General features: G+C 68.9%; 54 protein-coding genes and 2 tRNA genes (2 of these 56 only partly in view). 39 read left to right on the forward strand and 17 right to left on the reverse strand.

The genetic code is table 11. The features are described 5' to 3' along the window. Together ligA and H5399_RS13840 are read left to right on the forward strand one after the other, a co-directional pair. Window positions 1-77 carry the final stretch of an NAD-dependent DNA ligase LigA gene (ligA, locus tag H5399_RS13835; protein ID WP_182783653.1) on the forward strand. It extends 2017 nt beyond the left edge of the window, so only the last 77 of its 2094 coding nucleotides appear in the window; the start codon falls outside the window, past its left edge; its stop codon occupies window positions 75-77. Window positions 78-84: 7 nt separating this feature from the next. After that, complete coding sequence (locus H5399_RS13840; protein WP_182783655.1) at window positions 85-531, forward strand: ribose-5-phosphate isomerase; 447 nt, start codon at window positions 85-87, stop codon at window positions 529-531. Window positions 532-546: 15 nt separating this feature from the next. Here H5399_RS13840 and H5399_RS13845 read toward each other — a convergent pair whose 3' ends face one another. Beyond that, window positions 547-693 (reverse strand): hypothetical protein, encoded by a 147-nt coding sequence (locus H5399_RS13845; RefSeq protein WP_182783656.1) that lies wholly within the window; start codon window positions 691-693, stop codon window positions 547-549. 32 nt (window positions 694-725) lie between these two features. Between H5399_RS13845 and H5399_RS13850 the strand changes: the two genes are divergently transcribed. Genes H5399_RS13850 through H5399_RS13865 form a run of 4 tightly spaced genes read left to right on the forward strand, consistent with a single transcriptional unit; the run spans window position 726 to window position 6063 of the window. Continuing rightward, the gene (locus tag H5399_RS13850; protein WP_182783658.1) at window positions 726-1544 is read left to right on the forward strand and encodes an Fpg/Nei family DNA glycosylase; all 819 of its coding nucleotides are present in this window, start codon (window positions 726-728) and stop codon (window positions 1542-1544) included. A gap of 9 nt (window positions 1545-1553) precedes the next feature. Beyond that, entirely contained in the window at window positions 1554-2270 is a 717-nt protein-coding gene (locus tag H5399_RS13855) for an HAD family phosphatase (RefSeq protein ID WP_182783659.1), read from the forward strand. Further along, on the forward strand, window positions 2270-4771 hold the full coding sequence (locus H5399_RS13860) for a glycoside hydrolase family 65 protein (RefSeq protein WP_370585792.1): 2502 nt from the start codon (window positions 2270-2272) through the stop codon (window positions 4769-4771). Before H5399_RS13855 ends, H5399_RS13860 begins: the two co-directional genes overlap by 1 nt. Beyond that, the gene (locus H5399_RS13865; RefSeq protein WP_182783663.1) at window positions 4771-6063 is read left to right on the forward strand and encodes a hypothetical protein; all 1293 of its coding nucleotides are present in this window, start codon (window positions 4771-4773) and stop codon (window positions 6061-6063) included. The genes H5399_RS13860 and H5399_RS13865 overlap by 1 nt, the downstream gene beginning before the upstream one ends. Before the next feature lie 206 nt (window positions 6064-6269). On the opposite strand, the gene H5399_RS18185 is transcribed toward H5399_RS13865, so the two are convergent. The 5 genes from H5399_RS18185 to H5399_RS13880 form a co-directional block, all read right to left on the reverse strand. Continuing rightward, window positions 6270-6395: a hypothetical protein gene (locus tag H5399_RS18185; RefSeq protein WP_255422335.1), complete on the reverse strand. Its 126-nt coding sequence runs from the start codon at window positions 6393-6395 to the stop codon at window positions 6270-6272. A gap of 262 nt (window positions 6396-6657) precedes the next feature. Further along, entirely contained in the window at window positions 6658-7005 is a 348-nt protein-coding gene (locus H5399_RS13870; protein WP_182783664.1) for an L-rhamnose mutarotase, read from the reverse strand. 145 nt (window positions 7006-7150) lie between these two features. Next, entirely contained in the window at window positions 7151-7756 is a 606-nt protein-coding gene (locus H5399_RS13875) for a fasciclin domain-containing protein (protein ID WP_220489181.1), read from the reverse strand. Window positions 7757-8039: 283 nt separating this feature from the next. Continuing rightward, window positions 8040-8168 carry a hypothetical protein gene (locus H5399_RS18190; RefSeq protein WP_255422336.1) on the reverse strand — a complete coding sequence of 43 codons (129 nt, stop codon included), beginning with the start codon at window positions 8166-8168 and terminating at the stop codon, window positions 8040-8042. 536 nt (window positions 8169-8704) lie between these two features. After that, a complete protein-coding gene (locus tag H5399_RS13880) occupies window positions 8705-8875 on the reverse strand; it encodes a hypothetical protein (protein WP_182783666.1) in 171 nt (56 codons plus the stop codon). Window positions 8876-8947: 72 nt separating this feature from the next. Between H5399_RS13880 and H5399_RS13885 the strand changes: the two genes are divergently transcribed. The 3 genes from H5399_RS13885 (at window position 8948) to H5399_RS13895 (ending at window position 10895) form a co-directional block, all read left to right on the forward strand. After that, window positions 8948-9373 (forward strand): hypothetical protein, encoded by a 426-nt coding sequence (locus tag H5399_RS13885; protein WP_182783668.1) that lies wholly within the window; start codon window positions 8948-8950, stop codon window positions 9371-9373. A 565-nt stretch (window positions 9374-9938) separates the two neighbouring features. Next, window positions 9939-10355, forward strand: coding sequence for a transposase (locus H5399_RS18620; RefSeq protein ID WP_370585776.1), 417 nt, complete (start codon window positions 9939-9941; stop codon window positions 10353-10355). Window positions 10356-10598: 243 nt separating this feature from the next. Beyond that, window positions 10599-10895: a transposase gene (locus H5399_RS13895; protein ID WP_182783672.1), complete on the forward strand. Its 297-nt coding sequence runs from the start codon at window positions 10599-10601 to the stop codon at window positions 10893-10895. 208 nt (window positions 10896-11103) lie between these two features. On the opposite strand, the gene H5399_RS13900 is transcribed toward H5399_RS13895, so the two are convergent. The 5 genes from H5399_RS13900 to H5399_RS13920 form a co-directional block, all read right to left on the reverse strand. Beyond that, window positions 11104-11179, reverse strand: a tRNA-Pro gene (locus H5399_RS13900). A gap of 53 nt (window positions 11180-11232) precedes the next feature. Further along, window positions 11233-11303 (reverse strand) — tRNA-Gly (locus tag H5399_RS13905). A gap of 50 nt (window positions 11304-11353) precedes the next feature. Beyond that, a complete protein-coding gene (locus H5399_RS13910; RefSeq protein WP_182783674.1) occupies window positions 11354-12502 on the reverse strand; it encodes a HipA domain-containing protein in 1149 nt (382 codons plus the stop codon). After that, window positions 12499-12693 (reverse strand): helix-turn-helix domain-containing protein, encoded by a 195-nt coding sequence (locus H5399_RS13915; protein ID WP_182783676.1) that lies wholly within the window; start codon window positions 12691-12693, stop codon window positions 12499-12501. Before H5399_RS13915 ends, H5399_RS13910 begins: the two co-directional genes overlap by 4 nt. 176 nt (window positions 12694-12869) lie before the next feature. Further along, window positions 12870-13748, reverse strand: coding sequence for a patatin family protein (locus H5399_RS13920; RefSeq protein ID WP_182783678.1), 879 nt, complete (start codon window positions 13746-13748; stop codon window positions 12870-12872). A gap of 123 nt (window positions 13749-13871) precedes the next feature. Between H5399_RS13920 and tig the strand changes: the two genes are divergently transcribed. The 7 genes from tig to H5399_RS13955 all read left to right on the forward strand — a co-directional run bounded on the left by tig (window position 13872) and on the right by H5399_RS13955 (window position 24084). Beyond that, window positions 13872-15269, forward strand: a complete 1398-nt coding sequence (tig, locus tag H5399_RS13925; RefSeq protein ID WP_182783680.1) for a trigger factor — start codon at window positions 13872-13874, stop codon at window positions 15267-15269. 149 nt (window positions 15270-15418) lie between these two features. Next, a complete protein-coding gene (locus tag H5399_RS13930) occupies window positions 15419-16015 on the forward strand; it encodes an ATP-dependent Clp protease proteolytic subunit (protein WP_182784009.1) in 597 nt (198 codons plus the stop codon). A gap of 41 nt (window positions 16016-16056) precedes the next feature. Beyond that, the gene (locus tag H5399_RS13935) at window positions 16057-16656 is read left to right on the forward strand and encodes an ATP-dependent Clp protease proteolytic subunit (protein WP_182784011.1); all 600 of its coding nucleotides are present in this window, start codon (window positions 16057-16059) and stop codon (window positions 16654-16656) included. Window positions 16657-16772: 116 nt separating this feature from the next. Continuing rightward, a complete protein-coding gene (gene clpX / locus H5399_RS13940; RefSeq protein WP_182783682.1) occupies window positions 16773-18053 on the forward strand; it encodes an ATP-dependent Clp protease ATP-binding subunit ClpX in 1281 nt (426 codons plus the stop codon). 31 nt (window positions 18054-18084) lie between these two features. Beyond that, complete coding sequence (locus H5399_RS13945) at window positions 18085-19593, forward strand: ATP-dependent DNA ligase (RefSeq protein ID WP_182783683.1); 1509 nt, start codon at window positions 18085-18087, stop codon at window positions 19591-19593. A 16-nt stretch (window positions 19594-19609) separates the two neighbouring features. After that, the gene (locus H5399_RS13950) at window positions 19610-22840 is read left to right on the forward strand and encodes a S41 family peptidase (RefSeq protein ID WP_182783685.1); all 3231 of its coding nucleotides are present in this window, start codon (window positions 19610-19612) and stop codon (window positions 22838-22840) included. Between the two features lie 2 nt (window positions 22841-22842). After that, the gene (locus H5399_RS13955; RefSeq protein WP_182783687.1) at window positions 22843-24084 is read left to right on the forward strand and encodes a D-arabinono-1,4-lactone oxidase; all 1242 of its coding nucleotides are present in this window, start codon (window positions 22843-22845) and stop codon (window positions 24082-24084) included. A gap of 31 nt (window positions 24085-24115) precedes the next feature. On the opposite strand, the gene valS is transcribed toward H5399_RS13955, so the two are convergent. The 3 genes from valS to H5399_RS13970 form a co-directional block, all read right to left on the reverse strand. Then, on the reverse strand, window positions 24116-26677 hold the full coding sequence (valS, locus tag H5399_RS13960; protein ID WP_182783689.1) for a valine--tRNA ligase: 2562 nt from the start codon (window positions 26675-26677) through the stop codon (window positions 24116-24118). Window positions 26678-26726: 49 nt separating this feature from the next. Continuing rightward, on the reverse strand, window positions 26727-27542 hold the full coding sequence (locus H5399_RS13965; protein WP_182783691.1) for a thioredoxin domain-containing protein: 816 nt from the start codon (window positions 27540-27542) through the stop codon (window positions 26727-26729). A gap of 134 nt (window positions 27543-27676) precedes the next feature. Then, entirely contained in the window at window positions 27677-28372 is a 696-nt protein-coding gene (locus H5399_RS13970) for a TetR/AcrR family transcriptional regulator (protein WP_182783693.1), read from the reverse strand. Window positions 28373-28501: 129 nt separating this feature from the next. On the opposite strand from H5399_RS13970, the gene H5399_RS13975 reads away from it, so the two are divergent. From H5399_RS13975 to H5399_RS14075, 21 genes are all read left to right on the forward strand, one after another. After that, window positions 28502-29449 (forward strand): NAD-dependent epimerase/dehydratase family protein, encoded by a 948-nt coding sequence (locus H5399_RS13975; protein WP_182783695.1) that lies wholly within the window; start codon window positions 28502-28504, stop codon window positions 29447-29449. A gap of 13 nt (window positions 29450-29462) precedes the next feature. Beyond that, window positions 29463-30797, forward strand: coding sequence for a folylpolyglutamate synthase/dihydrofolate synthase family protein (locus H5399_RS13980; RefSeq protein WP_182783697.1), 1335 nt, complete (start codon window positions 29463-29465; stop codon window positions 30795-30797). Then, the gene (locus tag H5399_RS13985) at window positions 30794-31147 is read left to right on the forward strand and encodes a DUF4233 domain-containing protein (RefSeq protein WP_370585777.1); all 354 of its coding nucleotides are present in this window, start codon (window positions 30794-30796) and stop codon (window positions 31145-31147) included. The genes H5399_RS13980 and H5399_RS13985 overlap by 4 nt, the downstream gene beginning before the upstream one ends. Then, window positions 31144-31551, forward strand: a complete 408-nt coding sequence (gene ndk / locus H5399_RS13990; RefSeq protein ID WP_182783699.1) for a nucleoside-diphosphate kinase — start codon at window positions 31144-31146, stop codon at window positions 31549-31551. Before H5399_RS13985 ends, ndk begins: the two co-directional genes overlap by 4 nt. A 36-nt stretch (window positions 31552-31587) precedes the next feature. Then, window positions 31588-33543, forward strand: coding sequence for a TIGR03960 family B12-binding radical SAM protein (locus H5399_RS13995; protein WP_182783701.1), 1956 nt, complete (start codon window positions 31588-31590; stop codon window positions 33541-33543). 36 nt (window positions 33544-33579) lie between these two features. Beyond that, complete coding sequence (locus H5399_RS14000; RefSeq protein WP_370585778.1) at window positions 33580-35079, forward strand: DUF1846 domain-containing protein; 1500 nt, start codon at window positions 33580-33582, stop codon at window positions 35077-35079. Window positions 35080-35114: 35 nt separating this feature from the next. Then, the gene (locus H5399_RS14005) at window positions 35115-35813 is read left to right on the forward strand and encodes a TIGR03936 family radical SAM-associated protein (protein WP_182783703.1); all 699 of its coding nucleotides are present in this window, start codon (window positions 35115-35117) and stop codon (window positions 35811-35813) included. Window positions 35814-36008: 195 nt separating this feature from the next. Then, complete coding sequence (locus H5399_RS14010; protein WP_182783705.1) at window positions 36009-38843, forward strand: Rne/Rng family ribonuclease; 2835 nt, start codon at window positions 36009-36011, stop codon at window positions 38841-38843. Window positions 38844-38960: 117 nt separating this feature from the next. Next, window positions 38961-39146, forward strand: coding sequence for a 50S ribosomal protein L28 (gene rpmB / locus H5399_RS14015; protein ID WP_182783707.1), 186 nt, complete (start codon window positions 38961-38963; stop codon window positions 39144-39146). 112 nt (window positions 39147-39258) lie between these two features. Further along, window positions 39259-41451: an ATP-dependent DNA helicase RecG gene (locus H5399_RS14020; protein WP_182783709.1), complete on the forward strand. Its 2193-nt coding sequence runs from the start codon at window positions 39259-39261 to the stop codon at window positions 41449-41451. After that, window positions 41448-42023, forward strand: coding sequence for a 16S rRNA (guanine(966)-N(2))-methyltransferase RsmD (rsmD, locus tag H5399_RS14025; protein WP_182783711.1), 576 nt, complete (start codon window positions 41448-41450; stop codon window positions 42021-42023). The genes H5399_RS14020 and rsmD overlap by 4 nt, the downstream gene beginning before the upstream one ends. 10 nt (window positions 42024-42033) lie before the next feature. Beyond that, window positions 42034-42516 carry a pantetheine-phosphate adenylyltransferase gene (gene coaD / locus H5399_RS14030; protein ID WP_182783713.1) on the forward strand — a complete coding sequence of 161 codons (483 nt, stop codon included), beginning with the start codon at window positions 42034-42036 and terminating at the stop codon, window positions 42514-42516. 91 nt (window positions 42517-42607) lie between these two features. Next, entirely contained in the window at window positions 42608-43156 is a 549-nt protein-coding gene (locus H5399_RS14035; protein ID WP_370585793.1) for a DUF177 domain-containing protein, read from the forward strand. 34 nt (window positions 43157-43190) lie between these two features. Then, entirely contained in the window at window positions 43191-43382 is a 192-nt protein-coding gene (gene rpmF, locus H5399_RS14040) for a 50S ribosomal protein L32 (protein WP_182783717.1), read from the forward strand. An 85-nt stretch (window positions 43383-43467) separates the two neighbouring features. Next, on the forward strand, window positions 43468-44148 hold the full coding sequence (rnc, locus tag H5399_RS14045) for a ribonuclease III (protein ID WP_182783719.1): 681 nt from the start codon (window positions 43468-43470) through the stop codon (window positions 44146-44148). Beyond that, window positions 44141-44980: a bifunctional DNA-formamidopyrimidine glycosylase/DNA-(apurinic or apyrimidinic site) lyase gene (gene mutM / locus H5399_RS14050; protein ID WP_182783721.1), complete on the forward strand. Its 840-nt coding sequence runs from the start codon at window positions 44141-44143 to the stop codon at window positions 44978-44980. The genes rnc and mutM overlap by 8 nt, the downstream gene beginning before the upstream one ends. Then, window positions 44962-45537, forward strand: a complete 576-nt coding sequence (locus H5399_RS14055; protein WP_370585779.1) for a GtrA family protein — start codon at window positions 44962-44964, stop codon at window positions 45535-45537. The genes mutM and H5399_RS14055 overlap by 19 nt, the downstream gene beginning before the upstream one ends. A gap of 7 nt (window positions 45538-45544) precedes the next feature. Beyond that, the gene (gene smc / locus H5399_RS14060) at window positions 45545-49084 is read left to right on the forward strand and encodes a chromosome segregation protein SMC (RefSeq protein WP_182783723.1); all 3540 of its coding nucleotides are present in this window, start codon (window positions 45545-45547) and stop codon (window positions 49082-49084) included. Window positions 49085-49199: 115 nt separating this feature from the next. After that, the gene (locus H5399_RS14065; protein WP_182783725.1) at window positions 49200-49397 is read left to right on the forward strand and encodes a hypothetical protein; all 198 of its coding nucleotides are present in this window, start codon (window positions 49200-49202) and stop codon (window positions 49395-49397) included. 21 nt (window positions 49398-49418) lie between these two features. Beyond that, window positions 49419-50621, forward strand: coding sequence for a signal recognition particle-docking protein FtsY (gene ftsY / locus H5399_RS14070; RefSeq protein WP_370585780.1), 1203 nt, complete (start codon window positions 49419-49421; stop codon window positions 50619-50621). Between the two features lie 89 nt (window positions 50622-50710). After that, window positions 50711-51556 carry an ATP-binding cassette domain-containing protein gene (locus tag H5399_RS14075; protein WP_182783727.1) on the forward strand — a complete coding sequence of 282 codons (846 nt, stop codon included), beginning with the start codon at window positions 50711-50713 and terminating at the stop codon, window positions 51554-51556. Here H5399_RS14075 and H5399_RS14080 read toward each other — a convergent pair. After that, window positions 51549-52229, reverse strand: coding sequence for a response regulator transcription factor (locus H5399_RS14080; RefSeq protein WP_182783730.1), 681 nt, complete (start codon window positions 52227-52229; stop codon window positions 51549-51551). The genes H5399_RS14075 and H5399_RS14080 overlap by 8 nt on opposite strands. Window positions 52230-52373: 144 nt before the next feature. On the opposite strand from H5399_RS14080, the gene H5399_RS14085 reads away from it, so the two are divergent. After that, window positions 52374-52547 carry a hypothetical protein gene (locus H5399_RS14085; RefSeq protein WP_182783732.1) on the forward strand — a complete coding sequence of 58 codons (174 nt, stop codon included), beginning with the start codon at window positions 52374-52376 and terminating at the stop codon, window positions 52545-52547. A gap of 90 nt (window positions 52548-52637) precedes the next feature. After that, window positions 52638-54935, forward strand: a complete 2298-nt coding sequence (locus tag H5399_RS18625) for a histidine kinase (RefSeq protein WP_182783734.1) — start codon at window positions 52638-52640, stop codon at window positions 54933-54935. Window positions 54936-54951: 16 nt separating this feature from the next. Here the strand turns inward: H5399_RS18625 and H5399_RS14095 are convergent, their stop codons facing one another. Continuing rightward, entirely contained in the window at window positions 54952-56370 is a 1419-nt protein-coding gene (locus H5399_RS14095; protein WP_182783736.1) for an NAD(P)(+) transhydrogenase (Re/Si-specific) subunit beta, read from the reverse strand. Between the two features lie 4 nt (window positions 56371-56374). Beyond that, window positions 56375-57124, reverse strand: partial view of a Re/Si-specific NAD(P)(+) transhydrogenase subunit alpha gene (locus H5399_RS14100; protein ID WP_182783738.1) — the end only. Its footprint extends 783 nt past the window's final position; only the last 750 of its 1533 coding nucleotides appear in the window; its start codon lies off the right edge, out of view — the gene reads right to left on this strand; it ends in the stop codon at window positions 56375-56377.

A 57124-nucleotide genomic window follows, 5' to 3' on the forward strand; every position in this document is an offset into this window, starting at 1 on the left:
AGCAGTTGGGGCTGCGGATCCTCGACGAGTCCGGGTTCGTCGCCCTCTTGGCCGAGGGCCCGACCGGGGTGGAATAGTTGCCCCATGCGAGTCCACATTGCCACTGACCATGCAGCGTTCGAACTGAAGAACTACCTCGTCGAACGGCTGCGGGAGGACGGCCACGACGTCGTCGACCACGGCGCGCACACCTATGAGGCGCTCGACGACTACCCGCCGCTGATCATCCCCTGTGCCGAGGCGGTGGCGGCCGAGCCGGGCTCACTGGGCATCGTGCTGGGCGGATCCGGCAACGGGGAGCAGATCGCCGCGAACAAGGTGACGGGGATCCGGGCGGCGCTTGCCAACAACGTCGAGCTGGCACGCCTGACCCGCGAGCACAACGACGCCAACATCATCGCCCTGGGCGGACGGATGCAGAGCCTGGAGGCGGGCTACGAGATCGTTGCCACGTTCCTGGCCACGCCGTTCAGCGGCGATGAGCGACACCAGCGTCGGATCGATCAGCTGTCGGCGTACGAGGCACGCTGACCCGCTCTAGGGGCCTCACTTGGGGTTCGGGGCGCTCCGGGTTTGGGTCTCGCCGCGCGGGCGCTTCGGCGGCGGGAGCAGACGGGCGCGCAGGGCGCGGTGGTGATCCACCAGGCCCGAGATGCCGTCGCGGCCGAACTCGCGGCGCTGTTCCTCGCTCATGGGCACATGCTACGCCCGGCTAGGCTGGGCCGATGCCCGAGGGACACGTCATCCACCGCCTCGCCCACGCGCTGACCGACACCTTCGGCGGCCGGCCCGTGAACGTCACCTCGCCCCAGGGACGCTTCGACGCGGCCTCGCTCGACGGCGCGGTGATCGAGCGAGGCGAGGCGGTGGGCAAGCACCTCTTCATCGACTTCGCCACCGGCGACGTCGTCCACATCCACCTGGGCCTCATCGGCAAGCTGACCCTCGAACCGCTCGCGCCCCCGCGCGGCCAGGTCCGGCTCCGGATCGACGACGGCGTCACCGCGGCCGATCTCCGCGGCCCCCAATGGTGCCGAACCCTCACCCCGGCCGAGCGGGACGCGGTGGTCGAGGCCAGCGGGCCGGACCCGCTGCGCTCGGACGCGGATCCGACCAAGGGCTACGAGCGGCTGCGGCGCTCGGGCAAGTCCATCGCCGCCCTCCTGATGGACCAGCGGGTGGCGGCCGGCGTGGGCAACATCTTCCGCGCCGAGGTGCTGTACCGGCACCGGCTGAACCCCACGGTGCCCGGAAACCGGATCGACGAGCGCACTTGGAGCGCGCTCTGGGACGACCTCGTGGGGTTGATGGGCTACGCCGTGCAGCACGGGCGCATCGACACGGTGCGCGACGAGCACGGGCCGCAGGCGCAGGGCCGCGACCCACGCGTCGACAGGCACGGCGGCGAGGTCTATGTGTACCGCCGCGCCGGTCAGCCCTGCCTGGTGTGCGGCGCCGAGATCCGCACCGCCGTGCTCGAGGGCCGAAATCTCTACTGGTGCTCTCGCTGTCAACGCCGACGCAGGGCTGCCGCTGCGCACTAGTCTCAGACGATGGACTGGAGCGCATACGCTGCCGTGCTGTTCGACCTCGACGGGGTCATCACCCCCACCGCACAGGTCCACATGCAGGCTTGGGATGAGATGTTCAACGGCTTCCTCGCGGAGATCCCCGGGCAGGCCCCATACACCGAGTTGGACTACTTCAACTACGTTGACGGAAAGCCGCGCTACGACGGCGTCCGCGACCTCCTCGCCTCGCGCGGCCTCACCATCCCGGAAGGCAGCCCCGACGACGATCCCGCCCTGACCACGGTGTGCGGACTCGGAAACCGCAAGAACGACACGGTGACCGCGGTCATCGAACGCGACGGCGTGGCCGCCTACCCCGGCTCGGTCAGGCTGATCGAGGAGCTGGCAGCCAGCCACCACAGGCTGGCGGTCGTCTCGTCGTCGAAGAACGCTCACCTGGTACTCACCGCCTCAGGCCTGCTGAAGTACTTCCCGGTCATCGTCGACGGCAACCTCGCCCACGACGAATCGCTGCCGGGGAAGCCGGCGCCGGACACCTTCATCCGCGCCGCCGCACTACTCGGCGCCCTGGCCAGCGAATCCGTGGTGATCGAGGACGCGATCTCGGGTGTCGCGGCGGGCGCGGCCGGCCACTTCGGGCTGGTGATCGGGGTCGATCGCGGTGTGGGCGAAGAAGCCCTGCTGGCTGCCGGGGCGCACCTCGTCGTGACCGACCTCGGAAGCCTGGTGTCGCGATGATCCGCGAGATCGCGGCTGACCCGCTCAACCGGATGCGGTTCCCGATCGACGAGTGGCGGCTGGTTGAGGTGGAGCCGGACACCGCCGACGTCGGCGTCACCGAGACACTGTTCGCCGTCGGCAACGGCTACCTGGGGATGCGCGGCAACCCCGAGGAGGGCCGCCCCAGCTACGCCCACGGGACCTTCATCAACGGGTTCCACGAGACGTGGCCGATCAAGCACGCCGAGGAGGCGTTCGGGTTCGCGCACACAGGCCAGACCATCATCAACGTGCCGGACGCGAAGCTGATGAAGATCTACGTCGACGACGAACCGCTAGTGCTGTCCGTGGCGGACCTCGACGACTACGAGCGTTCCCTGGACTTCCGCAGCGGACGGCTCACCCGGACGCTCATCTGGCGCACCCCCGCCGGTAAGCGCGTGCGGGTCCGCAGCTCGCGCATGGTCTCGTTCACGGACCGGCATCTGGCCCTCATGGAGATCGAGGTGACCGTGCTGTCGGGTGGCGGCGCCCCCGTCGTGGTCACCTCGCTCATTGTCAACAGGCAGGACGGCTACACCGACTACCGGCGTCCGGACGCGGGCGGCGAGTCCTGGGATCCGCGGCGCTCCTCGTCGATGACGGGGCGCGTCCTGCAGCCCGAACTGCACTGGTACCGCGGGCAGCGCATGTTGCTGGCCTATCAGACCAGCCGATCCGGGATGACCATCGCGGTGGGGGCCGATCATTACGTCGATACGGAGAACCCGGTGGAGATCTTGTCGTCGACGGAGGACGACGTCGGCAAGCAGGTGTTCCGTGTGGAGGCCGCCGAGGGGGTCCCGGTGCGGGTGCGCAAGGCGGTGGCGTACCAGACATCGCGGGGGGTGCCCTGTGCCGAGCTCTCCGACCGCTGCCGGCGGACGCTGGACCGGGTGCGCGACAACGGTTTCGAGCACTACTACGACAGGCAACGCCAGTGGCTCGACAAGTTCTGGCTCGATGCCGACGTCGAGGTGGAGGGCCAGCCGCACATTCAGCAGGCCGTGCGGTGGTGCCTCTTCCAGCTGGCCCAGGCCACGGCGCGCAGCGACCAACAGGGGATCGCGGCCAAGGGAGTCACCGGCTCCGGATATGAGGGGCACTACTTCTGGGATACGGAGGTCTACCTGGTCCCCTTCCTCATCTACACCGCGCCCGGCGTGGCACGCAACGCGCTGAGATTCAGGGTCAACCTCCTGCCCCAGGCGAGGGAGCGGGCAGCGGTGATGTCACAACGAGGCGCCCTCTATCCCTGGCGCACGATCAACGGTGAGGAGGCCTCCGCCTACTACGCGGCAGGCACGGCGCAATACCACATCGATGCGGATGTGGCCTTCGCCTTCTCGAAGTACCGCGACCTCACCGGCGACACCGAGTTCATGTACCGCGACGGCGCCGCCGTGATGGTGGAGACGGCCCGGCTCTGGGCGGACCTCGGCTTCTGGAGGGCGGAATCCGACGGCACGCAGCGGTTCCACATCCACGGCGTGACCGGGCCCGACGAGTACACGGCGGTGGTCAACAACAACATGTTCACCAACGTCATGGCCCGGGCGAATCTCCGTTCGGCCGCCGCCCTGATGCGGGAGATGCGCGCGACCGACGACCACGCGTACCGCCGCGTCGCGGCGGCCCTCCGGCTGGACCCGGCCGAGATCGACGAGTGGGAGGCCTGCGCCGACGGGATGGTCGTGCCGTTCGACGAGACCTTCGGCATCCACCCCCAGGACGACAAGTTCCTCTCCTCAGAGCTGTGGGACCTGCCGAACACACCCGAGGACAAGCGACCGCTGCTGCTCAACTACCACCCGCTGGTCATCTACCGCTTCCAGGTCCTCAAGCAGGCCGACGTGGTGCTCGCGCTCTTCCTTCAGGGCGACGAGTTCACCTCGGAGGAGAAGCGTGCGGACTTCGAGTACTACGACCCCATCACCACGGGAGACTCCACACTCTCGGGGGTTGTGCAGTCCGTGATGGCGGCCGAGGTGGGATACCAGGACATGGCCATGCAGTACTTCCTCTCGGGCCTGTACGTGGACCTGGCGGACCTTCACTCCAACGCCCGGGACGGGGCGCACATCGCCTCCACCGGCGGGGTGTGGAACGCGCTGGTCTACGGGTTCGGGGGGCTGCGTGACCACCACGGCCGGATCTCGTTCGACCCACGGCTCCCGGCGGGGTGGGCGGCCCTCACGTTCCCACTGAGGATCCGCGGCTCCCGGCTCCGGGTCCGTTTGAGTGCGCAGGCGATCTCATTCGAGGTGGAGGAGGGCGGCGCGGTCGATCTCACCGTCCGCGGGGCGGCCGTGACGGTGCAGCCCGGTTCGCCGGTCACCGTCGTGCTGGAGGATCAGGGTACGCGGCTACCCTCTATGGAGGGCAGCCCCCTCGTCCTCGGAGAGAACCGCGAGGACGGGTCTGTGGTCCGCGCGATTGTGCCCGAGTCGCATCCCCAGGAAGTGACGAGTTCTGACTGATGACTGCTGAAGTGACCGGCGCTGTGCGCGAGGCGTTCGAGTCGCGCACCACCGCCCGCGGATTCGAACTGCTCGGCGAGGGCAGGCTGACACGCCTCGCCGTCGAATTCCAGGATGGTTGGGGCCACCCGCGCCCGGCCGCGGACGCGGTGGGAGTCGACGTCGAGCATGAGGCCGGCGTGGCCGCCACTGTGCGGGTGCGTTCCGGGCAGCGGATGCGCCTCGAAGTCTCGCTGGAGTCCCAGTCCCAGGACGTGGTGACGGTGCCCGGCCCCCTCCTGCGCGTCGAGGGACTCCTCGAGCCAATCTCCTGGCTGGCCGGTGCGTCCGGGGAGATCGCACTGCGCTCCGCGGCCGGGCCCGGGCTGCTCACCCAGCGGCGCGGGTTGTCCGCCCCGTCGGACGAGGTAGGGGTGTCCTACCCGCTCGAAGAATCCGTGCTCGTGCGTCCCCGGCAGATGGTGTCGGCAGCATGGACCTACGAAGCGCACCATGGGGACGAACTCGAGGTCCCCGCCGAGCCGTCATGGTTGCCGTGGGCACGGCACGTCCCCCTCGGGCAGCCGGTCGAGTTCAGCGCGCCCGACGGCACGGTCACCGTCCCTGACGGGGTCCAGATGGAGGAGAGTGAGGGCGAGTTCTCGCTCGTCACCCCGCCCGGTCTGGTGCAGGTGGGGGTGTGGGGGCCCGGGGGGCGGACCTCGGTGGAGGTGGGCGCCTTCCGGGACCTGGCGGTGCTGCGAGGCGAGCTGATGGCCTCCGGCCCGAGGAGCGACGCCTGGGCCTACGTCGCGGTCCGGCACATGCTCGACGCGTGGGCCTCCGATGATCTGCTCGACGCCGTCGACAGGGTGATCGGCGAGCACCAGGACAGGCCCACGGCCTGGATCGCGTGTGCGGCGGCGCTGGCGGGACAGCTCGGGCTTCCCGTGGAGAGCGAGGCGGCGGCGTCGGCCACCGAGGTGCTGGCGCGGGCCTCGCGGCGCGACGGTGTGCTGCTGGCACTGCACGGGCTGGTTCCCATCGAGCTGGGGTCCGGGACATGGCCGGTGGGGGACTTCGACGTGCTGGGGGCGCAGGCGTTCGCGGCCATCGGGTTCGGGCGGATCAGCACGGATCCGAGGCCGCTCCGCGGGGCGGACGTGGCGTTGGCCAAGCTCTACGCGGCCGGACTGGGGGAGACCGAACGAGGGATCCGGCTCGCCGCCTACGCGCAGGCGGCGGAGAACCGACTCCTGTGTCAGCTGTCCATCCAGCCGTCGGTCTCCGACGTGGCCTGGTTGTCGATCTAGCGGTCATCCCCAACCGCTGGCTGAGGAGCCGCAGTCCTCCCCAACCGCTGGCTGAGGAGCCGCGTAGTCCTCCCCAACCGCTGGCTGTGGAGCCGCGCAGTCCTCCCCAACCGCTGGCTGAGGAGCCGCGTAGCGGCCTCGAAGCCTGAGAAACGTCAGCCGACAAGGTCGCCTTCTCGAGGCTTCGAGGCTCGTCGCTGCGCTCCTCACACCTCGGCCAGCGGGGTGGGCACGCGTAGCCGCCCTCCGCTGGCTGAGGAGCCGCGCAGTCCTCCCCAACCGCTGGCTGAGGAGCCGCGCAGCGGCCTCGAAGCCTCAGAAACGTCACTCATCACACCCCGCCTCGGGGCACCACCATGCCCACCCAACCCCCACCGCCTGCTCCGGATCTCGACGCCCTCATCCGACGCAGCTCCGCCGCTTGGGCGCAGGCCGGCTAGCAGCCATCCCCGAGAGTTCACCCGGGAATCCCACAACCTGGTCACGAGTGCAGGGCAGCCGCCTCAGTGAAAGAACGCTTGTCAGCTCCAGTTACAGCGAGCCCGCGCCTGACCAGCGAGGGTGAAGGAGGGCAAGGACTACCACCTATGCCGCTCAGCGCGTGCGGGCGAGTTGGTCCTCGAGGTTGAAGACCTCCTCCAGCAGTACGAACCCCTCGTCAGGGGCCACGTCAAGGTCGGCGAAGAACTCGCCCATCTCGGCCTGCCAGCGGGCGTTGACCTCGGTATTGCCCATCGCTTCCTGGGCGGCCACCAGATCTTCGGATTCCACATAGCCGATCAGCAGCCCGTCGGGGCGCATGAACAGCGAGTAGTTGTGCCATCCCGACGCCTTGAGCGCCTGCAGCATCTCCGGCCAGACGGCGGCGTGGCGGGCCTTGTACTCGTCCAAGCGCTCGGGCCGGACGTGGAGTTCGAAGCAGTAGCGGCGACGGGTGGTCATGGGGGCGTCCTCCTGGATGCGACCGAATTGAAACGATCGAATCACGGGCTTCCACTCATGTCAAGGGAGCCGGGCGACGCAGGATGCGGCAGAGGGACCCGCACGGTGTGCGGGTCCCTCTGATTGCCGTGGCGTGTGCCAGATGTCAGCCGAGCAGCGCGGCGGCATCGACCGTCGGCGGCACGATGACCTTGTCGATGACGTGGATGACCCCGTTGGAGGCATCGACGTCGGTGGTGACGACGTTGGCGTCGTTGACCATGACGCCGCCGTCGGTGGTGATTGCGATGGTGGAGCCCTCCACCGTCGCGACATCGCCGGCCGTGACGTCAGCGGCCATGACCTCGCCGGAGACGACGTGGTAGGTCAGGATGCTGGTGAGGGCGTCCTTGTTCTCCGGGAGCAGGAGGGCGTCGAGCAGGCCCTCGGGGAGCGCGTCGAACGCGTCATCGGTGGGCGCGAAGACCGTGAAGGGTCCATCGCCCGACAGCGTCTCGACGAGGTCGGCCGCGGTCACCGCAGCGACGAGGGTCTCGAAGTCGGGGTTGCCGGCGGCCACGTCCACGATGGTGCCGGCCTCCTCCATGGGGGCCTCGGACATTGACTCGCTCATGGACTCCGACGGCGAGGCCGCGGCGCTGGTCGTTTCAGCGGTGCTCGCCTCCGGCGTCATCTCGTCACTGGCTCCCGCGCATCCGGACAGGAACAGAAGTGCTGCGACGCTTCCGGCAGCTGCGATCTTGATGTTCATGGTGTCTCCTTGGTGTGGGATGAAGCCGCCGTGTGCAGCTCGCTCTCACAGATGGATTCGCATGAAGTGCCGCCCTCGGATGCACCTGGGGCCGACTTTTTTCGGACGCGATCCTGAAGACCGGCCGACACGTGATGACACTGGGTGGTTTACGAGGCGCCGCGCAACGAAGATGATGACCTGGCTGCGGCCCGGGGGCCGCACCCACGCGATCGAAGCCGACGTCATCGAGCGCCGAGGACAAGCTCTGCTCAAGCCCGCCCTTGCCGCCCACGTCGAGGCCCTACCGCTGGGCATCGCCCACGAACTGCGCCACCAACGCCTTGTCCACCAGTGGCGGGACCGTCGTCGTCACCTGCTCCTCGACCTCCGTCACGGCCGCCTCAGCGACCGGCTCAACCTGCATCCTCATCGGGAACCTCTTTCATCGGAGTTACACCGGAAACCGTACGGTCCCTCTTCTAAAACCTCGAGAAGAACCGGCATCGAACCGGGGATGGTTCAGAGCTTCTCGGCACGAACGTTCCTCGGGCCATGTCGATGCAGGTACGAAAGTTCCTTGGGTGCTCCCGACGACGGAATGAACGTACCCAAAAGCCGATGACGCATTGACGTGGTCGGCGACGTATGGGAGGGTTCGATCCAACTTGCCACGCCCATCGAGGGTGCGACACCATGCATTCTTGGGAGAGCTCAACGACTGTGATTCGAAGAGCGATGGGTTCGATGGTAGGGGTGCTGGCTCCGATCCGACTGTCGGTGGAACCGCTGTTGCATTGGCGAACAAGGAGCACAATAGCGAATGCGCGAGACCCACGAGTCGTGGTTGGAATGCAACTCGAATGGGCCCTTGACTGAGACGGAAATATCCGTATCCGCACGCTGGCCGAAAGTTGACCCTCCCCAAGGGGCAGTGTGAGCCACCGCATACCGTAGGCTCTCAATCAGTCAATCGGAAAAGAGGGGATGATGAATGATCGCCAATCCGCAGAACGTCGCGTCGGTCAGCTTCTTCGGGTAGCGCTCTCCGTGTTCGTTGCGGCCGTACTCCTGCTCGCGAGCACCCCAGCCCAGGCATCCGGTGACAGGAGCGATCCAGTCGAGTTCGATCTCGAGCACGTAGTTGTTGCCGCTATGGCAGGGAGCGCAACAAAGGCGCAGATCGCTTGGCTAATATCGAAGCATCCGACGGTGGCTGATCGAACGCCTGCACCTGACGTCGAGGACGACATCACGGAACTGGCTCTGACGCAAGGCGAGTTGAGCCGAGCGAGCTGCAAGGAGGTCTGGGGCACCCGGACAAAGCGCTCGATCACCGGGGCGGTTGTCCTGTACAAGTACACCCACAAGGTTCAATTCTGCTGGTTGGGAGGAGCGGTCACGTCGGCCGCGACGACCTCGGCCTACTTCACGAACGTGGACTTCAGCGTGGACATTGTGACAACGAATCACAACAGTTGGAAGTCTGGTGTGGGAACGCCCACGGCGTACGTCTTTCGACAGGGTCGCGTGAACCACATAATTCCCGTTGTCGGAGGAATAATCGGCCACACATACCCATGGGTGAAGCTCAAGGTGACCGGGGCAGGCAGCGCGACATACACGCAAGGAGAGTAAGGTGCCTCGCATTCTCGTTCCAGTCTTCGTGGGGATCATGACGGGCGGACTTATCATTGGGCCCATCCTCGGCGCCGCGATCGGCATCCTCTTCGGTGGATTCTTGGGTGGTTTTGAGTGGGGGGTCTCAATGGTGGCGGGTGCGGCATTAGGAGCGTGGCTAGGCTTGCAGTGGGCGCATCGGACGACTGTCTCGAAGTAGCCGGTCTATGGGCACGACATTGCCCGCCGACACCGCCGCTCAGGCCCTTCCTCATCGGCCGACTCCATCACTGGGAGCTTGTCGTTGAGATGGTCACCGGGTAGGAATCTCGCACTAACCTCGATCGTTCATGGCGGAGTGAGCGACGCGTGCGGTAGATAGGCCGGAGTGCCTTCTGACTACGGGATACTTGGACTTGCGACTGTTCAAGACCCCTGAAGTGGAAGGCGCTCCGTAGACGCCAGGCGCAGGAAGATCCAGGCGGCCCGGGCCCGTGTCCGCCGCCACGTCTGGGCCCAACTGGCAGTCGCAGGTGGGGTTCCCGCGTCTCGGGTCGCCGGCACCGATCTCGGCAGCACGGTGGTGTTGGATGTCGATGCCACGATCGTTGTGACCCACTCGGAGAAGGAGCTCGCCGCCCCGACGTTCAAACGAAGCTTCGGGTATCACCCGATCGGTGTGTGGTGCGACAACACCGGTGAGTTCCTCGCCGCCGCACTGCGGACCGGGCGGGCAGGGTCGAACACCGCCGTCGACCACATTCAGGTCCTGGGCGAGGCGATCACCCAGATCCCGATGCCGTTGTCGCCGCCATCTGTTGATCCGCTGCGATTGGGCCGGCGCCTCCCACCAGTTGCTGGACTGGCTCACTGCACAAGGCCAAGTCAGAGGCCGCAGCCTGGACTACAGCGTGGGGTTCACGATCGGCGAGAAGGTGCGTCCCGCGATCACCGAACTTCCCGCGGGCTTGTGGTCGCCGGCGCTGAAGGCAGGGGGTGAGGTCCGCGAGGGCGGGGACGTCGCTGAGGTCACCGGACTCCTGGACCTGACCAGTTGGCCGCCCGGGATGCGTGCGCGTGATCCTGCGCCGCGAACGCCCCCATCCGGGGGCTCAACTGTCGCTGTTCGAAGCCCACGACGGGTGGCGGTATCGAGCGTTCGCCACCAACACCGGCAGCGGAACTCTGCAGTTCCTCGAGGCCCGTCACCGGGCGCATGCCCGGGTCGAGGACCGGATCCGACATGCCAAAGAATCGGGCCTGGGGCAGGTTCCCGTCCCGCGAGTTCAGTATCAACCAGACCTGGCTTGCGCTCACGATGATCGCCGCCGATCTGGTCGCCTGGCTCAAGATGCTGGCCCTTGACGGCGACCTCGCCAAAGCCGAACCCAAGGCACTCAGGCATCGGTTGCTGCACGTCCCGGCCCGACTCGTTCACGGCGCCCGACGGCGCCTGCTGCGTCTACCCAAGACCTGGCCCTGGGTCGAGCACCTCGTGGCCGCGTTCGCCCGGATCGCCGCGATCCCACCACCGCACTGACCCCACCCCGTCCGCACCAAGCCGAGGAACCTGGAGAACCGCCCACCGGCAGCGTCAGCCGGCGAACAACCGCGCCCTCACCCGGCCCAGTGTTCAGATCGGGCTCCGACAGCCCAGCTGACAGCTCTCAAGCCGCCTCATGAAAGAGGGAGGCTAATCTGGCACGCCGTGAGCCCCCCGGGGGGGCAAAACCTGCTCTGGCCTTTGCTGGTCGGGGCGACAGGACTCGAACCTGCGGTCTCCTGCTCCCAAAGCAGGCGCGCTAGCCACTACGCTACGCCCCGGTGGCCGTCGAAACCCCTGTCAGTGGAGCCTGACAAGGGGCTTCGACGACTCGAGCGGATGACGGGAATCGAACCCGCGTAGTTAGTTTGGAAGACTAGGGCTCTACCATTGAGCTACATCCGCAGAACCGTCGATGACTCTACCAGCCGACTGCTGGAGAGCGCGATTCCAACTCACCCGATCGCATCGCGTCGGCGCCGCGCCAACTGCCGTCGGACATCCCTGGTGATCGCGGAGTTGAACGGCAACGCGCCGCCCGCAAGGTCGTCGTCGAGGGACGAGGTGGCGCGCAGCGCGGTGTTCAATGCGCGCTCGACCACGCCGGTCGGCAGGCCGAGCCCCCGCCCGAAGTCCACGAGGTGCCGCCGGATGAGGCCGTCGGTGCGGCCGCCGACGCTGAGCGCGAGCGTGTGGTCACGGTAGGGGAGGGTGCTCAGAACGTCGTACATGGGTGCCACTCGCCACTCGCCGCCCGGGTTCTGCAGCACGGACACGTTCTTGGCGTGCACATCGCCGTTGCCGATGAGCCAGGCGAGGACGAGCTGGATGAAGACGTTGCGCATCGCGACGGGTCGTGCCGCGCATGCGTCCGCCACCGCGGTCGCTGCCTCTTCCGCGGACAGGAGGTACTTGTCGCTGGGATAGCGACCGAGGAGCTGGCATGCGTCTTCGACCGCGCGGCGACCATCCGCCCGGTCGAAGCGGTGCACCACAAGCCCCGATCTGCCCCTCGTGTCGGTAATGATCGTTGCTTCCACGACGGAGAGGCCGAGGCGCCTGGCCACGCGGAGGAAGTACGCCTCGTTCTCGACGGCGAAAGGGTAGTCGGGCGGCGTCAACTTGATGATCGTCGATGCCCCTGATCCGGAGTGACCGGGGAGTGTGATCATCCCGGCGGACAGCTTGTCCTGAACGCCTGGCATGCCGACGGGATCGATGCCGTAGTCAGCGAGCAACGCCGCGAAGTCCAGCGGCTCCTCCGGTTCCACCAGCGGGCGGGCGGGTACTGGAGGCCTGCCCTGCGGTAACACCTGGACGTCCCCGATGGTGTCGGTACCTGTCGCGAGCAGCAGGGTGAGCTCGTCGTCTCCTGAGGTCTTGACCGCCCGCTGGAGTGCCGCGAGGCGGCGCCCCTCGGGCAGCAGATTGGTGAAGAAGGGCGGCAACGTCCGCCCGGGGCGCACGAACCGTGAACCCAGGGGAAGCGAGTGGGCTACGGGGGGGCCTGAGTAGTGATCCACGTAGGCGAACGTGGTGTCCACCCCGTCGGCCTCGAGTGTCGCGGCGAGGAGCCCGTCCTTGTAGACGTCGGCGACGTTCACGGCTTGATCCTGACTGTGAGCTCCAACCCAAGGGTGTCAAGAAGGGCGCGGAGTTTGTCGAACTGCACGGAGACCTTGCCCGCCTCGACGGCGCGGACGAAACGCTCGGACACCCCGGCGAGGTCCGCGGCGTCGAGCTGTGTCAGGTGCAACGCCCGACGCCTTTTGCTGACGGTGCTGGCAAGATCCATGGTGCTCCGATCGGCGTGAACGTGCCGTTTGTAGTCATTGTCCCCATGCAGGGCGGAGAGGTCAAGGCTATTCGGTGCGTTCGTGCCGGATCCTGTTTGCGACGGCGTCCCTCATGGCGCTGGAGGAGAAGATCGGCACGTGTGTGCCGGTCGTCGGAGCGATCCAGTCGCTGGGCTCAGAGGCCGAGGAAGGCGCGGATGGTGTTGAGTTCGCGCCCGGCCTGGGACCGTCCTGACTGGAAGACCGACCGGAGCATCGGGACCCGCCGCTCCGAGTTGCGGATCGGCATGGAGTCCGGGAACACGAGATAGGCGCGGCCCTCCCGCTCCAGCTCGAGGAGCTCGTCGAGCGATCGGTTGTAGTTGGCGGGCCGCTCGATCAGCCCCTGGGCGATGGAGGGGTAGCGCCGGAACAGCGTCCGCATGGCGGCCGTCGAACGGACCGGGGCCTTCCGATAGCCACGTGGGCGGGTCATCACCACGAGAAAGCGCTCGTAGCCGTCCCTCCTCGCCGCATCGAGGGCGAACCCGCCCGTGGGGCCGAGGGCGCCGTCGCAGTAGTCCACGCCGTCGATGGTGGTCAGCGGCATGAGCAGCGGCATCGTCGACGACGCCCTCACCCGCTTCGCCAGGGACATCACGTCCTGAAGGTCCTCGCGGCCCCAGTAGATCATCTCGCCGTCTGCGCAGCGGACCGCTCCGATGCGGACCTGGGCGGGGTTGGCCCGGAAGGTGTCGAGATCCAGGGGGAGGACCTGGTGGGGGAGCGAGGTCTGCTCGTAGATCCACTCGGCGTTGAACATGCCCTTGCCTGCCACCCAGGTGCGCCAGTCGCCGAACTGGGGTTCGGCCGCGACATCGACGAACGACCGCTCCGCGCGCCCGGGGTCCCGGGAGACGTAGTTGACGGTGCAGCTGGACCCGGCCGAGATGCCGCCCACCCAGTCGAGGTGGATGCCCGCCTCCAGGAGGGCGGTGAGCACCCCGGAGGAGAAGGCGGCCCGCATGCCGCCGCCCTCGAAGACGAGTGCGGTGTCGGTCACGGTGCTGGTCATCACGGGTACCCACTCTAGAGCGGTCCCAGGGCAGGGCGGGGCGGAGGGGCGCGCTGCCGATTGGTGGGCTGGGCATTGACCGATAGACTCGATCCCGATCATTCCAACTTCAGGAGTCCATTCGTGCCTAGCACCTCCCAGAAGCTGAGCCCGACGCGGGTGAAGCTCACCGTCGAGATCCCCTTCGCCGATCTCAAGCCCTACCTCGATGACGCCTACAAGGGGATTGCCGAGCAGATCAACATTCCCGGCTTCCGCAAGGGGAAGGTGCCTGCCACCGTCATCGATCAGCGCTACGGCCGCGGCGTCGTGTTGCAGGAGGCCATCAACGAGGCCATCCCGACGGCGTACAACGCAGCCATCGAGGAGCACAAGGTTGTGCCCATGGCGCAGCCTGAGGTTGAGGTCACCAAGCTGGAGGACAAGGAGCTCGTCGAGTTCACGGCCGAGGTGGACATCCGCCCGGACGTGACCCTGCCTGACTTCACCAAGGTCGAGGCCACCGTGGACAACGCCGCCAGCATCGACGCGCTCGTCGAGGAGCGCATCGGCCTCCTGCGCGAGCGCTTCGCCACCACCACAGAGGTGGACAGGGCTGCGGCCGAGGGCGACGTGCTCACCCTGGATCTCGTGGCCTCCCAGAACGGCGAGCCGCTTCCTGAGGCCACCGCCGAGGGTCTCACCTACAAGGTGGGCCAGGAAGCCAACATGCTCGAGGGCCTGGACGAGGCCGTGACCGGGCTCAAGGCCGGCGAGTCGAAGACCTTCACCTCCACCCTGGTGGGCGGCCAGTTCCGCGGCCAGGACGCGGAGATCGAGGTGACCGTGATCAAGGTCTCCCAGCAGGACCTGCCCGAGGTGGACGACGAGTTCGCGCAGCTCATCTCTGAGTTCGACACCGTCGAGCAGATGAAGGAAGACCTCCGCAAGGGTGCCGAGCAGCAGGTGAAGGCCGATCAGCTGGCCGACGCCCGTGACAAGGTGCTGGAGGCCGTCCTTGAGGCCACAGAGTTCGAGTTGCCCGAGTCCGTGCTGGCCCGTGAGCTTGAGGCTCGCCGGGCTGAGGTCCAGCGTCAGCTGGCCGGCGGAGGGATGACGGTGGAGGACTACCTCGCCAACTCCGAGGATGAGGAGGCCAAGGACGCCGACGAGTTCTGGGCCATGATCGACAAGCGCTCCGAGCAGGCTCTCAAGGCGCAGGTGGTGCTGGACGTCTACGCCGACACCAACACCGTCGACGTCTCCCAGCAGGACCTGACGGAGCTCATCTTCCGCAAGGCGCAGCAGAACGGCTCCAGCCCGCAGGACGAGATCAACCACATGATGGAGCACAACCACATGCCCGAGTGGATGCAGGAGATCCGTCGGGGCAAGGCGCTCGCGGCCATCTGCGCAGACGCGAAGGTCACCGATGAGGACGGCAACCCCGTCGAGACCACGCTGGCGGTCGACGCCATCGAGGCCGCCGAGGAAGTCATCGCCGAGGAGGAGGCCGAAGAGGCCGAGGTCGACGCCAAGTAACACCCAGTCACAGGATCGCCGCGGGACCCGTTCCCGCGGCGATCCTGTCGTCTCCGGTGACGCCTCGGGCGAACACGGCCCCGCGCTGTTGGGTCCTTGGCGAATGCCGGTAGGTTAGTGGGGTGACTGAGACTCGAAACGACATCCGGATGGCCGGGCCCTCGGGCGCCGGCCTCGGCATGACAGACAACGTGTATTCGTCCCTCCTGGCCAACCGGATCATCTTCCTCGGGTCGGAGGTGCGCGACGAGAACGCCAACGCGATCTGTGCACAGATGCTGCTGCTGAATGCGGAGGACCCGCACCAGGACATCTACCTCTACATCAACTCGCCCGGCGGCTCGGTGGACTCCGGCATGGCCATCTTCGACACCATGCAGTGGATCAGCAACGACGTCGCCACCGTCGCCATGGGCCTGGCGGCATCGATGGGGCAGTTCCTGCTCTCGGCCGGCACGCCCGGCAAGCGCTTCGCGCTGCCGCACAGCCGGATCATGATGCACCAGCCCTCCGGCGGGCTCGGCGGCACCGCCTCCGACATCCGGATCCAGGCGGAGCAGTCGCTGCACATCAAGCGCACCATGGCCGCCCTCATCGCCAAGCACACCGGCCAGACGGTGGACCAGATCGAGGCCGACTCAGACCGTGACCGGTGGTTCACCGCCGAGCAGGCGCTCGAGTACGGGTTCATCGACCACGTCTACGAGCGCGCATCCCAGATCAAGACGGAGGCCCCGAACCAGTGATCACCAACCTGCCCCAGGGCTCCGCACCCACCGGAATGGACATGAGCTACTACATCCCCCAGTGGGAAGAGCGCACCAGCTACGGCATGCGCCGGGTGGACCCCTACACCAAGCTGTTCGAGGACCGGATCATCTTCCTCGGCACCCCCATCAACGACGACGTGGCCAACGCCGTCATGGCGCAGCTCCTCTGTCTGCAGTCGATGGACCCCGAGCGCCAGATCTCGATCTACATCAACTCGCCCGGCGGCTCCTTCACCGCGTTGACCGCCATCTACGACACGATGCGCTACATCAAGCCGGACATCCAGACCGTCTGCCTCGGCCAGGCGGCCTCCGCCGCCGCAGTGCTGCTGGCCGCCGGCACGAAAGGCAAGCGGCTCGCGCTGCCCAACTCGCGCATCCTCATCCACCAGCCCGCCACCGAGGGCGGCTACGGCCAGTCCTCGGACCTCGAGATCCAGGCCAGGGAGATCCTGCGGATCCGCGCGCTGATGGAGACCATGCTGGCCGCGGACACGGGCCAGGACCTCGACAAGGTGAGCAAGGACATCGAGCGCGACAAGTACCTCACCGCCCAGCAGGCGGTCGAGTACGGCATCGTCGACGACATCCTCCCCTCGCTCAAGGGACTCGACTGAAGACCCCGGAACACTCCGGGCTCGGGAAGGCGTTTCGCAGTCCCCAGCCCGGGTGTCCCGGGTAGGGTGGGAAATCGGAGATCAACGCAAGGCACTCGAGCCAAGGAGGTGGAGACGTGGCACGCATCGGCGAGTCAAGCGACCTGTTCAAGTGCAACTTCTGTGGCAAGAGCCAGAAGCAGGTCAAGAAGCTGATCGCCGGTCCCGGCGTCTACATCTGCGACGAGTGCATCGGGCTGTGCAACGAGATCATCGAGGAGGAGTTCCCGGCTCCGGTGGACGCCGGCCTCGTCACCGAGCTGCCGAAGCCGCGCGAGATCCGGGACTTCCTGGACACCTACGTCATCGGCCAGGACGGCGCCAAGAAAGCCCTCTCCGTGGCGGTGTACAACCACTACAAGCGCATCCAGTCCCAGCAGGAGGCGCACGGCCGGCGCGCCGAGCACGACGACGTCGAGGTCGGCAAGTCGAACATCCTCCTCATCGGCCCGACCGGCTGCGGAAAGACCTACCTCGCCCAGACGCTGGCCAGGATGCTCAAGGTTCCGTTCGCGATGGCCGACGCCACTGCCCTCACCGAGGCGGGCTATGTCGGCGAGGACGTGGAGAACATCCTGCTCAAGCTCATCCAGTCCGCTGATTTCGACATCGCCAAGGCCGAGACCGGCATCATCTACATCGACGAGATCGACAAGGTGGCGCGCAAGTCCGAGAATCCGTCCATCACCCGGGACGTCTCAGGCGAGGGAGTGCAGCAGGCCCTGCTGAAGATCCTTGAGGGCACTGTCGCCTCCGTCCCCCCGCAGGGTGGCCGCAAACACCCCCATCAGGACTTCCTCCAGATCGACACCACCAAGGTGCTGTTCATCGTCGGGGGTGCGTTCTCCGGCCTGGAGGACATCATCAACCAGCGCATCGGCAAGCGCCCGCTCGGGTTCAACAACTCGGCGGACGCGCGGAAGCCGGACGTGGACCCGTTCACGGCGGTGCGCTCCGAGGATCTGCACAAGTTCGGCCTCATTCCCGAGTTCATCGGCCGGCTGCCCATGATCACCTCGGTCTCCCAGCTTGACCGAGACGCACTGGTGCGCATCCTCATCGAGCCGCGCAACGCGCTCGTGCGCCAGTTCCAGAAGCTCTTCGAGCTCGACGGGGTGCAGTTGGAGTTCACCGACGAGGCCATCGTCGCCATCGCGGACCTGGCGCTCCTGAGGGGCACTGGTGCGCGCGGGCTACGCGGCATCCTTGAAGAGCTCCTCCTGGACGTCATGTTCGACGTCCCCTCCGAGGACGACGTGGCCCAGGTGCTTGTCACCAAGGACGCCGTCGACGGTGTCGCGGCGCCCACGATGGTGCCCCGCGCCAAGCTCGCCCGCCGCCGCGACCTCTCGGCCTGATCCCTCACCCGCCGCGGGGCAGAGGAGGGGCATGGAGCTTCACCGGCTGGTCGCCACGTCAGCGGCCGTCGCCGCCACCCCCTCGCGCCTGGAGAAGCGACACCTCCTGGCCGAGGCGCTGAACGCGGCAGACCCTGCAGACGTGGAGATCGTGGCCACCTTCCTCGCAGGTGGTATCAGGCAGCGACGCACCGGGGTGGGATGGCGCACGCTGGCCAGCCTGCCGGCTCCCGCTCTTGAACCCACGCTGACCGCCTCCGCCCTGGACGAGGCGCTGGGCCGGCTCGCGGAGCTGGCCGGGCCGGGCTCCCAGGAGGAGCGCACGCGCGCAGTGCGTGCCCTCTTCGGCGCGGCCACCGCGACCGAGCAGGAGTGGATCAGGGGACTCATCTCCGGCGAGTTGCGCCAGGGGGCGCTCGACTCGCTGCTCCTCGAGGCCATCGCCGAGGCCGCCGTGCTGCCTGTCGCTCTCGTCCGCCGCGCCGCGATGTTCTCCGCCCCTACCGGCCCCGTAGCTGCCGCGGCGCTGTCGGGTGGCCGCGAGGCGCTGGCCGGCTTCCGCCTCGCCGTGGGTCGGCCGGTGCGGCCGATGCTTGCCGCCTCCGCCCCGGATGTCGACGCGGCCCTGGTGGGCCTCGGCGGCGAGGTCGCGGTCGACGGGAAGATCGACGGGATCCGCATCCAGGTCCACCGGGCGGGCCAGGACGTGGCGGTGTTCACCCGCTCGCTGGACGACATCACCGATCGGCTGCCTGAGGTGGTGGCGATGGTGCTGGGGCTGGATGTCAAGGCCGTGGTGCTCGACGGGGAGGCCCTTGCGCTCGGCCCGCACGGCCGGCCACGGCCGTTCCAGGAGACCGGCGCCCGGGCGATGAGCAGGGACGACACCCTCCATGAGGCGGTCCCGCTCACACCGCTGTTCTTCGACGTTCTGCATCTCGATGGCCGGGACCTGATCGACGAGCCGGCCTGGACGCGATTCGAGGCGCTGGCCGCCGTCGTCCCGGAGGCCGCGAGGGCCCCCCGCGTGATCACCTCTGAGCCCGCCGTCGCGCACGAGTTCTTCGCCCAGATGCTCGCGCTCGGGCACGAGGGGGTGGTGGTGAAGGACCTCGCGGCCCCCTATGACGCGGGGAGGCGGGGCTCAGGGTGGGTGAAGGTCAAGCCGCGACACACACTGGATCTGGTGGTGCTGGCGGTCGAGTGGGGCAGCGGCCGCCGCCGGGGTCTGCTGTCGAACATCCACCTCGGGGCCCGCGACGGCGACGGCTTCACCATGCTCGGAAAGACGTTCAAGGGCATGACGGACGAAATGCTGGTCTGGCAGACCGAGCGCTTCCTCGGGTTGGAGGTGCGACGGGAGGGCCACGTCGTTCACCTGCGCCCCGAGCAGGTGGTGGAAGTGGCCTTCGACGGGGTCCAGCGTTCCAGCCGCTACCCCGGCGGTGTGGCCCTCCGATTCGCCCGGGTTCTGCGCTACCGCGACGACAAGACCGCCGCCGAGGCCGACACCCTGGAGTCGGTTCGGGCTCTCGCCTAGGCGGTATCGTGGGGCGGTGACTGATGGCTACCTGCGCTTCCCGCACCTTCACCGCGACACTGTCGTCTTCGTCGCCGACGACGACCTCTGGCTCGGATCGCTCGGAGGCGGACGCGCCTCGCGGATCACGCTGGGGGAGGAGACGCCCCGCAACCCCCGAATCTCGCCCGACGGCTCCCGGGTTGCGTTCACCGCCACCACCAACGGCGGGTGGGACGCCTACGTCGTGGACCTCGACGGCGGCACGAGGCGGCTGACCTGGTTGAGTGGGCGGCCCATGCTGGTGTCCGGGTGGCTGGATGCCGAGCACATCCTGGTCTGCTCCCAGCACGAGGGCTTCCACCGCGTGGACTCGTCCATGTATTCGTTGTCGCTGGACGGCCGGCTCACCCGGCTTCCGTGGGGGCTGGCCACCTCGGCGGCGGTGCACAGGAAGGGTCGCGTCGCTATCGCGTCGGCGAACTTCCGGGATCCCTCGGGATGGAAGCGGTACCGGGGTGGCATGGCCGCCCGCCTGTACCTCTCTGCGGAGGGCAAGGGCGACTGGAAGCGGCTCCTGCCGGACGTGACCGCCGGCCTCTTCTGGCCCTCCTGGGTGGGGGAGCGGCTGATGTTCACCTCGGATCTGGGGGAGGGGCCGGACGTGCAGGGGCAGGTCTGGTCCGTGAACTCCGCAGGCAAGGACCTGCGTCAGCACACCCGGCACAGCGCCGAGCAGGGCTACGTGCGCGACGCCACCACGGACGGCCAGGCCGTCATTTATCACGCCCGGGGTCGTCTGCACTACCTGGCCACGTTGAAGGCCGAACCCCAGGCCCTGGACATCACCGTTCCCCTGGGGCGCCCCCAGCCGGTGCCGGTCGCGCCCACGGACCGGCTCGAGTCGATCGCACCGGACCGCGGTGGGGACGCCTCACTCGTGGAGTGGCGCGGCGCCGCCTACCTGCTCACCCACCGCGGAGGCCCGGCCCGCGCCGTCGCCGAGTCGCCGGGCGTGCGCATCCGCGAGCCGCGGTTCCTGGCGCAGACAGGACGCGGGGTGTGGGTGACAGACGAGGGGGGCGAGGACGCGCTGGAGATCCGGCAACTGGACGGCTACGGCCCGGCCCGCCGCCTCGGCGCCGGGCGCCTGGGTCGCGTGATGACGTTGGAGCCCAACGCGGAGGGCAGCAAGGTCGCGGTGGGCAGCCACGACGGCACGGTCTACATCCTTGACGTGGCCCGCGGCTCCGCCCGGAAGGTGGGTCGGTCTCCGGTGGGTGAGGCCACAGGCCTGACCTGGTCCCCGGACGGCCGCTACCTGGTGTGGCGCAACGCCGTGGCGAACGAGGGCATGCTGGGCCAGCTCGTCGGCTACGACATGACGGCCGAGGCAGGGTTCACGCTCACCCGCGGGCAGTTCAACGACTACTCGCCCACCTTCACCGCGGACGGCAAGTACCTGTGCTTCCTCTCCAGCCGCACCATCGACCCCACCTACGACGAGCTCGGGTTCGACCTGGCGTTCACCAACTCCACCCGTCCCTGGTTGGTGCCGCTCAGCGCCACCGAGCCGGCCCCGTTCGGGCCATCGGCCGATGGATGGCCCATCAGCGAGTCCGACGACAAGGACGACGAGAAGAAGTCCGAAGCTGCCAAGGACGGTGAGGCCGTGCAAGAGGAGACGGCCCCCGTCGTGGTCTTCGACCTGGACGGCGTGGAGGACCGCATGGTGCCGCTGCCGGTGGCGTCGTCGCGGTACGCCTCGCTGCAGGCCGCCAAGGAAGGCCTCGTGTGGGTGGCGCTGCGCTCCACCGGTGAGCTGGGCGCCGCCCGGGCCGGGGTCGAGGGCGAAGTCAAGGACCACGTCGAACACTTCTCGTTCAAGACCCGCAAGCTGACGGTGGTGGTCGAGGGCTGCGATGGCGCCGCGATCAGCGGGGACGGCGAGCGCCTCGTCGTGCGCAACGGCGAGGACATCTGGGTTCAGCAGGCCGACCATGAGCCCGACGGCGACGACGCCAAGATCCCCGTGGACCTCAGCCGCCTCCGCCGCGAGGTGGACCCGCGGGCGGAGTGGCGGCAGATGTTCGAGGAGAACGCCCGCCTCATGCGGGACCACTACTGGCGCGACGACTTCGACGGCACGGACTGGGCGGCCGCCGTCGCCCGCTACCGGCCGCTGCTCAACCGGATCGCCAGCCACGACGACCTTGTCGACGTGCTCTGGGAGACGGTGGGGGAGCTCAACACCTCACACGCCTACGTCGACCCGCCGTCGCATCATCACGACGGCGCACACGTGGCGTTCCTCGGTGCGGAGTTCACGCGCAACACCAAGGGCGAGGTGGTGATCTCGCGGATCCTGCCGGGGGAGACCTCGGACCCGTCCGCCCGGTCCCCGCTTCGGGCCGCAGGGGTCGCGGCGGCGCCAGGCGACGTCATCGCCGCAGTCGACGGGCGCTCCACGGCAGAGGTGCCAGACATCGGTGCGCTCCTCCAAGGCGCCGCTGACAAGGTGGTGGAGCTCACCCTCGTGCAGGGGCGGCAGCGCAGGCGCGTCGCCGTTGTGCCCACGCCCAGTGAGGCGCCCATGCGCTACCACGAGTGGGTGGCCGGCCGCGTGGCCCACACCCGCGCCCGGTCCCAGGGGCGCGTCGGGTACGTGCACGTGCCGGACATGGTGGCGCGGGGGTGGGCGGAGTTCCACCGCCTCATCGACGCGGCCATGCGGTGCGAGGCCGTGGTGGTGGACGTCCGCTTCAACGCCGGCGGTCACACCTCCGAGCTGGTCATCGAGCGGTTGTCGCGGCGGGCCGTGGGCTGGAACGGGGCGCGGCATCACGACGACGTCACCACCTACCCCAGCCAGGCCGCCCGCGGCCCGGTGGTGTTTCTCACCAACGCCTACGCCGGATCCGACGGCGACATCGTCACGGCCGCCGCCCAGGAGCTGGGCCTCGGCCCAGTGGTGGGGGAGCGGAGCTGGGGCGGCGTCGTCGGCATCGACGGCCGGTTCACGCTGGTCGACGGCACCGAGGTCACGCAGCCGCGGTACTGGATCGCGTTCGACAAGTACGGCTTCGGCCTGGAGAACCACGGCGTGGACCCGGACATCGTGGTCGAGACGGGGCCGGCCGAGTGGGAGTCCGAGGACGACGTGCAGCTGGACCGCGCCATCGACGAGGCGCTGTCCCGGCTGGCCGATCGACCGGCGGCGAGCCCGCCGTCGTTCGAGGCACCTCGATTCGCACGCAGAGAGAGCTGAGCATGACAGGGACCAACTGGGCGGGCAACGTCACCTACTCCGCGCGACGCCTGGCCGAGCCGACGTCCGTCGAGGAGCTGCAGGAGCTCGTCGCGGCCGAGGAGCAGATCCGGGTGGTGGGGTCGCGGCACTGTTTCAACGACATCGCGGACACCGTCGGGGTCCAGATCTCGTTGGGGGAGCTGAGCGATGAGGGTCCCGTGCGGGTGGGCGAGGCCACGGTCAGGGTCCCGGCGTGGTGGCGCTACGGCGACCTGGTGCCCGCGCTGCGCGACCAGGGCGTGGCCTTGGCCAACCTGGCCTCCCTGCCCCACATCTCCGTGGCGGGCGCCGTGCAGACCGGAACGCACGGTTCCGGGGACCGCATCGGCTCGCTCGCCACGCAGGTCTCCGCGCTGGAGATCGTCGACGGTCGCGGCGAGCTGGTGCGGATGGAGCGCGGCGGCGCGGACTTCGATGGCGCCGTCGTCGGACTCGGTGCCCTGGGAGTGCTCACGCACGTGGAGCTCGACGTGGCGCCGGCGCACCCGGTGGCGCAGAGGGTCTTCGAGGGGGTGCGCCTCGACGCCGTCCTGGGTGATCTGTCGGCGGTCACGGGGGCCGGGGACAGCGTCAGCATGTTCACGACCTGGCAGGACCCGGCAGTCATCGAGCAGGTGTGGGTGAAGTCCGCGGGTGAGCCGTCCGTTGGCGGGATTCTCGCCGCGGGCGGGCGCCCGGCAGGCGGGCCGCGGCACCCGATCGCGGGCATCGACCCCACCCCCTGCACCCCGCAGATGGGCGAGTTCGGGCCGTGGTACGACAGGTTGCCGCACTTCAGGCTGGAGTTCACCCCGTCGGTGGGCGCGGAACTGCAGTCGGAGTACCTGGTGCCGCGGACTGATGCTGTCGCGGCGATCGAGGCGGTGGCCGGGCTGGCACCGAGGATCGCGCCGCTGCTGTTCGTGTGCGAGATCCGCACCATGGCCCCGGACCAGCTGTGGCTCTCCCCGGCCTTCGGGGCGGACGCGGTGGGGCTCCACTTCACCTGGAAGCCGGACGAGGCGGCGGTGCGCGCGCTTCTGCCAGAGCTGGAGGCGGCCCTGCCGGATACGGCGCGCCCCCACTGGGGCAAGGTGTTCACGATGCCCGGCGACGAGGTGGCCGCCCGCTACCTGCGGTGGTCGGACTTCGCGGAGCTGCGCGGCCGGATGGACCCGGCCCGCCGGTTCGCCAATCCCTACCTGACCAGGCTCGGCCTGTAGCTCACGACCGACGGACGGGACCGGCGCGCCGTTACTGGTCGGCCGTGGGAGCCAGCTCCACCTCGACACCGAGCGGGGCGTCGACCTCGGCCCACGTCACCTCGCCGACGAGCCGGCCCACTGCGCGGAGGTCCGCTTCGATGGTGCGCAGCCTCGCGACGACGCCCGCGGGGCCGGCGAACGCCGCCCGCGACACTTCCGCCTTCATCGAGACCTTCGCCGTCGATTTGGCGCCCCGGATTGCGATCAGCGCCGTGGCCACGTCCGCGAGCAACGCGGGGTCCCCGGTGGGAAGCTCGTCGACGGTGGGCCACCCCGCCAGGTGCACCGAGGCGCCGTGCGTCCAGCGCCACACCTCTTCCGTGACGAACGGGAGGATGGGGGCGAACAGCCGCAGCTGCACGTCGAGCGCCAACGCCAGCGCGGCCTGCGCGGAGGCCTGCGCCTCGGCCCCCTGGGCGCCGTAGGCGCGTTCCTTGACCAGCTCGAGGTAGTCGTCGCAGAAGGACCAGAAGAACGACTCCGTGGCCTCGAGCGCCCCGGTGTAGTCGAAGTCGTCGAACGCCTTCGTCGCGGTGGCCACCACTCCACGCAGGCCAGCCAGCATCGCAAGATCGACGGGGCTAGTCACGGCCTGGAGCCCGCCCGGATTCTCGGCCATCGTGAGCACGAACTTGCCGGCGTTGAGGATCTTCATGGCGAGGCGACGACCCACCTTCATCTGGGTCTCGTCGAAGGGCGAGTCCATCCCGGGGCGCGCCATCGCGGCGCGCCAGCGCACGGCATCCGAGCCGTACTTGTCCAGGATGTCTGTGGGCACCACGACGTTGCCCTTGGACTTGCTCATCTTCTTGCGGTCCGGGTCCACCACGAAGCCCGAGATGGTGGCGCGCTTCCACGGCAGGGAGCCGTTCTCGAAGTGGGCCCGCACCACCCGACTGAACAGCCAGGTCCGGATGATGTCGTGGGCCTGCGGCGCCACGTCCATCGGGAACGTGAGCGCGAACAGTTCCTCATCGCGCTCCCAGCCGGTGGCCAGGTGGGGGGTGAGCGACGACGTGGCCCAGGTGTCCATCACGTCCGGGTCCGCCATGAACCCGCCAGGCTGGTCGCGCTGCTCGTCGGTGAACCCCGGCGGGCAGTCGGTGACCGGATCGATCGGCAGCGAGGCCTCGTCGGCCACGATGGGGGACTCGTAGTCGGGTTCGCCGTCGGCATCCAGGCGGTACCAGACTGGGAACGGCACTCCAAAGAAGCGCTGGCGGGAGATCAGCCAGTCACCGTTGAGCCCGCCCACCCAGTTCTCGTAGCGGTGTGCCATGTGCTCGGGGGTCCACTGCAATTCGTGGCCTCGCGCGAGCATCTCCTGCTTGATGTCCTCGTCGCGTCCGCCGTTGCTGATGTACCACTGGCGGGTGGCCACGATCTCGAGCGGCTTGTCGCCCTTCTCGTAGAAGTTGGTCATGCGCGTGGTGGGCTTGGGGTCGCCGTCGAGGTCGCCGGTCTCGCGCAGCATCGCGACGGTGGCCTCCCGTGCGGAGAACGCGGTCTTGCCGGCGATGGCTTCGTAGGCGCCGGCGTTGACGATCCACTCGGGCGTCTCCCCCTGGATGCGGCCGTCGCGGCCGATCACCGTGCGGGTGGGGAGGTTGAGCTCGCGCCACCACGTGACGTCCGTCAGGTCGCCGAAGGTGCAGCACATGGCAATGCCGGCGCCCTTGTCTGGCTCCGCCGCCTCGTGCGCCAGGACCGGGATCTCCACGCCGAAGAGGGGAGAGGTGACGGTGCTGCCGAAAAGCGGCTGGTACCGCTCGTCGTCCGGGTGCGCGATGAGCGCGCAGACGGAAGCCAGCAGCTCCGGGCGGGTGGTCTCGATGTGCACCGGGGTGCCGTCGGGCCGGTGGAACGCCACGCGGTGGTAGGCGCCGGGGTACTCGCGGGCCTCCAGCTCCGCCTGCGCCACAGCGGTGTGGAATGTGACGTCCCACAGGGTGGGGGCGTAGCTGAGGTAGGCCTCGCCGCGGGCATGGTTGCGCAGGAAGGCCTTCTGGGCCACGGCCTGCGAGCTCGCCGAGATGGTGGTGTAGAGCGTGGACCAGTCCACCGAGAGGCCCAGCTGCTTCCAGAGGGCCTCGAAAGCCTGCTCGTCGACGGCGGTCAGCTCGTGGCAGAGCTCGATGAAGTTGGCCCGGCTGATCGGAACCTGACGCTTGGGGTCCGGCTTGGCGGGAGCCTCGAAGCCCGCGTCATAGGGGATCGACGGGTCGCAGCGCACGCCGTAGAAGTTCTGGACCCGGCGCTCGGTGGGCAGGCCGTTGTCGTCCCAGCCCATCGGGTAGAACACGTGCTTGCCGCGCATCCGCTGGTAGCGGGCCACCGTGTCTGTGTGGGTGTAGCTGAACACGTGGCCCACGTGTAGCGAGCCGGACACCGTCGGCGGGGGCGTGTCGATGCTGAACACGTCCTCGCGGCTTGAGGGCCTGACGAACGCGTAGGTGCTCTCCTCGGCCCATACCTGCCCCCACTTGGCCTCCAGGCCTTCGAGGACGGGCTTGTCGGGGAGGGCGCGCGCAGACGCGTTCGAATGGGTCATGGGACCCGATCTTAATGGGCAGCGCGCGCCCGCCCGAACCGTCGCCCGGTCAGCTCTCGAGCTGCTGGCCGCCCGACTCGAACGCCTCGGTGATGGCCCCGAGCAGGCTCTCCGCGGTGGGCTGGATCAGGACGGTCTGGGACTCCTGGTCGTAGAACTCCAGGGCCTGACCGCTCACGAGGAAGGTGGGCGTGGCGCCGATCTGGTCGTCGTTGAACTTCTGGTTGGCGGCGTCGGTGAAGTCGTTGAAGGCCCGGGTGTCGTAGAGCTCCTGGTACCGGGTGAGGTCCTCGCCCTCGATGCCGGCCAAGGCCGGGAAGTCCACCCGCAGCTGCTGATCGGTGAAGCCGGTGCCCTCCTGGGCAGGATGGTTGGCGTAGACCACGCGGTGGAAGGCGTCGAACGCGCCCACCTCGTCGGCCGCTGCGGCGGCCAGGGCGGCGCGCTTCGACGAGTCGTTGCGCAGCCCGGCGTCCAGGAAGAACGCGGTGCGGATCTCCGCGGTGATCGAACCGTCGGCCACCAACTGCTCGATGATGGGCCCGTAGCTCTCCTCCCGCGAGGCGCAGGCCGGGCACTGGAAGTCCTCCCACACCACCAGGTGGGGGGTGCCCTCCTGTGGCTGCTTGCCCGCCAGAGCGATGCCGGAGGAGGCCGTGGCGTTGGGGGGCGTCAGCTGCTCCGTCGCTACAGGCGCCTGCTTGGCCAGCGCCTGCATGATCACAATCGCCAGCACCGCGACGATGGTCAGCGCCGCGAGTCCCGCGCCGACGGCGAGAATGCGGCGCGTGCGCTTGGTGCGCTCTTCCATCTCCTGCTGCTGGCGCAGGGCGGCGCGCTTGCTCAGCGACGAATTGTTGGCCATATTGCGAAGCTCCTTGAGGGGCGTGAACGGTGCGGCGGAGCGATGGAACATGGCCCATCGCTGCCTACGGGTCATCCTAACCGGGCAGCTCAAAGGCCCGAATCGACGTCCGGGAGCCCCGGGGGGAGGCGTGTTCAGGCCAGGATCAGGCCCGACGCCACGGCCAGGTTGCTCGCGTGCAGTTCCTCGTAGGTGTCCAGTTCGCCGAACTGCTCGAACACCTCAACCGACACCGACCCGGCCATCAGGGTCCACGCGGCCATCGCGGCCAGGAAGAGTTCAGCAGGAAGCTGCTCCTCGGTCAGTCCCAGTTCATGCACCTGGTGACGCGCGCCGGCCAGTGCCCCGTCACTCGGGGACCGCCGGCGCGAGGCGGGCGCGGCCCGCCCGGCCGCAACGGCTTCGAGGATCAGCCCGATGACGAGCAGCAACACTCGGGTGCCGGGCGGCGTCGTCCGCTCGGGTGGGGCAACGTAGCCGGGCACGGGCGAGCCGTAGAGCAGGGCCCAGTCGTGCGGGTGGCTCACAGCCCACCCCCGCATGGCGCCCCCGATGGCCAACCATCTGCCGCGAAGATCCTCGACGGGGACCTCGCGAAGCGCGTCGTCCACGGCGTCGCCGAGCGCGTCGTAGGACTCGACGATCAGCCGGGTCAGCAGCTCGTCCCGGCTGGCGACGTAGCGGTAGACCGCAGACGACGCCATGCCCAGGTCTCTGGCGACAGCCCTCAACGACAGGGCAGCGGCCCCGGCCTCGGCGAGCTGGGCGCGCCCGAGCCGCAGAATCTCCGCCTCGAGGTACTGCCGGTTCAGCGCACGTCGTCCCTCCATGGGCCCAGCGTGCCGGAGTGGGGTCGTCGCCGTCAAGGAAATGAGAGCACCGCTCTTGACATCCTCGCTGCGCGGGCGCATCCTCGAAAAGAGAGCGGTGCTCTCGTTAATCCATGCAAGGAGTCCCCCATGTCCCGTCACCTCATCCTCGGCGCCGGCGGAATCGGTCGCAGCGTCGCCATGTCCCTCGCGGCGGCGGGCGAGGACGTCGTCCTTGCGTCGCGCTCCGGCCGCGACGCCCACGTGGCCGGGGTGTCGGCCCTCGCCCTCGACGTGACCGACCGCGACGCCCTGCGCTCGGCCGCGACCGGTGCGGCCACCCTCGTCAACGCCCTCAACCCGTCTCTGTACTACAGGTGGCAGAAGCAATGGCCGCCGATGGCGGACTCGATCCTGGATGCATCCGAGGGCACCCGGCTGGTGACGGTGTCCAACCTGTACCTGTACGGGAGGGTGGACGCGCCGATGACCGAGGAGACGACGGTGGCGCCGAACGGCGCGAAGGGTCGGGTGCGCGCCCGCATGTTCGAGGATGCGATGGCCAGGCACAAGGCCGGACGCGTGAGGGCCATCGAGGTGCGCGCCTCGGACTACCTCGGCCCCCACACGCTGGCCAGCAGCTTCGGGTCCGGCATGGTGCTGCCCCCGCTCCTGGCGGGGAAGACCCCCCGGCCGCCGATGGGCGTGGCCGACGCGCCCCACTCGTGGACGCTCGACCTGGACGTCGCGGCGCTCATCGCGGCGCTCATCCTCCGCGACGACGCCGATGACTGGGGCCGGGCGTGGCACGTCCCCACCGACGAGCCCGCCACCCTCGCCGAACTGGCGGAGTTGGCTGCCGGAATCGCGGGGGTCGACTCCATCGCGCCCAGGCCGCTTCCCCGTGCGGTGGTCACGGTGGGTGGTCTCGTCGTCCCGATCCTGCACGCGCTGTGGGAGACCCGGCACCAGTTCGAGCGGCCGTTCGTCCTGGACTCGTCCGCGGCCCAGGCGCGGTTCGGCCTCGCCCCGACGCCGCTACGCCGGGGCCTTGAGCTCACCGTCGAGGCTCTTCGACGAGAGGCCGGTGCCCACTAGGCTGGGGTGCACCATGACTGACACCACGCACCACGAGTTGACGGCCGCCTTGACGAGCCGGTGGCCCGAGCACCGGGTGGCGCCCAGCCTGACGCGCATCTCGGCCCTCATGCATCTCCTCGGCGACCCGCAGAAGGCCTTCCCCGTGATCCAGGTGGCCGGCACCAACGGCAAGGGCAGCACCGCCATCATGATCGAGGCTCTGCTGCGCGCCGCGGGCCTGCGCACCGGACGCTTCGCCAGCCCGCACCTGAGCGATGCCAGGGAGCGGATCAGCGTCGACGGGGAGGCGGTCAGCGAGGAACGCTTCGGCGAGGTCTGGCGTGACATCGAGCCGTACGTCGCCATGGTGGACGAACAGCGGCTCGACGGCGTGTCGATGACGTTCTTCGAGGTCATCACCGGCATGGCCTACGCCGCCTTCGCCGACGCCCCGGTGGATGTGGCCGTCATGGAGGTGGGCCTCGGGGGAAGGTGGGACGCCACCAGCGTCGCGGACCCCGCGGTGGCCGTGGTGACCCCCATCGGGCTCGACCACATGCACATTCTCGGCTCCACGTTGGAAGAGATCGCCGGCGAGAAGGCCGGCATCATCAAGCACGGCTCGACCGCCGTCCTGGCTGGTCAGGATCCGGTGGCCGCGCGGGTGCTGCTGGAGCGGGCCATCGAGGTGGGGGCCCCGGTGAAGGTGGAGGGGCCGGACTTCGGCGTCCTGGACCGCAGCCTGGCCGTCGGAGGGCAGCTTCTCCGCATCGACACGGCGGGTGGCCCCGTGAGCGACGTGTTCCTCCCGCTGTTCGGCGAGCACATGGCCCGCAACGCCGCGCTGGCCGTGGCCGCAGTCGAGGCCTTCCTGGGCGGTCAGCCGCTGAGCCCCGAGGTGATCGTCGAGGGCCTCGGCTCAGTGGATGCGCCGGCCCGGCTGGAGCTGGTGCGCACCTCACCCCCCATCGTGGTGGACACCGCCCACAATCCGCCGGCCGCGCGCGTCACCATCGACGCGGTGGTGGAGTCCTACACCTTCGAGCCGCTGATCGGTGTGGTGGCGATGATGCAGGACAAGAATGCCGAGGAGGTGCTGGGGATCTTCGCCGAGGAGATGGATCAGGTGGTCATCACGCAGGTGTCGTCCTCGTCCCGTGGCCGCCCTGTCGACGAACTGGCCGCCGTCGCCGAGACCGTGTGGTCCACCCATCAGGTGCACCGCGCCGCCACCATGGCCGAGGCGCTGGACCTGGCTGTGATGCTGGCAGACACCGCCAGCGCCCACGCCGGCGTGCTCGTGGCCGGCTCCGTGATCGCCGCCGGCGAGGCACGCGACCTCCTGAGGACGGAGCGACACCCGTGACACTCGATCCCGCAAACCCGCTGCGCCCGGCCGCGATGTCAGTACTCGTCTTCGAGATCATCGTGGTGTGGCTCGCCTTCATCGGGATGATCCAGGTCTCCGGGGTCAACCTGTGGGTGGCGGCCGCCTGGTGCGCCGTGGCCACGCTGCTCTGCCTCGCCGCCTCCGCCGGCCTCAGGAAGCGGTGGGGCTACGTCGTGGGCTGGGTGGCCCAGGTGGTGCTCATCGGCCTCGGCCTCCTCACCCCCTGGATGTATGCCATGGGTCTCATCTTCGCTCTGATCTGGGTGACCTGCGTGGTGCTGGGGAAGCGCCTCGAGGCTGCCCAGGCTGAAAGGAACCGCTCGTGACCGAGCAGACATTCGTCATCATCAAGCCCGACGCGGTTGCGGCCGGCCACGTCGGGGCCATCGTGTCGCGCTACGAGGACGCCGGGCTCCGGTTGGCCGCCATGGAGTTCCGTCAGATCGACCCGGACTTCGCGGACCGTCACTACTCCGAGCATGTGGAACGCGAGTACTACCCGCCGCTGCGGGAGTTCATGACGGAGGGGCCGCTCATCGCCATGGTGATCACTGGAGACGACGCGGTTGCACGCGTGCGTGCGCTCCACGGGGCCACCGATCCCGCCAAGGCGGAGCCGGGCACTGTGCGGGCGGATTTCGCCGAGTCGACCCGGCGCAACGCCGTCCACGCCTCTGATTCGCCCCAGTCGGCCGCCCACGAGATTGCCCTCTGGTTCGGCGAAGGGTAGGTCAAACGCGCGACCGCGGTTATCCTTGGCGGCGTCATGACAACACTTTCCGCGCTGCCCACGCACTCCCTCTTCGGACGGCTGGAGCCGCTGCTCGCGCAGGTGAGCAAGCCCATCCAGTACGTCGGGGGTGAGCACAACTCCGTCGTCAAGGACTGGGATTCGGTCGAGGTCCGCTGGTGCCTGTCGTACCCGGACGCCTACGAGGTGGGGCAGCCCAACCAGGGCGTGGCCATCCTCTACGAGATCCTCAACGAGCGCGAGTGGATACTCGCCGAGCGCACCTACTGCGTGTGGCCGGACATGGAGGCCAGGATGCGGGCGGCGGAAATGCCGCAGTTTACGCTGGACGCGCACCGCCCCGTCGGCATGTTCGACGTGCTGGGGGTCTCCTTCTCCACCGAGCTGGGCTACACCAACCTGCTCAACCTGATCGACCTCTCCGGCATGAGCCTCCACGCGGCCGACCGCGTCGACGGAGAGCCGCTGGTCGTCGCGGGAGGGCACGCGGCGTTCAACCCCGAACCCATCGCGGACTTCATCGACGTGGCCGTGCTGGGCGACGGCGAAGAGGCCTCGCTGCTCATCTCGGACATCATCCGCGAGTGGAAGGTGGACGGCCGCGAGGGTGGCCGCGACGGGCTGCTGCTGCGCCTCGCCTCCACCGGCGCGTTCTACGTGCCGAAGTTCTACGACGTGGACTACCTCGACGACGGCCGCATCCAGCGGATCGCGCCCAACCGCGAGGGCGTGCCGTTCCAGGTGCGCAAGCACACCCTGATGAACCTCGACGAGTGGCCCTACCCCAAGCACCCCATCGTCCCGATGGCCGAGACCGTGCATGAGCGCTACTCCGTGGAGATCTTCCGCGGCTGCACCCGCGGCTGCCGCTTCTGCCAGGCCGGCATGATCACTCGACCCGTCCGGGAGCGCTCGATCGACACCATCGGTGCCATGGTGGAGGGCGGACTCCGGGCCACCGGGCTGGAGGAGATCGGCCTGCTGTCCCTGTCCTCGGCGGACCACTCGGAGATCGCGGAGGTCACCAAGCAGCTCGCGGACCGCTACGAGGGCTCAAACGTCTCGCTCTCGCTGCCTTCAACCCGCGTGGATGCGTTCAACATCGACCTGGCCAACGAGCTGAGCCGCAACGGCCGCCGCTCGGGGCTCACGTTCGCGCCCGAAGGCGGCTCAGAGCGGATGCGGAAGGTGATCAACAAGATGGTCACCGAGGAGGACCTCATCGACACTGTCGCGGCCGCGTTCTCCTCCGGCTGGCGCCAGGTCAAGCTGTACTTCATGTGCGGCCTGCCCACCGAGACCGACGAGGACGTGCTGGCCATCGCGGACCTGGCGCGGCGCGTGATCGAGACCGGCCGCAAGGCCTCCGGCACCCGCGACATCCGCTGTACCGTCTCCATCGGCGGGTTCGTGCCCAAGGCGCACACCCCCTTCCAATGGGCCGGCCAGGCCAGCGCCGAGACCATCGACCACCGTCTCCAGCTGCTGCGCGACACGATCAGGCAGGACCGCCACTACGGCAAGGCCATCGGCATGCGGTATCACGACGGCAAGCCGGGGACCATCGAGGGCCTGCTGTCCCGCGGGGACCGACGGGTGGGCCGGGTCATCGAGCGCGTGTGGCGCGACGGCGGCAAGTTCGACGGCTGGAGCGAGCACTTCAGCTTCGAGCGCTGGGCCACCGCCGCGGCGGAGGAACTGGCCCCCTTCGGCGTGGACCTGGACTGGTACACCACCCGCGAGCGCGGCTACGAGGAGGTCCTGCCCTGGGACCACCTCGACGCGGGCCTCGACCGTGACTGGTTGTGGGAGGACTGGCAGGACGCCCTCGACGAGCGCGAGGTGGAGGACTGCCGGTGGACGCCGTGCTTCGATTGCGGCGTGTGCCCTCAGATGGACACGGAGATCCAGATCGGCCCCACAGGCAGGGTGCTCCTGCCGCTCGCGATGGCCAAGCCCTCCCTCCGGTAGGGGGAGGGCGGCGGGGACCAGCTAGGCTGGCCCCTCGTGGAGAGCGTGCGCAGGGTCGGATTCGACCGCGAGAAGTATCTGGTCCTTCAGTCCCACCACATCGACGAGCGGCGCAAGCGCTTCGGCGGCAAGCTGTACCTCGAGTTCGGCGGCAAGCTGTTCGACGACCACCACGCCTCCCGTGTGCTGCCCGGCTTCACCCCGGACAACAAGATCGCCATGCTGGAGACCCTCAAGGACGAGGTCGAGGTGGTCATCGTCGTCAGCGCCCACGATCTCGCCCGGAACAAGGTGCGCGCTGACCTCGGCATCCCCTACGAGTCGGATGTGCTGCGGCTGATCGACGAGTTCCGGTCCTATGGGCTGTATGTCGGCAGCGTCGTCATCACGCAGATGACCGATGAGCACCGGCAGGGGAGGGCGTTCAAGCGGAAGTTGGAGCGGCTCGGCCTGAAGGTCTACCGCCACTACCCGATCAAGGGCTACCCCAGCGATGTCGCGCTGATCGTCAGCGACAACGGCTACGGCCGCAACGACTACATCGAGACCACCCGCGACCTCGTGGTCGTCACCGCCCCCGGCCCCGGCAGCGGCAAGATGGCCACCTGCCTGTCGCAGCTCTACCACGACCACAAGCGCGGCGTCCCCTCCGGCTACGCCAAATTCGAGACGTTCCCCATCTGGAACCTCCCGCTGGACCACCCCGTCAACCTGGCCTACGAGGCTGCCACGGCGGACCTCGACGACGTCAACATGATCGACCCGTTCCACCTCGCCGCCTACGGCGAGCAGGTGGTCAACTACAACCGCGACGTCGAGATCTTCCCCGTCCTCAAGCTCCTGTTCGAGCAGCTCACCGGCGCCTCGCCGTACCAGTCGCCCACAGATATGGGCGTCAACATGGCGGGGCAGTGCATCTCCGACGACGAGGTGTGCAGGGCGGCCTCCAAGCAGGAGGTCATCCGTCGCTACTACAAGGCGCTGGTGCACGAGCGGCGCGATGAGCTTGAGCCCACGCTGTCGGACCGCATCGCGTTGACCATGCGCACGTTGGGCATCGGGGTGGAGGACCGGCCGGTCGTCGGTCCGGCTCTGGAGACCGAGCGCCGCACCAAGGGGCCCGCCGCCTCTCTGCAGCTGCCCGACGGCACCGTCGTCACCGGCAAGACCTCTGCGCTGTTGGGCAGCTCCTCGGCCCTCCTGCTCAATGCCCTGAAGCTTCTCGCCGGCCTGCCGGACGAGGTCCATCTGTTGGCGCCGGAGACCATCGGCCCGATCCAGACCCTGAAGACCCAGCACCTCGGGAGCGCCAACCCGCGTCTGCACACCGACGAGGTGCTGATCGCCCTGTCCGTGGGTGCCACCTACGACGAGAACGCCAGGCGGGCCCTGGCCGAGCTGCCGCACCTGCGGGGCTGTGACGTGCACACCACGGTGATCCTGGGGCCTGTCGACGAGGCCATCTTCCGCAACCTCGGGGTCAATGTCACCAGCGAGCCCGTGTACCAGAGCAAGAAGCTGTACCGGAAGCGCTGAACGAACCCCGACGCAGGGACACTAGACTGCCGCCCGTGGGAAACCGACAGCCGCCAGTCCAGCAGGCACCTCCGGCGCAGAAGCTGCGGCTGCGCTACGCCAAGCGTGGCCCCGGCCGGTTCACCTCCCACCGCGACTTCGGGCGTGCGCTGGAACGCGCTCTGCGCCGCGCGGAGATCCCGATGGCCTATTCCTCGGGCTTTTCGCCCCACCCCCGCATCTCCTACGCCAACGCCGCGCCCACCTCCGCAGCCTCCGAGGCGGAGTACGTGGAGTTGGGGCTCACCGAGGTCTGCAACCCGGTGAAGCTGGTGGAGGCGCTCAACGCGGTCCTCCCGCAAGGCTTCGTCGTGCTGGACGCGGCCGAAGCGGTCAAGGAGTCGCTCGGTGACCTACTGCAGGCGTCCGACTGGGTGATCAGCCTCGCAGGGGCAGAGCCGGGCGTCCTCGGCTCCGCCGCGTCGTCGCTCCTCGACAGGGACGAGTACATCATCGAGCGGATGACGAAGAGCGGCATGCGGGCCTTCGACGTGCGCGCGGCCATTGTGAGTTTGAGTGTCGCAGACGACGAGACGTTGCTTCTGCGCTCGCTCCACCAGGCGCCGCTCGTGCGCCCGGATGACGTGGTGACCGCACTGCGTCAGCTCGCCCCCCAAGTGCCCGCGCAGGCCCTCCTGACCCGCCTGGCGCAGGGACCGCTGGCCGACGGCGTGATCGGCGACCCGCTCCGCTGATCGGCGCGGTGATGCGCCAAGAGTTGCGACGGTGTGCGAGAATGACGGACAGGTCACGGCACCGCCGGTGCCAACCGGGAGCAGCGAGGCTGCACCGCGGCAATTCTGCCGCGACTGCTCGCACTGCCCTGGAGGCCGGAGTCTTAGCGCACAGCGCGTCTGTGCCCGTCCGCGCATCCGCGCCTGAGGAGCCTCATGCTCGATAACGAGAACGACGGCGTCACCACCGCCGAGGAAACCACACCCACCGCCCCCGTGAGGCGCCGCCGCGCTGCGGCCCGTCCTGCGGGCCCGCCCCAGGACGCCGCCGCTGAGCCCACGACGGGTAGCCCGACGGCTGAGCCGGAAGCGGCTGACCTGACCCCCAAGCGACGCCGCGTCGCCACCAAGCCGGACGCGGCCGCCGCGCCCGTCCGTCGCCGCAGAGTGAAGGCGGTGGAGGCTTCCTCCGAGGACGCTCCTGCTGCAGTCGCCCCGGTCGAAGGTGCTCCCGCTGCGGAGGCTCCCGTCGTGGAGACTCCCGCCGCAGAGGCGACCCCGTCGGTTGACGAGAGCAGGCCGGTGCGCCGTCGCGCCACTCGCCGCACCGCGCCGCCGGCCCCGATCGAGCCCACGCCTACCCTCTCCCCGGTCGAGAGCGCTGATGCGCCCGCGCCGGTCGAGGAGTCCTCCGCGACGACTCCGATCGATGAGCAGCCCCCGGAAGCAGCAGCGCAGCAGACGCCCGCGCCCGCTCCCGTCCGCCGCCGACGGGCGTCGCGACCGGCCGCCGCCCCCGAACCTGTCGTCCCCGCCGAGCCTGTGGTTGCCCCCGAACCGGTGGCCGCCGCCGAGCCCACAACCGCCCCGGAGCCAGAGGCCGCGCCGCAGCCCGCGCTCGTCCCCGCCGAGACCACGACCCGCGTCGCGTCCGAGGCCGCACCCACAGAGGAGGCAGGCCCCACCTCCACCCGCAGCCGCCGTCGACGCGCCAGCCGCCCGGCCGCCGCGCCCGCGACCCTCCCCGAGGGCCAGGACGAGGACGCCATCGGTGCCGCGCTCCGCGCTGCGGAAGAGGTCGCGGAGGCCCGCCGGGCACTCCTGACCGACCCCTTCCTCACCGCAGCGGCGCGTGAGCAGCAGCTCGCGGCCCTGGCCGGCGCGATTGCCGGCAGCCCCACAGAGGAAGACGAGGCTGAGCCCGAGGGCGAAGACGGCGAGCTGACCGAAGCCGCGACGGACGAGGCTGCTGCCGAACCCGCGGAGGACGAGCCCGAGACCGACGAGGACGACAGCGACGACGCCGTCGACGATGAGTCCGACGACGACCGTCCCTCCCGCCGGCGTCGTCGTCGCGGGGGCCGGCGTCGTCGTCGGGGTGGCTCCCGCGATGGCGCGGAGGATTCGGAGTCCGACTCCGACGAGGCCGATGAAGCGGAGTCGGAGGCTCCCGCGGAGGAGCCGGCCGAGGGCGAGCCCGACGCTGACGGTGCCGAGCAGGACACCGCTGAGGCGGACGACAACGGAACGACGCGTCGTCGTCGCCGCCGTCGTCGTCGCGGCGAGGGCGCAGACGCCGATTCCACGTCCTCCGACGAGGTCACCGGCATCGAGGGCTCCACCCGCATGGAGGCGAAGCGCCAGCGCCGCAAGGAGTCCCGTGCCGCGGGGCGCCGCCGCGCGCCCATCCTCAGCGAGGCCGAGTTCCTGACCCGACGGGAGGCGGTGGACCGCAGGCTGGTCATCCGCCAGTCCGAGGACTACACGCAGCTGGCCGTGGTGGAGGACAACATCCTCGTCGAGCACTACGTGGACAAGGCGTCGGCCACATCGCTGATCGGCAACATCTACGTCGGCCGCATCCAGAACGTGCTGCCCAGCATGGAGGCCGCCTTCATCGACATCGGCCGCGGACGCAACGCCGTGCTGTACGCCGGTGAGGTGGACTGGGCCAACTTCGGGGTCACCGGGGAGAACCGCAAGGTTGAGAACGTCCTGAAGTCGGGTCAGAGCGTGCTCGTGCAGGTGACGAAGGACCCCGTCGGCGCCAAGGGCGCCCGCCTCACCGGACACATCTCCCTGCCGGGCCGCTACATCGTCTACTCGCCGGGCGGCCACCTGTCGGGGATCTCCCGCAAGCTGCCGGACACCGAGCGCAGCCGACTCCGCACCATCCTCGGTTCGCTGATCTCCGAGGACGAGTCCGTCATCGTGCGGACCGCGGCGGAGGGTGCCAGCGAGGAGGAGCTGATCCGCGACGTCAACCGTCTCAAGGCCCAATGGGAGGTCATCGAGAAGAAGACGAAGCAGGGCAGCGCCCCACAGGCCCTCTACTCGGAGCCGGATCTCACCCTCCGGATCGTCCGCGACCTCTTCACGGAGGACTTCGGCCAGCTGATCGTCCAGGGCGACGGCGGCCCGGCTGATGCCTACGACGCCATCTCGGCCTACGTGAGCCACGTCGCGCCGCACCTGGCCGAGCGTCTGGTGCGCTTCGAACCCGCCGAAGACGGCCGGGACGTGTTCTCGCAGTTCAAGATCGACGAGCAGATCGCCAAGGCGCTGGACCGCAAGGTCTTCCTGCCCTCCGGCGGGTCCCTGGTGATCGACCGCACCGAGGCCATGACGGTCGTCGACGTCAACACAGGGCGCTTCACCGGCACCGGAGGCAACCTTGAGGCCACCGTCACCAGCAACAACCTGGAGGCGGCGGAGGAGATCGTGCGGCAGCTGCGCCTGCGGGACATCGGTGGCATCATCGTGATCGACTTCATCGACATGGTCCTGCCGAGCAACCGTGAACTGCTGCTGCGCCGCCTCGTCGAGTGCCTCGGCCGCGACCGCACGCGTCACCAGGTCGCCGAGGTGACCAGCCTCGGGCTGGTGCAGCTGACTCGCAAGCGGATCGGCACAGGCCTGGCGGAGGCGTTCACCGAGCCGTGCGAGCACTGCCAGGGTGCGGGCTATGTCCGCTTTGAGGAGCCTGTGGATTCGCAGGCGCCCTCCGACGGCGGGGAGCGCAGGTCGCCGCGGCGCCGCGGCAAGAAGTAGGCCCCATTTGGTCAATTCCACGCGGGCGGGTTAACATTCTACGGTTGCCTGCTCGCGTGGGCTTCACCCCAGAGCAATCCAGGCCATGGCCTGGGCACAGACAACAAGGAGATTCCAGTGGCCGCCACGTGTGATGTTTGCGCCAAGGGACCCGGCTTCGGTCACAACGTTCCTTGGTCGAAGAAGAAGACCAATCGCCGCTGGAACCCGAACATCCAGCGCGTGCGTGCCACCATCAACGGCACTCCGCAGCGCGTGAACGTGTGCACCTCCTGCCTGAAGGCCGGTAAGGTCTCGCGCTAGTTCGCATCCCTGACGCCGAAAGCCGGCGGTCCCCACGATGGGGCCGCCGGTTTTTTGTGTCCCCATCGCGAGCAACTCGGGACTGTCCGCGGGGGCCGGTAGGGTCTTGCTCATGTCCTTCTGGCGCACCCCGATCTACCGCGACCTCGGGCGTCGGCTCGTCGACGTGGTGGGTGGCAAGACGGCCGCGGAGTTCGAGCGGATGGGGATCAGCACGGTCGACGATCTGGTGCGGCACGTGCCGCGCCGCTACATCTCCGGCACGGAGATGTCCGACTTCAGCACCCTCACCGTGGGGCAGGACGTCGCGGTGATCGCGCAGGTGGTCGGCGTGAGGCAGTTCCACTCCTCTGGTGCGGGCCGCGTCCAGGCCGTCCTGAGCGACGGCCACGGGCGGCTCTCGGTGGCGTTCTTCGCGAAGAAGCAGCGGGTGCTGGACTACTGGGAGCGGCAGCTGGCCCCCGGCCGTCGCGGCATCTTTATCGGCCGCGTCGGCCGGTTCAACGAGCAGCTCCAGTTGGCCCACCCGGATTTCGTGATGCTCGACGGCGCTCGCATCTCCGGGGGCAAGGATGCCGAGAAGAGGGCAGCCATGGAGCGCAGCGTGCAGCGAGCCACGATGATCGGCCTGTATCCGGCCACCGGGAAACTGCCGACGTGGGTGATCGCAGAGTCGATCCAGCTGGTCCTGCCCACCCTGTCCGGAGACACCCTCCCGGCGTGGGTGGTCGACGAGGCCGGGGTGCTGCCGTTCCAGGAGGCGCTCACCGCCGTCCACGAACCTGTCGAGGCACGGCAGGCGGAGAACGGCCAGGCGCGGCTCCGGTTCGATGAGGCGTTCGGCATCCAGCTGGCCATGGCGGCCAGGCGACGAGAGGCCGCGGGTGAGCTTGCCACGCCGCGTCCCCGTCGCGCTGGGGGGCTCCTCGAGGCGTTCGACGAGAGGCTGCCCTTCACCCTCACCGACGGGCAGAGGGCCATCGGGGAGGCCATCTTCGGCGATCTCGCGGCCGGGGCGCCCATGAACCGGCTCCTCCAAGGCGAGGTGGGGTCCGGGAAGACGCTCGTGGCGCTCAGGGCCATGCTCGCGGTGGTCGACTCCGGGGGGCAGTCGGTACTGCTGGCTCCCACTGAGGTCCTGGCCAAGCAGCACTTCCAGACCATCTCGCGGCTTCTCGGGGATCTGGGCCAGGGTCGTCAGCTCGGCGCCCATCCTGAAGCCACGGGGGTGGTGCTCCTCACGGGGAGCCGCTCCGCCGCGGCCAAGCGCGGTGCGCTGGCGCAGATCTCCACCGGTGAGGCGGGGATCGTGGTGGGCACGCACGCCCTCCTCAGCGACCCGGTGGCGTTCAATGACCTCGGCCTGGTCGTCGTCGACGAGCAGCATCGCTTCGGCGTCGAGCAGCGGGCCGCGCTCGCGGCGAAGGCGGAGAGGAAACCCCACACGCTCGTCATGACCGCCACACCCATCCCCCGATCCATCGCCATGACGGTGTTCGGTGATCTGGAGGTCAGCGAGCTGCGTGAGCTGCCGGCCGGCCGGGCGGACGTGCAGACGGTGTTCGTCGACACCGCGCAGACGCCGCACTGGGTTCCGCGCGCCTGGGAGCGGATCCGGGAGGAGGTGGAGCGGGGCAGGCAGGCGTTCGTGGTGTGTCCGTCCATCACCGCCAAGGAGGCCGAGGCGGGGGGTGCGCCAGCGATGTCCGCAGTCGAGGAGCTCGCGCCGCAGCTGGCCGCCGGACCCCTCGCGGGCCTGCGCATCGGGATGGTGCACGGCAAGCAGCCCGCGGCCGATCGGGACGACGCAATGGCCGCCTTCACCGAGGGGCGGTTGGATGTGCTGGTGGCCACCACGGTGATCGAGGTGGGCGTGGACGTCCCCAACGCGTCGGTGATGGTGGTGGTGGACGCGGATCGCTTCGGGCTCTCCCAACTGCACCAGCTCCGCGGGCGCATCGGACGAGGGGAGCACCCGGGGCTGTGCCTCCTGCTGGCCGCCGTCGGGGAGAACCTCGACGCTGAGACCCGCCTGCAGGCCATGACGTCGACCACTGACGGCTTCGAGCTGGCCGAGCTCGACCTGCGGCTACGCAGGGAGGGAGACGTCCTTGGCGCCGCCCAGTCCGGCGGGGGATCGCTCAAGCTGCTGCGGGCGCTGGACGACGCAGGCGTGATCCAATCGGCGAAGGTGCTCGCCGAGCAGGTCCTGGCGGACCCGCGGTCCGCCACGGACCCTCTGCTCGCAGACCTGATGGCGAAGGCAGAGGCTGTCGCGGCCGGAGAGTGGATGGAGAAGTCGTGAGCAGGATCATCGCAGGACGGGCGAAGGGGCACCGCCTGAGCACCCCGAAGGGCGCGCGCACCAGGCCCACCACGGACCGCACCCGGGAGGCGTTGTTCTCCGCCCTGTCGAGTTGGTTCAACTCCGCCGACGAGGACGCCTCAGCCCACCTTGCGGGGGTCTCCGTGCTGGATCTCTTCGCGGGCTCTGGCGCCGTCGGCCTCGAGGCGGCCAGCCGGGGTGCGGCGCCGGTGGTGCTCGTCGAGCAGGACAGGCCCACTGCCAGGATCATCCAGGACAACGCACGGGCCACGGGTCTCTCGGTCGAGGTGGTCGCGGCGAAGGCCGAGACGGTCGCCGGTGCGCCGGGCCGGAGGTTCGACCTGATCTTCCTCGATCCCCCCTACGAGATGGCCACCGAGTCCATCGAGGCGCTGCTGGAGAAGCTGGCTGTCACCGCGTTGGCCGCGCGCGGGCTGGTGGTGGTGGAGCGCTCCTCGCGGGACCGTGACCCCAGCTGGCCGCCTGGATTCACAGACACCTGGCTGCGCCGCTACGGTGAGACGACGCTCCACTTCGGGGCTGTGGACTAGGAGTGATGCCATGACGGTCTTGTGCCCCGGGTCGTTCGACCCGATCACCGTGGGCCACCTCGACGTCATCCGGCGGGCGCACGCGCTGTTCGGTGCCGTGGTCGTCGCCATCGGCAACAACTCCACGAAGAACTACCTGTTCAGTTTCGACGAGCGGGTGAACCTGGTCCGGGGAGCGACGGCGGACCTGGACCGCATCACCGTGGAGCCCATGGAGGGGCTCCTGGTGGACTTCTGCCGCAGACGGGGGATCCCCGCCGTTGTCAAGGGCCTGCGGTTCGGATCGGACTTCGACTTCGAGCTCCAGATGGCCCACATGAACCACGCCATGGGCCCGGTTGAGACCGTCCTGTTGCCCGCCGGCAAGGAGCACGTGACGCTGTCCTCGACGATCATCCGTCAGGTGGTGCGGCTCGGAGGAGACGTCTCCGCCTACGTGCCCGGCAACGTCGCGATCGCCATCGAGGAGAGGCGTCGAGCGGGCTCGCTGTGAGCCGCATTCCGTTTTGGGAATTCCGCGGGGCCTCGGTAGAGTTGGCAGCCGGTCATGACGAGTCATGGACGGCAGACGAAGGGAATCCGACGTGTCACCCGTGCATCCCCACCCGGATCGCCGCTCGCCACTGGTTTTTGAGGTGCACGAGCTCGCGCGCAGGGCTGGGACGATGAAACAGGTAGTCACCACGGTTCCCGCGCCAGCCGCCCTAGGCACGGAAGTGATCGGGGTGCCACAAGACACCGACATCGAGCTGGATCTCCGGTTCGAGGCGGTGACCGAAGGCGTCCTGGTGACGGGCACCGCAACCGTGGAACTCCACGGCCAATGCGCCCGCTGCCTGGACAACATCGAGGAGCAGGCCTCCTTCGATGTGCAGGAGCTCTACTTCTATCCCGGCAACGAGATAGACGCGGACGAGAGCCTCATCGTGGATGAGACGATCGATCTGGACGAGGCCCTGCGTGACGCCGTGGTGCTCGAGTTGCCGTTCACGCCCCTGTGCGAGGATGATTGCCTGGGTCTCTGCCCCACATGTGGAGCAGACCTCAATGACGATCCCGACCACACTCACGGTCTACAGGTTGATCCCAGGTGGGAGAAGCTGACCGGGCTGAGCGGGGAAACACCCAACTGAGCAAACCTGTCAGTTACTGACGAAGGAGAAGATCGTGGCCGTTCCGAAGCGGAAGATGTCGCGCAGCAATACCCGTTCGCGCCGTGCGCAGTGGAAGACGACTGTCGTCCCCACCGTCGTGTGCGCCAACCCGGCCTGCCGCGAACCCCACCTGCAGCACACCGCGTGCGCAAGCTGCGGACAGTACGGACCCCGCGGCAGCCGCCGCCAGGTCCTCGAGGTCTGAGCCTGGCCCCTCCCCGCGGAGCGGGTCGTCCCCGTCCTCGGGGACGGTGACCTGACGAGACCGCACGCGTGGGGGTCTCAGCGGGATGAGCAGACTGGAAGAGCAGCTGAAGGAGCTGGGCGTCGAGGTGGACGCCCAGCTCTTTGAGTTGTCCTTCACGCACCGCAGCTACGCCTACGAGCATGGCGGCATCGAGTCCAACGAGAGGCTCGAGTTCCTCGGAGACGCCGTGCTCCAGATCGTCGTCACCGAGCACATCTTCCGCAGCTATCCGGACCTGCCCGAGGGGCACCTGGCGAAGCTCCGGTCCCGCGTGGTGAGCTCCGTGGCCCTCGCGGACGTCGCCCGTTTCCTCGAGCTCGGGGATCACCTGCTGCTCGGCAAGGGCGAGGTGGCCACGCGCGGGCGGGACAAGACCTCCATTCTGGCGGACACGATGGAGGCGGTCATCGGCGCCGTCTACATCTCCGACGGCCCTGAATCCGCTGCACGATTCATCCACCGCAACCTGGATGAGCAGATCGCCGACGCCCAGCGAAGCAGGGACTACGCCGATCACAAGACGGCGCTCCAGGAGATCTGCTCACAGCGCGGGTGGTCGCTTCCCCGCTACGAGGTCACCGGCGAGGGCCCAGACCACCAGCGGGTCTTCACGGCCGCCGTCATCGTCGACGAGCGGGTGCGGGGGCGGGGCACCGCGCCCAGCAAGAAGCACGCCGAGCAGATCGCCGCCCGCGCGGCCTGCGAGGATCTCGCCGGTGCCTGAGCTGCCCGAAGTCGAGGTGGTGAGGCGCGGACTGTCGGGGCACCTCACGGGACGCAGGATCACCAGCGTGAGCGTCCTCCACCCCAGACCAGTACGAAGCCACCCCGGGGGGCCCGCGGGTTTCGCCGCCGGCCTTGAGGGACGCCAGGTCGAGGGGGTGCGACGCCGCGGGAAGTACCTGTGGTGGGTGCTCGGCGACGACGCGATGGTGGCCCATCTCGGGATGAGCGGCCAGTTCAGGCTCAACCGCCCAGGCGATGAGCACGCCCGCAACACCCGTGTGATCTTCGGCCTCGACGACGGACAGGAGCTGCGGTTCGTCGACCAACGGATGTTCGGCGGCCTCGACTGGCGCTCTGGGCAGGCCGCGTGCCCAGTCCCTCACGTGGCGCTGGATCCCTTCGACGAGGCGTTCGACGAGGCCGCCGTCTCAGCGCGTCTCCGCGGCAGGCGCACAACCGTCAAGCGGGCGCTGTTGGACCAGACCCTGGTGTCCGGCATCGGGAACATCTACGCCGACGAGGCCCTGTGGCGGGCCCGGACCCACTTCGACCACCCCACCGCGGGGCTGACCCCCCAGCGTTCCCGGAGGGTTCTCCGCGCGGCCCGAGAGGTGATGGCCGAGGCGCTGGCCCAGGGTGGGACGTCGTTCGACTCCCTCTATGTCAACGTCAACGGGGAATCCGGCTACTTCTCCCGCTCGCTCGAGGCCTACGGGCGCGAGAACGGGCCCTGCTCACGATGCGGCACTCCCATCGCGCGCCGCTCCTTCATGAACCGGAGCAGCTACTTTTGTCCGAGGTGCCAACAGGCGTGGAAAGGTGGCCAGTGATCAAGGAGATGCTGCACCGCTATCGGAGCTCACTCCGACAGCTCCTCCGCTTCGGCATGGTCGGAGGCCTCGGGGTGGTGGTCAACATGGCCGTCATCTGGGTGCAGCGCCACAGCCTGCCCATCTTCTGGCCGGAGTCCGCCTACGGCGGCGGGGCCTGGTGGTCCATTCCGGGCACCGAGTTCAACATCCGCTGGTACCACGTCATGAGCATGGTGGCCTTCATGGTGGCCAATCTCGTCAACTTCCAGCTCAACAGGTGGTGGACCTTCGGCTCACACCGGCACTCGGCCTGGTGGCGCGAGTACTGGCCGTTCCTCACCGTCGGGCTCGCCGCGCAGCTCATCGGGATGGGTCTCCTGACCCTGCTGATGTGGGAGCAGTCGCCCATCGCGCTGCCCAGCGACGTGTTCGACAACTCCAGCGGCCTGCGGACCAAGTTCTACTGGGCGCAGCTGATCATGATCTTCTTCACCATCCCGGTCAGTTTCCTGCTGAACAAGTTCTGGACGTTCCGGTCCATCCGGACCGCCCTGCCGCCGGTTGAGGCAGCCTAGAGCAGGCATGTACCTCAAACAGCTCACCCTGCGCGGGTTCAAGTCCTTCGCCTCCGCCACCACACTGGTCTTCGAGCCGGGCATCACGTGCGTCGTCGGGCCCAACGGCTCCGGGAAGTCGAACGTCGTCGACGCCCTCAGCTGGGTGATGGGGGAGCAGGGAGCCAAGACTCTGCGGGGCGGCAAGATGGAGGACGTCATCTTCGCCGGCACCGCCAAACGTGCCCCGCTGGGGCGGGCCGAGGTGGAGCTCACCATCGACAACTCGGACGGCGCGCTGCCCATCGAGTACGCAGAGGTCACGATCACCCGCACCATGTTTCGCAGCGGGGGCTCGGAGTACGCCATCAACGGGGCTGCGGCCCGGCTACTCGATGTGCAGGAGCTGCTCAGCGACTCCGGGATCGGCCGCGAGATGCATGTCATCGTCGGCCAGGGCCAACTCGACGCCATCCTCCAAGCCACTCCGGAATCCCGCCGCGGTTTCATCGAGGAGGCGGCCGGGGTCCTCAAGCACCGCAAGCGCAAGGAGAAGGCGCTGCGGAAACTGGAGGCCACCAAGGCGAACCTCGAGCGGCTGGGCGACCTCGTCGCGGAGTTGCAGCGCCAACTGAAACCCCTGGGGCGGCAGGCGCAGGCGGCGCGGAAGGCGGCGGTCATCCAGGCCGAGCTGAGGGATGCCCAGGCTCGCCTCCTCGCCGACGACCTCGCCACGGCCCAGGCCCAGCTGGCCGCCGAGCTCGCGGACGAGGCGGCCGCGGCCGAGGCCAAGGCGCTCGCCGAGGCGTCCGTGCGGCACGCGCTCGAGGCCGAGGAGGCTGCCGAGCGGATCCTGCGAGAGGCCGGCGCCGCGTTCGATGCCGCCCAGGAGCAGTGGTACGCCCTGGCCGGGCTGCGAGAGCGCGTCACCACCACGGTCTCGATCGCCGCCGAGCGCATGCGCGCCGGAGACAGCCAGCCCGCGCTGGACCTCGGAGGCCGGGACCCGGAGGCGATCGAGGCCGAGGCAGCCGAGTTCAGGACCAGGGAGCTGGGACTCCGGGCGGAAGTGGAAGAGGCGCAGAGTCGCCTGACGGATGCGTCGCTCAGGCGCTCCGGCGCAGAGCAGAGGCATGCCGCGGCGGAGCAGGCCTACGCGGCGGCGCTGAGGGCTGTCGCGGACCGTCGTGAGGGGCTTGCCCGGCTCACCGGCCGCGTCAACTCAGTGACATCCCGGCTGGAGGCCTCGGACGAGGAGGTCCAGCGGCTCTCATCCCGGCGCGACGACGCTCTGGCGCGTGCCGAGGAGGCGGGACGCCGCTACCACGCCACGGAGTCCTCTCTCGCCGGCCTGGGTAGCTCGGAGTCGGACCTCGATGAGGGCTACGAACGTGCCGCAGCCGTGGTGGCTGAGGTGGAGGCGGAGTCCGCCACCCTGCGGAGCGCGGAGGCGGAGCTGGGCCGGCGCCGCGCCGGGCTGGAGGCCCGCGTCGACGCGCTGCGCCTCATGAGGCTGCGTCGTGACGGTTCTGCGGACCTGATCGAGGCAGGCCACGAGAGCGTGCTCGGGCGGCTCGGTGACCTGCTCACCATCGAGCCGGGGTGGGAGGCGGCCGTGGCCGCAGCGCTCCGAGGGATGGCCGAGTCCGTGGTCGTTCAGGGCCTTGACGGTGCGCTGGACGCCTCCCGTTACCTCGCCGACGGCGACCTCGGCCGGGCCCCGCTCGTGGTTGCCGGGGCGCCGCGGCACGACGGTGCGCCGTCGGTCGGACGACCGCTGAAGGCAATGGTTCAGGCCCCCGAGTCCCTGGCGGGGGCCCTGGACCGGCTGCTGGGCCCGGCCGTGGCGGTGGAGTCGGCGGATGAGGCGGCGGCCGTCGTCGCCGCGCACGCCCACATTGTCGCGGTGACCCGGTCGGGGGATCTGTTCTCCTCGTGGCTCGTGGAGGGCGGATCGGCGGCCGCCCCGTCGATCCTCGAGGTACAGGCGCAGCTCGCCCAGGCCGAGCAGGAGCTTTCGGAGTGCGAGCACGAGGCGCACCGGGCCCGATTCGCCGCCGAGGCCGTGGCCGAACGTCTGGACGCCGCCCGGCTCGACGAGGCCGCCGCCCTCGCCGAGCTGCATGCCTCGGACGCGCAACTCGCGGCGGTCGCGGAGCAGCTCAACTCTCACCGTCAAGGGCAGGCGTCGGCGGCACGGGAGGCCGAGCGGCTCACCGAGGCCATCGATGCTGCCCTCGCCGCGAGAACCCGTGACGAGGAGCTCCTGACCGAGCTCTCCGCCCGCCTGGAGGCGGCCACGGCAGAGGGGGAGGACACCGAACCCGATGCGGAAGACCGGGACGAGCGGGCGGCCGAGGCGCGCCGTGCGCGTCAGGAGGAGATGGACGCCCGGCTCGCTCTGCGCACCGCTGAGGAGCAGGTCAAGGCGATCGCGGGACGGGCGGAGGCCCTGGCCCGGTCCGCCCAGCACGAGCGCCAGTCCCGGGCCAAGGCGAGGGCGCGGGCCGAGTACCTGCGACGGGAGGCCGAGGTGGCCCGCGTCGTGCACGAGGCCGCACTCCGGCTGACGGAGCTCGTCGAGGGCGCGCGGCGGAGCGCCTCTACGGCGCGTGACGCGGCCGACGAGGCCCGCCGCCGCGCCGAGTCCGGCACCACTCAGGCCAGGCACGCCGCCAAGGCCGCGGCAGCCCGCCTCGACGAGATCGTCCGCGGGGCCCATCGCGACGAGATGGTCCGGATCGAGCACCGGATGCGCGTCGAGCAGCTGGTGGACAGGGCGCTGGCGGAACTGGGCCTGGAGCCCGGACAACTGGTGGCCGAGTACGGCCCGGAGGAGCTCGTCCCGGTGCTCACCTGCCCGGACGGCACCGCACTCGCCGAGGACGACGAGCAGCCCTCGCCCACGCCGTACAACCGGGAACAGCAGACGGCGAGGCTCCGGGCCGCGGAGAAGAACCTGGCGATTCTGGGGAGGGTCAACCCGCTGGCGTTGGAGGAGTTCGATGCGCTCACCGCCCGCCACCAGTTCCTGGCCGAGCAACTCGACGACCTCAAGCAGACCAGGGTTGACCTCCTCGAGATCGTGGGGGAGGTGGACAGGCGGGTCCAGGAGGTGTTCGAGACGGCCTACCGCGACGTGGAGCGCAGCTTCGCAGACGTCTTCGGCCGCCTGTTCCCCGGCGGCGAGGGGAAGCTGATCCTCACCGATCCCGGCGACTGGCTCACGACGGGCGTGGACGTGGAGGCCAGGCCCGCGGGCAAGCACGTCAAGCGGCTGTCGCTCCTCTCCGGCGGTGAGCGTTCCCTTGTCGCGGTGGCATTCCTGGTGGCCCTGTTCATCGCCCGCCCCAGCCCGTTCTACATCCTCGACGAGGTGGAGGCGGCCCTCGACGACGCCAACCTCGGGAGGCTGTTGGGTATCTACGAGGAGCTCCGGGCCTCGTCGCAGCTGCTGATCATCACGCACCAGAAGCGCACGATGGAGATCGCGGACTCGCTGTACGGCGTCACCATGCGCGGCGACGGGATCTCCACCGTCGTGTCGCAGCGCCTTCACGAGCGTTGAGGCGCACAATGGGCTCGTCGTCCGCAACGGCGACGCGCCGACGATTTCCCGGTACGTCCGGGGGTCGGCACTATGGAGGTCCTTCCCCCAAGTCCTCCGAGAGGAGCCCCGTCCTATGAGCGTCGCGGTTATCGCAGTCCTGTTCGTCCTGATCCTGGCAGTCGGCCTCCTGGTGGTGGTCGCCGCCTCGGCGGGGCACCTCGAGGTGAAAGAGCCCAAGCTGGGGCGGGTGATCGACGAGGCCAACCGTCACCTCAACGGAACCGGTGAGGTGCCGAAGTTCCTCGAGAGGCTGGATAACAGGGTCGGCTGACCGCCTGGCTAGGATGACCCCGTGGATTGGTTCTTCTGGGTCATCATCGCGATCGTCGGCTTGGCGATCCTCATCGGCGGCATCGTCGTCACGCTGGACAGGCGCCGGCAGCTCGAACACCAGCAACGCCCCGAGCTGGCCGAACCGGACCGCGGGCCGGACGTGGTGCTTGCGCCGGAGGTCGAGCCCGCCGCTCCGGAGCAGGTGGCCGTCGAGCCGGTGTCCGTGGGGCCCGCTGTTCTCGTGCCGGAGGCGCCCGCCGTTGAAGTGCCATCCGCTCCCTCGCTGGAGCGGCCCGAGGCCCCGGCCTCCCGATTGGCCCGTCTCCGCCGCCGGCTCTCCAGCAGCAACAACGCGCTCGCCCGGGCGCTGGCCGATCTCCTCTCTGTGGACCGGCTCGACGCTGACACCTGGGATGACTTCGAGACCACGCTCATCTCCTCGGACCTCGGGGTGGGTCCGGCCACAGAACTCACCGGGGCGCTGCGTCGCCGGCTCGCGGTCGACGGCGTGGCAGACCCCGCACAGGCCGAACGGGTGCTGCACGACGAGCTCCTGAAGCTCGTCGACCCCTCGTTGGACCGCAGCCTCAATCTCATCCCCGGCACCCCCGGGGATCCGGCCGTGATCCTCGTGGTGGGCGTGAACGGAACAGGCAAGACCACCACCGTGGGCAAGTTGGCCCGTGTCCTGGTGGCCGAGGGGCGCACGGTCGTCCTCGGGGCGGCCGACACCTTCCGCGCCGCCGCCGCTGAGCAGCTCGCCACCTGGGGTGAACGGGTTGGCGTGGAGACGCTGCGCGGTGACGAGGGAGCGGACCCAGCCTCGGTGGCGTTCGACGCCGTGGCCGCCGGCGTCGAGAAGGGCGTGGACGTCGTGATCGTGGACACCGCCGGCCGGCTGCATACCAAGACGGGGCTCATGGACGAGCTCGGCAAGGTGAAGCGCGTCATCGAGAAGAAGGCGGCCGTCACCGAGGTGCTGCTCGTCCTCGATGCCACCACCGGCCAGAACGGCATGACCCAGGCCCGGATCTTCGCCGAGGTGGTCGACGTGACCGGCATCGTCCTGACCAAGCTCGACGGATCCGCCAAGGGCGGAATCGTGGTTCAGGTGCAACGGGAGCTCGGTGTGCCGGTAAAGCTGGTTGGACTGGGCGAGGGGGTCGACGATCTGGCGCCGTTCGAGCCGGAGGGCTTCGTCCAAGGAATCCTCGGGCGTTAGCCATAACTTTCGTCCACAATTCCGCGCGACACGAGCCGACCTAACGTTGGTCAATGGCCCGGAGGTCGGGGATCCGCAACGATCAGCTCATGATCGAAGCGAGCCACCTGACAAAGACCTTTGGTCGCAGGACTGTGGTCGACGATCTCAGCTTCAGGGTTGATCCCGGAGTAGTGACAGGCCTGCTCGGACCCGAGGGTGCGGGTAAGACCACCACACTGCGAATGATCCTGGGCCTGGAGCGCCCCACGTCCGGCTCTGCACTGATCAATGGGCGCCCCTTCTCGCAGCTGGAGCGCCCAGACAACTCAGTTGTCGCCATGCTCGGCGGCAAGTGGCTGAGCCACGGATGGCTCGGAAGATTCCGTCGCCGGCAGGCGGACGTCCTGGTTCCCCCGGGCCCCAGGAGGAGGGCCGGCATGGCTGAGGCAGCGCTCGGTGATCCAGATCACTACGTGTTCGACGAGCCGTTCGCAGGCTTGGGGCAGGAGGGTGCCCGGTGGATGAGACAGTCGCTCAGGCGGCTTGCTGCACAAGGGAAGGCCGTGCTGGTGACCGGCCACTCGCTGGCCGAGATGGCCCAGGTGGCCGACACGCTGCTTGTGCTGGGCAACGGGCGGCTGATGGCCGCCACGTCGGTGGACGAGTTCATCAGCACCAGCGGCGGCCCGGCGGTTCGGGTCAGGGCTCAGCGGCAGGCCGAGCTGTACGACCTCCTGCTCGGCATGGGTGCGCGGGTGACGCCCCGGATCTCAGATCAGGGCGTCTCGCTGCTCGTGCACGGGTTGCCGATCGCCCGGGTCGCCGAGGCAGCTGTCAACTTCGGCATCATCGAGATGGTCGAAGAGGACGCCACCTTGGAGCGCGCACTCCTGGAGAGGTCCGGGATGAACGTGCCCACCGTCGGCACCCTCGCCAGGGGTGGCATCACCTGATCGAAGGCAGGTCCAACTCCGCGAGGTCCACTACACCGAGCTGGATGGCCCGCACCAGGATCTGGGTGCGGGACTTGAGTCCCATCTTGTCGCCGATGTGAGACAGATACTGCTTGACCGTTCCCTCTGAGACGAACATCTTGGTCCCGATCTGCTGGTTGGTCAGGCCCTGCGCGAGCCATCGGAGGAGTTCCTTCTCTCGCGGGGCCAGCCCCGGGTCGGCTGGGACGGAGGGTGCCTCCGGCGCGTCCTTCACGTTGGAGACCAGTTCCTTGCGCACCGCCGCTGAGAGGGGCATGTCGCCGTCGATGGCCTGATCGATGCCGGTCAGGAGGGCGGGCCCGCCGGCGTCCTTGAGGAGGTAACCGGAGGCACCGGCGCGCAGCGCGGCGACGATGTACTCCCGCGTACCGAACGTGGTCAGCGCGACGATGCAGGCTTTGGGCCATTCGCGGCAGATGTCGCGGGTGGCCTCCACCCCGGACTTCTCGGGCATCTGCAGATCCATCAGGACGACGGTGGGGCGGAGGCGCCGGTAGGCCGCCACGGCCTCTTTGCCGTCGCGCGCCTCGCCCACCACCTCGTAGTCGCTGTGGCGCGAAAAGAAGGTCCGGTAGGCCTCGCGGACCATGGGGTCGTCATCCACCACGAGGATGCGGCGCACAATGTTCATTGCCTTACCCTAACGGGGTGTGGCGCCCCCATTCTCATTGGGGGCGGTCGATACTTGAGTCTGGCCATTAGTCAGTGTTGGAATTGGCGGGAGGACTGTTGACTATGGGGGAACATGTCGTTCTTCAGCGCAAAGGACATCCCCATGAAGCTCCGCACACTCGTCGCCGGTCTGATCCTGACCGTCGCTGTCGCCCCCACGGCGATGGCCGCCCCCAAGTCCGCTCCGGCGCCTCAGCCTGTGGCTGGGACCAGCAGCACGGTCAGTCCGCAGTTCTTCTGCCAGATCTTCCCGAACTGGGCCATCTGCCACCGCTGAGTCGGCGCGTTGACATCGCGCTGATCTCGGCAGCCAGCCTGCCGGTAGGATCACGCGCATTCTGAGTTCATTGATGGAGCGGTTTGTCACGTGAGTCGTTCCAACGACCCTCCAGGGGGGGTCCTCAACGTAGCCCGCTACATCCTCGCCGCCATGGTGCTGTATGGGTCATTCAGCACCCTGCTGGCGTGGCAGAGAATGGGCTGGCACACCGCTGCCTCTCCGATTGCGCAGATTGCGGAGGGCGTGGCATGCGTCCTGGTGTTGTGGCGCCCGCGCGCGGGGCTGGTCGCCGCCATTGTCCCTCTGGGACTGACGCTTTCTTTTGGCACGATGGAAGCCGACCTCCTGGCCCACCTACTGGTTCCTTCGGCTTTCGCGGCGGTGGCACGTCCCCGTGCGGTGGCCGGCGTCGTGGGGCTCTTTCTGGGCTACGCCGTGGCCAGGAGCCTCCAGGCGGCTGAGTGGGACGTCGCGGCCGCATATCTCATCCTCCTGATCCCCAGCGTCACGGCTGGACTGCTGCTTCGGGCCATGTTGATCGCCAGGCGTCGCGGGCAGGGCCGCGTTCAGGTGATGGGGGAGGACGCGAGACGGATCCGAGGCGAAGAGCGGGCTCGGCTCGCGGCCGAGCTCCGCACTCTGGTGTCGGCGCGGCTGGCGGACAGCAGCGCAATCCTCACCGCGTCATCGCGACTCACCGATCCAGACCAGATGCGTATCGCCATTGCCCGGGTGAACGCGGCGTGCCTGGGCGCGTTGGTGGAGGTCCGGGCCCTCGTGGGAATGCTGAGGGAGGATCCGACCGCCGACGGTCACGACGAGGCGATTGCTCGCCCAGTCGTCACCACCGCGCTGTCCAGGCTTCGGGAGCGGCTGGAGGAACGAGGCGTCCGCGTGAGGATCGAGGTCCCCGCGGAGATGGACCTGGCTACGCGAGTGACGCAGTTCACGGTGATCAGGGTGATGGACGAGATCGCAGATGCCGTCGTCTCGGGTGGCACAGCCAACGCCGGCGCCGACGTGACTGTGAGGCTGGAGCGACGCCGCGGTTGGGTCAGCCTGGAGGCCATGTATCCGGATGCCGCCCCGGGTTCCCGGGTGGCCCATGAGGGCCGGATGGACCGGCTCCGCCAAAGGGCCGAGACCCTGGGCGGGAGCCTCAGGGTTGAGGCGCAGAGCGGTGTCCGGCACCTGCACCTCGATCTCCCCCCCGCCGTCGATCCGCCGCCTGGTAAGCGCGGTGCCGAGCGGGCAACAGGATGGCGGCGCCTGGTCACCGCGGGTGCGGCACGGGGTCTCCTCACGATGGCGCTGACCATCGGAGGCCTGGGTTCTGGTGCCGGGCTCGGGGAGGCCGTGACCGCCGGGGAGATCCCGTGGGAGGCCTTGTGGGAGGTGGTCGGCTTCATCTCGGCTGGCGTACTGCTGTGGTGGCCGCTCGTGGGCGCCCTGCCCGCCGCGGTCGCCACCATCGGGATGCTCTACACACCACACTCTGACGATCTGGCCCTTGCTGCCATCCTCATCGTCGCCTGCTGGCACGCGGCCCAGGTGACTCAGCGCCGGGCGGCTCTCGCGTTGGGCGTACTCGCCTCCGGGGCGCTGGTCCTGGCAACGGTGGCGGACGTGGGTGCGGTGCGTGAGCGAGCCATCGTCGCGGCCGTGATTCTCCTCGTGCTCCCGGCCCTCATCGCCACGCGACACTTCCTCGTCACGCGACGCACCCAGATCGAGCAGATGGCGGGGCTGCGCCGCACGACGGAGGGAATCCGGAACGAGGAACGCAACCTGCTCGCGCGCGAGCTCCACGACGTGGTGGCGCACCATCTCTCCGTGGCCACGCTGCAGTCCATGGCCTACGGCGAGAGCGAGAACCCGGATGAACTCCGCACGGCGCTGACGCGCATGGAGCGGTCGACGAAGGGGGCGGAGGAGGAGATGGAGCTGCTGAGCCGCATCATGGCGGGGCCTGCGGGGGAGGAGACCGGGATCGCCCTGGTGCGCCCCACCACCGTGGTCGGCGTCCTCGCCGAGACCCTCCGCGACAACGGATTCCGCGTGTCAGTCTCGGTGGACCCGCTCTCCGACGAGCTGCCCGCACCGACCCTGCGCACCCTGACCCGCGTCATGCAGGAGTGCGTGACCAACATCCTGCGCTACGGTCGCCGCGACGGGGCGTGCCACCTGACCCTCGACGTCGGCACCCACGACGTGACGCTACGGATCGCGAACGCGATGCCCGCCCGGCGCCGGAGTTCGCCCCTCTCGCTGGGTTACGGCCTGGCGGGGATCCGCGAACGGGTCGACCTGCTGGGAGGGCGGTTCGCGGTCACCGCCGACGCTGGCACCTGGGTGGTCGAGGTCGCTCTCCCGCGCGAAGACTGATCCCCGGCGGTCCGGATCAGACCGCCGCCCCGACCGCGGCAACCAGCGCGTCGGCGCTTCCCTTCGCATCCCCGAACAGCATCGCCGTGTTCTCGTTGAAGAACAGCGGATTCTCCACGCCGGAGTAGCCGGCTCCCATGGAGCGCTTGAAGACCACCACCTGCCGCGCCTCCCACACGTGCAGGACCGGCATGCCGGAGATGGGCAGCCCGGGCTCCATGGCCGCCGGGTTGACGGTGTCGTTGGCGCCGATGACCAGCACCACGTCCGTGCGTGGGAAGTCGTCGTTGATCTCGTCCATCTCAAGGACGATGTCGTAGGGAACCCTGGCCTCGGCGAGGAGCACGTTCATGTGCCCGGGCAGGCGCCCCGCGACGGGGTGGATCGCGAAACGGACGGTCTTGCCCTGCGCGATCAGGCGCCGCGTCAGTTCGGCGACGGGGTGCTGGGCCTGCGCGACCGCCATGCCGTATCCAGGTGCGATGACCACGGAGTCCGCGTCGCGGAGCCACCCGGCCACGTCCTCAGCATCGGCGCTGATGGCTTGACGTGGGTTGCCGTCGGCGTCCAGGAGCGCCACCTGCGTGCCCGTGGAGTCCGCGGTGCCGAAGCCGCCCAACAGGACGTTGGCGATCGAGCGGTTCATGCCGCGAGCCATGACGATCGACAGGATGATTCCAGACATGCCGACGATGGTCCCCGCGACCACGAGCAGATCCGATCCGATCGCAAATCCTGAGAGAGCACCGGCCCAACCCGAGAACGAGTTGAGAAAGCTGACCACGACGGGCATGTCCGCGCCGCCGATGGCCATCACCATGATGATTCCCACCACGTAGCCCAGCACGTGGGTGATGACCAGCGCCCAGAGATTGGGGCTTGCCAGGTGCCATCCCAGCGATCCGAGGAGACCGATCCCCAGGAGGGCCATCACCACGCCTCGGGCCGGCACCGTCAGCGGCTTGGAGGTGATCCGCCCGCCGAGCTTCCCGAACGCGACCACCGACCCGGAGAAGGTGAGGGAGCCGACGAAGACCGCGAGCCAGACCTCCACTCCGTGGACGATCTTGTCAGTGAGGACGGGGTAGCTGTCCACGCCGAGGGACGCGTTGATGCCCACCAGCGCGGAGGCCTGCCCGCCGAACGCGTTGAACAGCGCCACCAGGCCCGGCAGACCTGTCATGGCCACGCGCGCCGAGTACATGAGCCCGACGGCGAAGGCGATGACGAGCCCCACTGCAAGCAGGATGAAGCCGGTGGTGTCCCACCGCTGGGCGAACGTGTGGATGATCGTGGCCACTACCGCGAGGGTCATGCCGACCATGCCGTAGACATTGCCGCTGCGCGCGGTCTCCTGCCTGCCGAGCCCGACGATGCCCAGGATGAACAGGAGGGCGGCGGCGATGTAGCTTCCGAAGACGATGTTGGTCAGCATTTGGTCAGCTCCTCTGGAACATGGCGAGCATGCGGTGGGTGATGGCGAACCCGCCGACACAGTTGATCCCGGCCAGGACGATTGCGACGAAGGCGAGGAGCTGGACGTGCAGCAGATCTGAGGTCAGCTGGGTGATAGCGCCGACGATCGTGATGCCCGAGATTGCGTTGGACACGCTCATCAGCGGCGTGTAGAGCGCCGGCTGGACACCCCAGATCACGTAGTAGCCCACCACGCTGGCAAGTCCGAACACCAGGATGCTGGACAGGAACCCGCCTGGGAGAATCAGCGTCAGCAGCAGCCACACCGCCACCGCGAGCAGCACGCCGCGGAAGCGGGACCACTGGTCAGGTGGTGGGGGGGGAGCGACGGGCGCCGTCGGGACCACCGCGCCGGCGGCCTTGGCCGGTGCCACCGACACTTCGATCGGCGGTGGCGGGAACGTGACCTCCCCGTCGCGCGTCACCGTCATCTGGCGGTGAACCTCATCGTCGAAGTCCAGCTGGGCAACGCCGTCCTTGCCGGGGGTGAGCAGCTTCATGAGGTTGACGACGTTGGTGCCGTACAGCTGCGAGGCCTGCCCCGGGAGCCGGCTCGCGAGGTCCGTGTAGCCCACGATGTGGACCCCGCCGTCGGTCACGTAGGACTCACCCGGCCGAGTCAGCTCGCAGTTGCCGCCGCCGCTGGCGGCCAGATCCACGATCACGCTTCCAGGCCGCATCGAGGCGACCATGTCCGCGGTGATCAGCTTGGG

Origin of the sequence: Tessaracoccus sp. MC1627, from assembly GCF_014164725.1 — a bacterium.
GTDB lineage: Bacteria > Actinomycetota > Actinomycetes > Propionibacteriales > Propionibacteriaceae > Arachnia.

Excerpts from the sequence above, each read along its gene's own strand:
- H5399_RS13840 (WP_182783655.1), top strand. The coding sequence starts at position 85 with ATGCGAGTCCACATTGCCACTGACCATGCAGCGTTCGAACTGAAGAAC.
- H5399_RS13845 (WP_182783656.1), bottom strand. The coding sequence starts at position 693 with ATGAGCGAGGAACAGCGCCGCGAGTTCGGCCGCGACGGCATCTCGGGC.
- H5399_RS13850 (WP_182783658.1), top strand. The coding sequence starts at position 726 with ATGCCCGAGGGACACGTCATCCACCGCCTCGCCCACGCGCTGACCGAC.
- H5399_RS13855 (WP_182783659.1), top strand. The coding sequence starts at position 1,554 with ATGGACTGGAGCGCATACGCTGCCGTGCTGTTCGACCTCGACGGGGTC.
- H5399_RS13865 (WP_182783663.1), top strand. The coding sequence starts at position 4,771 with ATGACTGCTGAAGTGACCGGCGCTGTGCGCGAGGCGTTCGAGTCGCGC.
- H5399_RS18185 (WP_255422335.1), bottom strand. The coding sequence starts at position 6,395 with ATGAGTGACGTTTCTGAGGCTTCGAGGCCGCTGCGCGGCTCCTCAGCC.
- H5399_RS13870 (WP_182783664.1), bottom strand. The coding sequence starts at position 7,005 with ATGACCACCCGTCGCCGCTACTGCTTCGAACTCCACGTCCGGCCCGAG.
- H5399_RS13875 (WP_220489181.1), bottom strand. The coding sequence starts at position 7,756 with ATGAACATCAAGATCGCAGCTGCCGGAAGCGTCGCAGCACTTCTGTTC.
- H5399_RS18190 (WP_255422336.1), bottom strand. The coding sequence starts at position 8,168 with ATGAGGATGCAGGTTGAGCCGGTCGCTGAGGCGGCCGTGACGGAGGTC.
- H5399_RS13895 (WP_182783672.1), top strand. The coding sequence starts at position 10,599 with ATGCCAAAGAATCGGGCCTGGGGCAGGTTCCCGTCCCGCGAGTTCAGT.
- H5399_RS13915 (WP_182783676.1), bottom strand. The coding sequence starts at position 12,693 with ATGGATCTTGCCAGCACCGTCAGCAAAAGGCGTCGGGCGTTGCACCTG.
- H5399_RS13920 (WP_182783678.1), bottom strand. The coding sequence starts at position 13,748 with ATGACCAGCACCGTGACCGACACCGCACTCGTCTTCGAGGGCGGCGGC.
- H5399_RS13930 (WP_182784009.1), top strand. The coding sequence starts at position 15,419 with ATGGCCGGGCCCTCGGGCGCCGGCCTCGGCATGACAGACAACGTGTAT.
- H5399_RS13935 (WP_182784011.1), top strand. The coding sequence starts at position 16,057 with ATGAGCTACTACATCCCCCAGTGGGAAGAGCGCACCAGCTACGGCATG.
- H5399_RS13945 (WP_182783683.1), top strand. The coding sequence starts at position 18,085 with ATGGAGCTTCACCGGCTGGTCGCCACGTCAGCGGCCGTCGCCGCCACC.
- H5399_RS13955 (WP_182783687.1), top strand. The coding sequence starts at position 22,843 with ATGACAGGGACCAACTGGGCGGGCAACGTCACCTACTCCGCGCGACGC.
- valS (WP_182783689.1), bottom strand. The coding sequence starts at position 26,677 with ATGACCCATTCGAACGCGTCTGCGCGCGCCCTCCCCGACAAGCCCGTC.
- H5399_RS13965 (WP_182783691.1), bottom strand. The coding sequence starts at position 27,542 with ATGGCCAACAATTCGTCGCTGAGCAAGCGCGCCGCCCTGCGCCAGCAG.
- H5399_RS13970 (WP_182783693.1), bottom strand. The coding sequence starts at position 28,372 with ATGGAGGGACGACGTGCGCTGAACCGGCAGTACCTCGAGGCGGAGATT.
- H5399_RS13975 (WP_182783695.1), top strand. The coding sequence starts at position 28,502 with ATGTCCCGTCACCTCATCCTCGGCGCCGGCGGAATCGGTCGCAGCGTC.
- H5399_RS13980 (WP_182783697.1), top strand. The coding sequence starts at position 29,463 with ATGACTGACACCACGCACCACGAGTTGACGGCCGCCTTGACGAGCCGG.
- H5399_RS13995 (WP_182783701.1), top strand. The coding sequence starts at position 31,588 with ATGACAACACTTTCCGCGCTGCCCACGCACTCCCTCTTCGGACGGCTG.
- H5399_RS14010 (WP_182783705.1), top strand. The coding sequence starts at position 36,009 with ATGCTCGATAACGAGAACGACGGCGTCACCACCGCCGAGGAAACCACA.
- H5399_RS14020 (WP_182783709.1), top strand. The coding sequence starts at position 39,259 with ATGTCCTTCTGGCGCACCCCGATCTACCGCGACCTCGGGCGTCGGCTC.
- coaD (WP_182783713.1), top strand. The coding sequence starts at position 42,034 with ATGACGGTCTTGTGCCCCGGGTCGTTCGACCCGATCACCGTGGGCCAC.
- rnc (WP_182783719.1), top strand. The coding sequence starts at position 43,468 with ATGAGCAGACTGGAAGAGCAGCTGAAGGAGCTGGGCGTCGAGGTGGAC.
- smc (WP_182783723.1), top strand. The coding sequence starts at position 45,545 with ATGTACCTCAAACAGCTCACCCTGCGCGGGTTCAAGTCCTTCGCCTCC.
- H5399_RS14065 (WP_182783725.1), top strand. The coding sequence starts at position 49,200 with ATGAGCGTCGCGGTTATCGCAGTCCTGTTCGTCCTGATCCTGGCAGTC.
- H5399_RS14075 (WP_182783727.1), top strand. The coding sequence starts at position 50,711 with ATGATCGAAGCGAGCCACCTGACAAAGACCTTTGGTCGCAGGACTGTG.
- H5399_RS14080 (WP_182783730.1), bottom strand. The coding sequence starts at position 52,229 with ATGAACATTGTGCGCCGCATCCTCGTGGTGGATGACGACCCCATGGTC.
- H5399_RS14085 (WP_182783732.1), top strand. The coding sequence starts at position 52,374 with ATGAAGCTCCGCACACTCGTCGCCGGTCTGATCCTGACCGTCGCTGTC.
- H5399_RS14095 (WP_182783736.1), bottom strand. The coding sequence starts at position 56,370 with ATGCTGACCAACATCGTCTTCGGAAGCTACATCGCCGCCGCCCTCCTG.